We start from the raw sequence: 57,671 nt of genomic DNA on the forward strand, positions 1-57,671 counted from the left end.
CCTCACCGACACAAGGCTCCCCGTCGAAGTCAATCAGCAAAACGCTTTCGTCAGAGCTTTTACAAGGTAATCTTGAGCGGGTTGGTCGTATAAACCATTTGGTTTTTATTACAAAACACGACAGTATCCGTTCAGGACTTCCTGACCAGTCAACAAGGATCAGTGATGGGCAGACTGACCTTACTGCGCAATCTTTCTGCCCTCGCGATAGCTGCACTCACACTTAGCCCTCATGTGTATGGTCGGACCATCCATGACTGTGTCACAATGAGCGAAGTCCTTCCCTTCCTCAATCCGGCTGGCGCTCCCGTCATTCATGCCCAGATCAATGGTCATGATGTCGGCTCTTTCTTCTCGACATTCACAACACGGACCAGCGTCTGGGATGCGAAAGGCTTTGATTTTTACCGGCTCGACCCTGTCAGAACCATGTCAGTCACAGGAACGGGCGGGAACTATTCCACCACAATCGAAAGCCTCCAGATCGGTCATTCCGTACTCAAGGACATGACGGCATTACTGGTCAACGAGCGGCCACCCAAAACGCCGGATGGTCTGCTTCTGATGATGGACCTCGGATGGGACATTCTGGGACAATATCATCTGCTGATCGACAGATATTCGCAGAAAATTGGAATTTTTACTTACGATACCGCTGCGGACTGCCCGGATATCGGAACACTTCTGAAAAACCCGGGGCCAGCCATTCCTCTGATATCCATTGATGATGAGTCTCCGCAACTCAATCAGATGACGGCTCTTCTGGATGGCCACAAGGTGGACATGCAGATCAATACGAGCGCCAACCGCTCCATTATCCAGCAATGGGTAGCGCGGAAGATGGGGATTTCACGGCGTATGCTCGCGCAGGATGACGAAATCCGCGTTGGCGCTGGCGACGTCCTGCTGGGGCACAGGCATCATTTCAGCACGCTGCAACTCGGCTCACACACGCTGCATGACATCACCCTGGATGTCGTCCCTGATGCGGAATTCAATATTCTGGGAATGGACGTCCTCAAGCATTTCAACGTCCTGATCAACCCTATGGCCGGTAAACTCTGGCTGGAGGACTACGTTCCTCCGCCCGGCCATATGGAGGAAAAGGCCCTCCCTTGGTCGCCGACCCATGACCGGCTGAGCATCACTCACGCCAGCGAGGAAAAGCAGGCTCCTCCTCTCCCCGCCGGACCACAATGAAACTCAGGCTTCTGTCGAACCGCCGTCCACGTCAAACGTCACACCCTGTGCCAGCGGCAGCGTGCGCCCATAATTGATGGCATTGGTCTGCCGCCGCATATAGGCCTTCCATGAATCCGAACCGGACTCACGACCACCGCCCGTCTCTTTTTCGCCACCAAACGCCCCGCCGATTTCCGCACCGGACGGTCCCATATTCACGTTTGCAATGCCACAATCCGATCCCCGCGCAGACAGGAACTGCTCCACTTCCCGGATATCGGTCGCAAAGATCGAAGACGACAGCCCCTGTACCACGTCATTCTGAAGCGCGATGGCCTCCTCGAGTGTGTCATATTTCATGACATACAGGATTGGCGCGAACGTCTCTTCCAGAACCGGCCCCACTTGAGACGGCATTTCAACCAGTGCCGGGCGCGCATAAAATGACGCCTCCCCGTTCACATCGACGCGGGTTCCGCCATGAACCGTACCGCCCGCATCTGCCGCAGCCTTGAGACTGTCCTGCATCATTATGAAGGAAGCCGCGTCAATCAGGGGTCCGACAAGCGCCGCTCCCTCGATCGGATTACCGACCGAAATGCTCCTGTAGACATTCACCAGCTTGGGCACGAGCGTGTCGTAAACGCTGGAATGGACGAACAGACGCCGTAATGTCGTGCAACGCTGACCCGCAGTTCCCATCGCGCCGAACGCAACAGCCCGCAGCGTCAGATCCAGATCGGCAAACGGCGTGACGATGGACGCATTGTTGCCGCCGAGTTCCAAAATGGAACGACCGAAACGACGTGCCACGCGCTCGCCCACGTCACGGCCCATACGGGTCGAACCCGTTGCGGAAATGACCGGCACACGGCGGTCTTCTACCATCAGTTCGCCAATATCACGTCCGCCGACGAGCAATGTGCTGAGCGCAACTGGCGCATCAGTGCCGAAGCGCGCTGCGGCCTTGAGGAACAGAGCCTGGGTTGCCAGTGCGGTCAGCGGTGTCTTTTCCGAAGGCTTCCAGATCACGCTGTCACCGCAGACCAGCGCCAGAGCCGCATTCCACGACCAGACCGCAACCGGGAAGTTGAATGCCGAAATGATACCGACGGGCCCTACAGGATGCCACTGTTCCGTCAGGCGATGATCCGGTCGTTCGGAGGGGATCGTCAGGCCGTACAGCTGGCGGGACATACCGACCGCGAAATCGCAGATATCAATCATTTCCTGCACTTCGCCCAGACCTTCGGACGGAACCTTGCCCACTTCCAGCGTCACGAGCCGACCAAGGGCTTCCTTGTTCGCCCGCAATTCCTCTCCCAGCAGGCGGACAAGCTCACCACGACGCGGCGCCGGCACCGTGCGCCAGACCCTGAACGCCTCTGCCGCACGGCCGATCGTCGCCTTCGCGTCTTCCGCGCTGATTTCCGCAACTTCCGCAATCCGCTCGCCCGTCAGCGGCGACGTTACCGCCAGAGTACCTCGCGTGTAGAGATCAGCCGACACGCCAAGGCTGTCGAGAAGCGTTGTAACTTCGGAGCGGAGAGAGGCAGCCATCGTTCTTCCTGTCTGGGTTTCATAGCACTTATCCCATTCACAAACCGTTACGACCCGCACGTCAAGATGATCCCGGAAACACTCTCCCCTGACAGGCACATATTTTCCGGTCTGGGTGAAACGCCAAAAAACCGTTAGGATCAGGTCAGACACAGCCATGCCGTCATCCTGCACAGGCCACAAAGGCTGCATTAATGACGGCGCAATCAGAAACACCCGCTCTGAAGGCAGCACCCATGCAGAATTTTGAATTCTACAATCCCACGCGCATCATTTTCGGTGAGAATACGATCCCGAAACTGGCGGAACAGGTCCCGGCCACTGCCCGCGTCCTGATCCTGTTCGGAGGAGCGAGTGCGGAGCGCAACGGAACACTCCCGGCCGTGCGCGAGGCGCTTGATGGACGTTTCACACGGGAGTTCGGAGGCATCGAAGCCAATCCGACCTTCGAGACGCTGATGAAGGCGGTCGAACTGATCCGGAACGAGAAACTGGACTTCCTGCTGGCCGTCGGCGGCGGCTCCGTCATTGACGGCACCAAATTCGTCGCCGCGGCCGTGGATTTCGAAGGCGATCCGTGGAGCATCCTCACGACGCATGGTGCAAACGTCAAAGCCGCGATGCCACTGGGAACGGTCCTTACTCTGCCGGCAACCGGTTCGGAGATGAACAGCTTCAGCGTCATCACCCGTCAGGCCACCCGCGAAAAGCTGGCTTTCGGCAGCCCACACGTCTTCCCGCGCTTTTCGGTTCTGGACCCAACCCGCACCTATTCCCTACCCGTCCGGCAGATTGCAAATGGCGTCGTGGATTCTTTCGTCCACATCATGGAACAGTATCTTACCTATCCGGCAGACGGTCTGGCTCAGGACCGCTTTGCCGAAGGGCTTCTGCTCAGCCTAATCGAAATCGGGCCAAAAGTCGTTTCAGAACCCGAAAACTATACGCTCCGCGCCAATTTCATGTGGATCGCAACACTGGCGCTCAACGGGATCATAGGTGTCGGCATGCCGCAGGACTGGTCCACGCACAGCATCGGACACGAACTTACGGCGCGTTACGATATCGACCATGCTCGGACGCTGGCCATCGTGCTGCCGTCCATGCTGCGTGTCCGGAAGGAAGCCAAACGCGGCAAACTCCTGCAATATGCAGCCCGCGTCTGGAACCTGCATGACGGCACGGAAGACGAGCGGATCGAAGCCGCCATTGTCAGGACAGAGAAGTTTTTCGAAAGCCTCGAGATTCCGACCCGCCTCTCCGCTTACGAGATCGGCAAAGACGGCATCGACCCACTGCTCGCGCAGCTTGAAGCCCACGGCATGACTGCTCTGGGGGAACAGTCTGAAGTCACTCTGGACGTCAGCCGCCGCGTACTCCAGCTGAGCCTGTAAAACTGGGGGCGGCTCAGGCCGCCCCTCCTTTCACGATGCAGTCCCGATGACATCTTTCAGATGCTGGGCATAGGCTGCGAGCGTTGCGTCCACATTCGGCGCCTTCATCACGTCCGTCGCCAGAAACGTCGGAAGCGCGGACATACCAAGAAATTCGTGGGCCTTGTGAAAGGGAAAATAAACCCCGTCTACGCCGCGCCCCCCGAAGAACTGATCGGGGTCTGTAAAGGCGTCTTCGGGCGCATTCCAGGTAACCGACAGCATGTAATTCTTGCCCTGTACCAAGCCACCGGAACCATATTTGCGCTCCGGATGCGCGCGACTGCGGCCGTCATTGGCATACAGCTTTCCATGACCTGCCGTCATGACTTCGTCCATGTATTTCTTGACGGTCCAGGGCACGCCCATCCACCAGCCGGGGCATTGGTAAATAACCAGATCGGCCCACAGGAAATGTTCGACCTCCTGCTCGACGTCATATCCGTCATCAATTTTCGTCTGGCAAATTTCGTGCCCGCTTTTAGAGAGGATGTCAGCAGCACAGGCCTGAAGCGTGTCATTCAGCCGCCCGTGGGAATGGGCAAAGGCCTTGCCGCCATTCAGAAGAAGAATTCTTGTCATGATTGCATATCCATTGTTGTCCCATTCCGGGTCCGTTAGAGCATCATGGACTTATGAAACCCACTTGATAAGCGTCGCGATCTCCACAAAATCTGTGAAGCAGTTTCACAGATGAGGCAGAAAATGGACAACCGTTTCGGCGAGATGAAAATCTTTCTACGCGTGGTGGAGAGCGGCAGTTTTTCCGAAGCCGCCCGCCTGTCCATGATGACGCCCTCCACGGTCAGTAAACTGATCGGGCGCGTGGAAAGTCGTCTGGGTGTTCAACTTGTAGAACGCTCGACCCGTAAACTATCCATCACACCCGAAGGACTGGCCTATTACGAACGGGCGCAGGCCTTGATTGCGGAACTTGACGACATCGAAGGTTTCCTCTCCAGAAAAACCGTCCAGTTAACAGGTACGATACGGATCAATGCATCCGTGCCGTTCGGAGCGTTAATGGTGGAGCCGCTGCTGCCGGAATTCTGGACGGCATATCCTGACATCGTGGTGGACCTATCCCTGTCCGACGAAATGGCAGACCTGTATCTGGGCCGGACGGATATCGCATTCCGGGTGGGGAAACTTCAGGATTCCAGCCTGATGGCGCGTCATCTGGGAAATGTCCCCCGGCTGATCGTCGGGGCGCCGGATTATCTGGAGCGGTTCGGTCGGCCTGAGAGCGTGAGCGACCTGGAGCGTCACCGGTGTCTGGGATTCAATTTCCGGCGCGCGGCTCCGGTCTGGCCGTTGCAGGATCGCGAACGGATCGTGGACAGGATCGTCCGGGGGCCGCTCTTGGCCAATAATGGCGAAACCGTCAGACGCGCTGCAATCCGTGGCGCCGGGCTGGCCCGGCTGGCGGAATATCATGTCCGCAAGGATCTGATGGCGGGGCGCCTGGTTGAAGTTCTTGCAGATACAGGCACACGGGACGAGGAGGAAATCCACGCCCTCTATCAGGGCGGAAAACGGGCCCCGCAACGCATCCGGGCGTTTCTGGACTTCGTTGTTCCGCGCCTTCAGGCCAGTCTCAGCCCCGATTTCAGCTCTGGCCTCGACCTCAGTCGTTACCCAGAGCCGTGTTGAGAACGGCAGCCAGACGCACGCCAGCCTGTTCAAGACGCAGTTGCATGATCGGCCAGGTCAGTTCGGTATAAGCTTTGCCAACATCGGCGCCCTTGTTTGCCGGAAGCGCGCCATAAGCCACGCTGCGAGCCAGTAAATGGCTCTCATCGGCCCAGTTGACAGTGGCATCGTGAACGTCGCCAGCCGCCAGATCCTGCACCCAGTATTGCGCCTCGTCCGGCGTAATCAAGGCTCCGAGGCGATCGGCTTCCTGCTTCGCGCGGGCGGGGTCGATGCTGTAGAACGGACCAACATGCAGGTTCGCTTCATGGTCGATCACCCCTTCATCCCATAGGGAATGCAGGTTCATGTGACCATTCGCGTTATTGCCGAAATAGGTCAGGTGAATCGCATTGCCACCCATGTCCTTGTTCCGCTCGGCGGCATGCAGGGGTTGGTGGATGTCCCCCATCAGGTGAACGACCCATTTCAGCGCAACCAGACGGTCCTGAGGCGATGCATGCGTATCAGCAAGGACACTGATTTCTTCGGGAAGTTTTTCAACAACACAGGCACGGTCCGGACAGTCGCGGGCCTGATCATAAGCCGGATGAGACACATCGATATCGACGTAATGCCATTTCAGCGTCTCGGGAGCGCCCCCCTTCTTCTTCGGAACATGGCCGATCGTATCAGGCCATGAGGCGACCTGATCGAGGGTCTGATGATTTTCAAGCGCCAGCAGGGCTGTGGCGGCCTTCTGGGCCTGCGGCGTCAAACGCTCCTGTGCGATATCTGCCACGATGGCGTGACCATACGGCCCCCAGGCAAATGCGCTGGAAGAAAAAGCAAGCATGCCGGCCCCGATCAGGGACGCACAGAGAACACGAAACTGCATGAAAAACCTGACTACCCATCTCTGGAAATGACGTTACCCCTGTCTCTCACCCTTTCGAGAGCACCACAAGGCATGGCGTTGTTACAACACGTGCAGGTCCTGAGGAATTACACAGAGGAGATCCGCAATAAAAAATCTCTGGAATGGCCTCATATCATTCACAATTTTTGATTCGGGAAATAAATTTTCTTCCAATAAAAAACTACGCCACTCAATATTTCGAATGATTGACATCCAATCATTGGATTTATTTCATATCATCCCGAGATAGTTTCTCGTTCACGTCGGTAGAGAGACAATTTTCTCCAAAATTCCCTGCATCCATCAGGATACTTTACCGATAAACATGAAACGCCATTCAAATTGAATTGGAGCCTTATTCTTGATAATCCAACTATTAAAAACAGTATGTCATAAAGTTTACCATAAGGCACAAAATATCATCATTGCCATTATTATTTTCAAAAAATACCATTTACCCAAGAAAGCACGACAAAGACACAATTCGCTTAAAATCACTTAATTTTTATTTTGGAGGCTCCAGAATGTCACCCTGGGCACAGGTTTACGATCCAATAGGCAACATCTGGATTTCTGGAGCAGTCGCCCTTATTCCAATCCTGTTTTTCTTCTTCGCCCTTCTTTATATGCATATGAAGGGTCATATTGCTTGCACCATTACTGTAGGTATTACTTTCGCACTCGCTGTCCTGTTTTACGACATGCCTGTTTTCACGGCCCTGGCCGCCTGTCTGTATGGCTTCGCTTATGGATTATGGCCGATTTCGTGGATCATCATCGGCGCAGTCTTTCTGTACAAGATTTCCGTCCGGACGGGTCAGTTCGACATCATCCGCCATTCCATTTCCACCGTTTCAAAAGACCAGCGCATTCAACTCCTGCTGGTCGCGTTTGCTTTCGGGGCCTTTCTGGAAGGAGCGGCCGGCTTTGGCGCGCCTGTAGCCATCACGACAGCGCTGCTCGTCGGGCTTGGTTTTCCGCCGATCTATGCCGCCGGCCTGTGCCTGATCGCTAACGCTGCACCCGGTGCATTCGGCGCCATGGGTATTCCCGTGATCGTCGGCGCGCAAGTGATCGGGGCAGAACCTTATGCTGTGGGTCGCCTGGTCGTGATGCAGCTTCTTCTGATCGGCATCATCATTCCGTTCTGGCTGGTCGCGGTTGTGGACGGGGTCCGAGGCATTCGTGAGACGTGGCCTGTCATTCTCTTCACCGGCGTCGTCTTCGCACTCACACAATCTCTGACGGCACTGCTGATCGGACCGGAACTTCCTGACATCATCGCACCGCTGGTGACGATGGTGGCCATCCCGGTCTTTCTACGGTTCTGGAAGCCAAGCCGGGTTTTTCGTTTCGACACCGGCGATACGGCCGCCGATGCCGTGGTCGACACTACATCCTATACGCCGTCGCAGATCCTGCGGGCATGGTCTCCGTTCATCATCCTCACGACCTTCGTCGCCGTCTGGAGCATCAAGCCCTTCAAGGCGCTGTTTACGGCGGATGGCCCACTGAACTGGACGGTTCTCGTCATCCAGTTTCCGGGGTTACACAATCTGGTCCTGAAAACGGCTCCGATCGTTGCCAGCCCGGCCCCTTACGCCGCAATCTTCAAGCTGGATTTCATATCCTCTGTCGGGACAGCCATTCTGCTGGCCGGTGTGGTGACTGTTCTGTTCCTGAAGATGCGCCCTGCAGACGCCCTGAGGACATTCCGCGACACCCTGCATGAACTGCGTATTCCGATTTACGCCATCGGTATGGTGCTGGCTTTTGCATTTCTCGCAAACTACTCCGGCCTTTCCACCACGCTGGCTCTGGTTCTCGCCATGACCAAGGGCGCTTTCACGTTCTTTGCTCCGCTTCTGGGCTGGCTCGGGGTGTTCCTCACAGGCTCCGATACGTCGTCCAACGCCCTGTTCGGCGGACTTCAGGCAGCAACCGGACGGCAGATCGGGGTGAGTGGAGAGCTTCTGGTTGCAGCGAATACGGTGGGCGGCGCCGTAGGAAAGATGATTTCTCCACAATCCATCGCCGTGGCTTCGGCGGCCGTCGGGCTGGTCGGACGCGAAGGTGAACTGCTTCATTTCACTCTGAAATGCAGCATCATTCTGGCCGTTCTGGTGGGACTGATCACGACAGCGCTGGTTTTCATGGGAGTAGGCACCTGACTCATCGCTGAACTGAGAGCGTTTATGACCGGGCGCAGGAGAATTTCTGCGCCCCTTTTCTTTTTCAGGGCCTGAAGAGATTGAGGAATTCCGCTACAAAAATTGATTGAGAAGCATTCTCAATAACAATAATGACCGCCGCAGGAAGATTCTGACACTCATGTCCCTGGCATGAAGACTCCTGACAATAACGTACCACCGAAATCTTCAAAATTTTTCGGGAACCATAATAAGATAACGGACGTTTTCGCTTTCTATCCTTTCGCCATATCGTCCGGAAACTTTATCTTTCATGGGATTATTTACCGATAATCAGCGCTCCACGGTTGCATGATCACGCGACGTCTGTAGGTTGCAGACCTCTGTAAGGTGACACTGATCACGGTCATGTCATCCGTCTCGAGTGTATGAGAAGAGTGATCCTACATGACGAAAGATCGTCACTGCCCTCTTGTTAACCTCCATGCGTCCTCCCCCAATGCCATGCGCCTGAACCGACTGATGCGAATGTCGCGCCGCGATACGCTGATGACAGGCATGGCGGGTATGGGCGTTCTGGCGGTTGGTAATGCCGTGGCCGCAGACCCCACGACCAGCACTGATCCTGAACTTGAGCGCTTCATGACAGTGTCAGCACGTCTGACAGACCGGGCGTCTCTCGATCCGCGGATCGGTCAGGCATTATACGAGCGCATTCTCCAGTCCGGCCCGGAGCGCAAGGCCCAGCTTTCAAAGCTCGCAGCGCTTCTGGAGAGCGGGACTTACGAAAACGCTTCCGCCTTCGCCAAAGCCGCCGAACAGGCTGATCCGGTATTCAAGGACGTCATTCATGACATCATGACCGGCTGGTATCGCGGTGTCGCGGACGGCAAGGTCGTGGTCTATCGCTCGGCCCTGATGTTCGACGTCACCAAGGACGCGATCTATCCCAAGACCTACGCCGCGGGCGGCCCATTCTACTGGACGACGCAGCCTCCCGAAGTCGACAAGCCGACCGGCGCGCCTGCGCTGTCGCCCTCCAAGTTCGACGTGGAACCTACCTGAGAGCGGGAACAGCATCTCTTATGTCTTCTGATCAGAATCTCTCCGCCGATGTCGTGATCGTCGGGTCCGGCGTGGCTGGCAGTTCCATTGCGAACGAACTGGCGCGTGCTGGCATTTCCGTCATCGTGCTGGAAGCCGGCCCGCGTGTGGACCGTCAGCATTTCGTGGACAATTTCCGCAATCTGGAAAACAAGCCGTCCTATCAGGGCCCCTTCCCGTCCACGCCCTGGGCCGTGCATCCGCCCAACCAGATGACGCCAAACCAGTATCTACATACGAGCGGCCCGAACGCGGAAGCCTATCAACAGGTCTATCTGCGGATGATGGGTGGCACGACCTGGCACTGGGCCGGATGTGCATGGCGCTACCTTCCGTCGGATTTCGAGCTTAAGACCCGCTATGGGCAGGGCCGTGACTGGGCGCTGAAATACGACGATCTTGAGCCATTTTATTATCAGGCCGAAGTCATGATGGGCGTATGCGGCCCGGACCCGAAGGTCGAGGATCTGGGCTCTCCCCGCCAGCAGCCCTACCCCATGGAAGCGCTGCCGATTTCCTATGCGGCGCAACAATTCCGCAAGCTCATCAACGAAAAGACCCCCTATCGCGTCGTGCATGAGCCGCAGGCCCGCAATACGCGGCCTTATGACGGCCGTCCGACCTGCGAGGGGCACAATAACTGCATGCCGATCTGCCCGATCGGCGCGATGTATAATGGCGGCTATTCCGTCTATCACGCCGAGGCCGCCGGGGCGAAGTTCGTGCCCAATGCTGTAGTCTATAAAATCGAGCGTGACAGCGCGAACAAGAAGGTGACGGCCGTTCACTACTACGATCCAGACAAGGGATCGCATCGTGTGACGGGCAAGTACTTCGTGGTCGCCGCACACTGCATCGAGACGGCCAAGCTGCTGCTGCTTTCAGCCGATGAGCAGAGCCCCGATGGTGTCGCCAACAGCTCCGGCCATGTCGGCCGGAACATGATGGATCATACGGGCGTGCAAGTGACGTTCATCAGCGGCGACAAGGCCCTGTGGCCGGGACGTGGCCCGCTTGAAACCAACGTGATCGACAATTTCCGCGATGGCGACTGGCGCGGTGACCGTGGCGCGTATCTCGTGCACATGGTTGATGACAACCAGGTTGATTTCGCAACGCAGCTTGCGATTTCAAAGGGTTATGTCGGCAAGGATCTGGAAGATCAGATCCGCTATCTGGCGTCCCATACGGTCCGTCTGTTCAGCCATAACGAGGCCCTGCCCGATCCGGACAACCGCCTGACGCTCAGCAAGACACACAAGGACGCGCTCGGAATTCCGCATCCGGATGTCTATTACAAGCTGCCGGAGTACACGGTCCGCAGTTGCGAGCATACGCGCGGACTGTTCAAAGACCTCATCGGCCTGATGCATGGCACGGATGAACAGTGGACGCCGGGCTATTTCCCGCAGGATCATCCTTCGGGCAGCACCATCATGGGCGTAGACCCCAAGGACTCCGTGGTGGACGGCCATTGCCGGACGCATGACCACGAGAACCTGTTCATCGCAAGTTCGTCTGTGTTCTCCACGGTCGGGACCGGGAACATCACCCTCACCGTCGCAGCCCTTGCGCTTCGTGTTGCCGATACGCTGAAAAAAGAACTGCTCCATGCCTGATTTCAAAACCGTTTTCTGGTCTTTTCTTGTTGGTGGAACGGTTCTGAGTGGACTGTCTGCCCCTGCTGCGCGGGCGGCGGATGTAGATCAGGATGTCATGAACCGTGGCGCCTATCTTGCCACGGCTGCAGACTGCATCGCCTGCCACACCAAGCCGGGTGGCACGCCGTTCGCGGGTGGACTGAAGATCGCCACCCCCATGGGCGACATTATTTCCACGAACATCACGCCTGACGCCGATCATGGGATCGGCAAATACTCGGAGCATGATTTCGAGCAGGCCCTCCGCAGGGGCAAGCGCCGTGATGGCCAGAACCTGTATCCCGTAATGCCGTATGTTTCCTACGCGGCCATGACGGATCAGGACGTTCACGCGCTCTATGTGTGGTTCATGAACGGGGTGAAACCTGTCGCGCAGACGCCGCCCGCCACGCAACTCAGCTTTCCGAGCAATATCCGCCTGACGCTGTCAGGCTGGAACATGCTGGCGGGGACCGAGACGCAGGAAACAGGCGATTCTGCGAGTTATGACAGAATGCGCCGCGGTCGGTATCTGGCCATTGCGCTCGAACATTGCGGAACCTGCCACACGCCGCGCAACGTCATGCTGATGGAAAAGTCGGACCAGTATCTGGCGGGAAGCCCACTGTCCGGCTGGTACGCTCCAAATATCACACCCAGCAAAACAGGCGGGATCGGAGACTGGAGCGAAGACGATCTCGTCCAGTATCTGCGCACGGGCCGGGCCAAAGGCAGAAGTCAGGCAGCCGGACCGATGGGAGAAGCTGTCGAACACAGCACGAGCCATCTGACGGATGCAGATCTGCATGCACTGGCGGCGTTCGTCCGTCAGATCAAACCGATCGACGATGCTTCCGACCATGAGCCGCGTGACGGTTTTGGCAAGGCGAACGACATCCCCGACCTGCGTTCGGGCAACCTGACGCGGATCGATAACCTGTCGCAGAAAGCCCCGGAAAACCTGTTTGATGCCAACTGTGCCGCCTGTCACGGGCAGAACGGCGCGGGCACCGTCGATCAGTATGCGCCGTCGCTTTACAAAAATTCCGTGGTCGGTGCGGGCCGTCCGGACAATCTGATCATGACAATCCTGACGGGTGTGAACCGCAAGACGGCGGATGGTCATGCCAGCATGCCAGCTTTCGGCAGCACTTCAGATGTGCAGCGTCTGGATGATACGGAAGTCGCGAGTCTTGTGAACTATGTCAGTAAGACCTTCGGCAGCGGCACCTATACAGTGACCGCGGATCAGGTCGCAAAGGTTCGCAAGGACCACACTCCGCACTGAGCGCCACCAGTCACGGGCAACGATAAAAAAGGGGAGATGGAGCAGATCCACCTCCCCTTTTTTTATCGAAAAAACTGCGGGTCAGCCTTCGCTGGAAGGGCGCTTTGTCAGCCGCAGCAGGAAATACGGCACGAAGAAATAGAGCGCGATCACGACCATGAGTGGTTTGAGAAGCCAGTTCATGTTCTGGTGCAGCAGCGACTGGCTGAGAAGATTGCTCAGACCCATCATGCAGATCACCGAGAAAAGGCAGGCCAGATTGGCAAAAAATCCACGATCGCCGTTGATCTCGCGCAGTTGCTGAAAAAACGACCTGGACTGCGGCGCAACGCTCATGAGGGCATACTTCCTGTTCGTCGGCAGAGCATGGGAAAAGCACGCCACTCGTGGTTTTCATGCTGCCGGGCGGTGGGGAAGGATACTGCCAAGTTCGGCAGGATCAAAGCCTCAACTCGATGAAGCAGAGCTATTGAAAAAAACCGGCGCCTTTATGGGGCGCCGGTTTTCAGAAGTTATTGACCGCTCAAGCCGCCTGACTGGAGACTGCGGCGACTGTAGCGGGCGCGGCCACAGCAGGAGGCGTCAGCGTGCGACGGACGGCATCATGCCAGCCATCAATCATGATACGACGCTGCGCCGGGTCCATCTTCGGTGCGAAAACACGCTCCTGCTTCCAGGTCGCCGCGACTTCGTCCAGGCTCTTCCACAGCCCGACCTGCAATCCGGCAAGGAATGCTGCGCCAAGAGCCGTGGTCTCAATATTGACCGGCCGCTCGACCTCAGCCTTGAGCATGGAAGACAGGAACTGGGCGAACCAGTCATTAACTGCCATGCCACCATCAATGCGCAGGATACTCGTGCGCATGGCACCATCTTCACGCATGGCGCGGATCAGGTCATAGGTCTGATAGGCTACGGATTCCAGCATGGCGCGGGCAATATGAGCCTGCGTGGAGCCGAGCGTCAGGCCACAGATCAGGCCGCGTGCATCGGGATCCCAGTGCGGGGCACCGAGGCCCACGAAGGCCGGAACCATATATACGCCGTGGCTGTCCGGGATACGGGTTGCCATGTCATCGGTCTGGGAGGCATGCGTAATCAGCTGCAACCCGTCGCGTAGCCACTTGATGCCCGCGCCAGCCACGAAAATGGAGCCTTCCAGCGCGTAGAAGGTCTTGCCGCCAATACGGTAAGCGATTGTGGTCAGCAGACGGTTGTTGGACATGATCGGCTTTTCGCCAGTGTTGAGCAGCATGAAGCAGCCCGTACCGTACGTCGCCTTGGCCATGCCTTCATGAAAGCACGCCTGCCCGATGACGGCAGCGTGTTGATCGCCTGCCATGCCGCCGATAACAATCTTCTCACCGAACAGCTTGGCTTCCGTTTCGCCGAAATCGCTGCTGTTGTCACAGACTTCCGGCAGAAGGGCGCGCGGCACGTTGAAAAGCTGGAGCAGTTCGTCATCCCACTGCTGGGTATGGATATTGAACAGCGACGTGCGGCAGGCATTGGTGATGTCGGTCGCGTGTTTACGGCCACCCGTCAGGCGCCACAGCAGGAAACAGTCGATCGTTCCCGCCGCGAGTTCCCCGGCTTCCGCACGGCGGCGCGCATCGGGAACATGATCGAGGAGCCAGGCAATCTTGCTTGCCGAGAAATAGGGATCCAGCAGAAGCCCGGTCTTGTCGCGAACCATGGCTTCCTTACCCTGCTGACGCAGGATGCTGCACTCATGGGCCGTCCGGCGATCCTGCCAGACGAGCGCACGGTGGATGGCCCGGCCCGTTTCACGGTCCCAGATCACGACGGTTTCGCGCTGGTTGGTGATGCCCAGAGCGGCAATCCGCTCCGGACCACCAACCTCGTCGATGGTCTCCCGCGCTGTGGCAAGCACGTCACGCCAGATATCCTCGACGTCATGCTCCACCCAGCCGGGCTCGGGGTAATGCTGCGGGAACTCACGGCGGGAAAGGGCCAGAGCCTGCGCATCCTTTCCAAAAACGATGCTGCGGGTCGAGGTCGTGCCCTGATCGATGGCGAGGATGCAGTCTTTCTTGTTCATGATGTGCACTCCGGCAAAAATCTTGAAAGTTCGGGAAATTTCAGACTGATTTCAGGAAACCCTGTTGACGGCCGGGAAGGCAGGATCGTCAGGATTGGACACGACCAGAACCGGCTCGGCGGGATTGATTCCGGCGGGGGAGACGATCACCGTCTGCTCCAGATAGCGCGGCATGAACGGACGCAGACCGAACTGATAGACCGCTGCACCGATCGGGCCACCGATCAAAGGAGCAACGATGGGTACCCAGAAGTAGTTGCCCGGTGCCGGCAGTGCGCTCTGCCCCCAGCCCGCGAAGAAGCAGAACAGGCGCGGACCAAAATCACGGGCCGGGTTGATGGCCCAGGCATCCAGATAGCCGCAGGACGCACCGATGATCGCTACCAGAAGACCAATGATCAGCGCGCTGGAATTCGCCTGAGGTGCCTGTGTATTGTACTGGCAGGTGATCGCAAAAATTCCGAAAACCAGAACGGCTGTCAGAACCAGTTCGTCCCAGAACGCATGCGACACCGTGACGAAATCGCCGGGATGGGTGAAGAACACGCCCGCAGCACCGCCATCAACGCCGCGCGTCAGGTTATGCGCCAGGTTGAAGTGGTCGATAACCGGGACATAGAGCGAGTAAATCAGTGCCGCACCCGCAAAGCCACCCAGAACTTGAGCGCTAATGTAGGGAAGCACTTTTTTCCACGAAAAGCCACGGAACATCGCCAGTGAAAGGGTGACGGCCGGGTTTGCATGGGTTCCGCTGATCGCGCCAGTGGCATAGATGGCCACCGTCACGCCCAGACCCCAGACGATACACACGCCCCAGTAAGCCGTTTTGTACGGGCTGGGGTCGTAGAGCGAGTACATGGCCGCAACGCCATCTCCGAAGAGAATGATGATTGCGACTGCGAAGAACTCCGCAAGGAGTTCACCAAGGTAACGCCTGTTTTCTGACATGACTGATATCCGCCATGAAAAATGAAGCAAAAATGGTCAGGCGACGTTCTGACGCACGACCGGATCGGGATTGGAGACGGAGGCAACACCTGCGGACAGACGCTCCTCCACATAGGTCTGAAGAGCCGCGCGATCGGCATCGCTGACAAACAGGCCAAGCCGTGAACGACGCCACAGGATGTCCTCGCCGGTACGGGCCCATTCGTTGTCGATCAGGTAGTCCACTTCCCGCGCACTGAGCGTATCGCCGAACATCTGGCCCATACCCTGCGCATCGGCTGTGGCGATTTCATACGCCCGCAGGCCGTAATTGCGCATCAGGCGCCACGAACTGCGCTCGGACAGGTGCGGGGCATATCCCCGGAAGCGCCGGAGCTGTGCCTCGAAATCCTTCGGAGCAAATTCGCCGCCCGGAAGCGGCGTTCCGTCCGTCCAGCCCGGCTTGCGCAGGACAGGAAGATGTGGCGCAAGCTTCTCGACAGCATGTTCCGCCAGTTTGCGGAAGGTCGTGATCTTGCCGCCGAAAACGGACAGGATCGGCGCGGCAGTCGCATCCACATCCAGCACATAATCGCGCGTCACAGCCGAGGCATTGCCCGAATTGTCGTCATAGAGCGGACGCACGCCAGCGTAAGTCCAGACGACATCATCGGGACTGACAGTTTTCGTGAAATAGCGGTTCACGCTCTCGCACAGATAGCTGATTTCGTCAGGCGAGATGTCGACCTTCCCAGGATCCTTCTCCCACGGAACGTCCGTGGTCCCAATCAGGGTGAAGTCCTGCTCGTAAGGAATGGCGAAAACGATCCGCTTGTCCGGGTTCTGGAAAATGTAGGCCTGCGCCCCATCAAAGACGCGCGGAACTACGATGTGGCTTCCTTTAACCAGGCGCACCTTGTTGCGACTTGGCACGTTCAGGCGATCCTGAAGCAGTTCCGCAACCCATGGACCAGCGGCGTTGATGAGAGCTTTCGCCTGAACGGTGCTCTGCTCGCCCGTACGGATGTTTTCGAGGGTTGCGGTCCAGTTTTTCGGGCCACGAACAGCCTTGACGAGGCGAGTGCGGGTCTGAACGTTCGCACCGACGCGCACGGCATCCATGGCGTTCAGAACCACAAGCCGACTGTCCTGCACCCAGCCATCCGAATATTCGAAGCCGCGCACATACTCCGAACGCAGCGGTTTGCCCGCCAGAGCAGACCGCAGGTTCAGCGCCTTCGTCTTGGGAAGGGTCATGTTCGGGCACAGATGATCGTACAGAAACAGCCCCGTACGCAGCAGCCAGGCCGGGCGCAGCATTTTCGAATGCGGCAGGACAAAGCGCATCGGCCAGATGATGTGCGGCGCAATCTTCAGCAGACGCTCACGCTCCATCAGGGCCTCGCGGACCAGCCGGAACTCGTAATATTCGAGATAGCGCAGACCACCGTGAATGAGCTTGGTGCTGGCAGACGATGTATGGCTTGCAAGGTCATCCTGCTCGACGAGAAGCACACTCGCTCCCCTGCCTGCGGCATCTCTCGCAATTCCGCAACCATTGATCCCGCCGCCAACGACCAGCAGATCGTAGGGCACGGACGGGGTGGCCGCAGATGAAACCTCGTGAATCGATGACATCATGATCTCCTGTCATCACGCTCCAAAACGAGCGGTCGATGTTCGTTTTGGAGCATGTTGAGCGATAAAGAAAGAGTTTTATGTTATTCGTAACGCAATAGTGTTAGAAGATGCGGCTTTATTCGTGATTTTCAGCCACATGCAGCGTGACGCCTGCAGCTTCCAGAAGCCGCTGGAAGGATTCGGAGACCGGACGATCAGTGATGAGATCGTCGATATCGCGCAGATCCCCTACCCTGCCCAGCGGGTGTCGCGTGAACTTCGTATGATCCGCCAACAGTAGAACACGTCGTGAGTTCCGGATGATTGTCCGGGCACACTGGATTTCCTCCAGATCGAAATCCAGCAACGTGCCATCTTCCTCGATCCCGCTGATCCCGATCACGCCAAATTCCGTGCGGAACGAGGACAGCGTGTCGATGGCTGTGGCGCCGAGAATGGCGCCATCCTGCGGGCGCAGCTGCCCCCCCGCAATGATGGTATGAAAATCTGTCCGTCCCGACACCAGCGAAGCCACATGCAGGTTGTTCGTTACGATCCGCAGATCCCGGTGGCTCGTCAGGGATCGGGCAAAGGCTTCCGTCGTGGTGCCGATATTGATGAACAGGGACGAACGATCGGGAATCAGCGCCGCGGCATAACGTCCGATCGCATCCTTGGCAGAAGAATTGAGGATCTGGCGGGCGTCATAATCCAGATTTTCTACCGTGGAGACCGGCGTCGCGCCTCCATGATGGCGACATAGCAAACCCAGTCCCGCAAGATGGGTCACATCCCGGCGAATGGTCTGGACCGCAACGCTGAAATGCTGCGCCATCTCCTCATTGGCCATGTAACCCTGACTGCGAACCAGACGTACGATCTGGTCCTGTCTCGGGCTGGTGGAGGACGGATCGTAGGGCATGATATGTGGTCCGGACACGAAATGTGAGAAAGCGAACATAAGCGCACATTTTCTGTCACGGGAAGCCCGCGATATTGCCACCTTCCTTCCAGACGCAGGAAAGCAACCACCGGGCCTCACAGACCGTTACAGATCGTGCTCCAAAAGCCATATTCCGGCCATGTCAGAAGATTTACCTGACGCTTGCATGCGCGGAACGGAACAACCGGGTCTGAAGGTGAGTTATGAAGACAAGATTATTCGCAGGATTGATGGCAGGCTGCCTCCTTGCCGCAGCCCCTCTCGCTTCCGCCGACCCGCGCGACGCAGGCCCCCGGGGCGGACCAGGGAATGGGGCAGCGGGAAATGGTGGACCCGGATGGCACGGGGGCCCGGGACGGAATGGCGATTATCGCGGTGGCGGCCGAGGCGACCATGACCGCGTCTGGCGCCGGGGGGATCGTTATGACGGCCCTCGTGGCGGCCGTTGGGCTGTCAACAACTGGCGCAGCTATCGCGGCCTGTATGCCCCACCCCCTGGCTACTACTGGACGCGATATAATAACCAGTTTCTGTTGACAGCTCTGGCGACCGGTCTGATCGCAGGAGTCGTCACTGCCAATAACATGACGCCCCCTCCTCCTCCCCCGCCCGGATATGGCCCGGGACCGCGCTGAAAAACAGCTTCCCGGCTGCTTCAGCCCTGAATCAGCGCCGCGACCTCGCTCCACTCCGGTGCAGCGTCCGCGGCGCCATGACGCGTCGTGGCCAGAGCGCCACAGGCGGAGGCGATCCGGGCGGCTTCCGGCAGGGTTTCTCCACGGGCCAGTGCAACGGCAAGTCCTGCATTGAAGCAGTCCCCGGCGGCTACGGTATCGACGGGAACAACCTGAAATGGCGCCAGATGCCCTGATGAAGTGCCATCGTGCCAGAACACCCCCTTCGCCCCCATCTTCACCAGAACGGCGCGGACACCCTTCTTCAGAAGAGCTTCCGCAGCGCTCTTCGCCTCTTCTACCGTTGTCGGTCGCAGACCGGTAAGGCTGAAGGTCTCGCTTTCATTGGGCGTAAGAATGCCGATCTCAGCCCAGAGGGCCTCAAGAAGCCCCTGTTCAGGAGCAGGAGCAGGATCAAGCACGACCAGGCCCCCTGATCGCTTCGTCTGGCGCGCCGCCGCCAGAACCGCTGTCTGCGGGATTTCAAGCTGAAGCAACAGAACCTTCGCCCTGTCCAGCCAGGGCGAGGCCAGCATGACATCCGTTTCGTCCACCGCCATGTTCGCTCCTCCGGCGACGGTGATGCAGTTCTCTGCCGAGGCGTCGATCCCGATCAGCGCAATGCCGGTCGGGTGCTCGGAATCGTCACGCAGCGGCGACAGATCGACGCCGAACCCCTCAAGGCTGGCCCGCGCCTGCGCCCCGAAAGCGTCGCACCCTACACGCCCGGCGAGGGCGACATCCACATCGAACAATCGCGCCAGCCTTGCTGCGGCGGCAGCCTGGTTACTGCCTTTTCCACCCAGCCCGATCACATAACTGTCGGCATGAACGGTCTCGCCCGGTCGGGGAAGCCGCTGGCTGCGGGCCGTCAGATCAATATTGATACTGCCGAAGGAAAGGATCAGAGGCGTCCGCAAGGTCATGTCCATCAGGTCGGAAACTGGAGAAAGAGAGAATTTTTCAAGCCTGCTTATCGGATGGCCCGCCCCCCTTCAAGCGCGCCAGCCGACAGACCTACGGCAATGAAACGCCAGGACATCATTATCCCTCTTCCAGTCCGGATACGCGCCTTCTTTGTGCAATTTTTCGCAGAAGCAGCAGTTTTCTTTTCTCGACTTCCCCCCCGGGTCGACAGGACTGTGTCTTTCGCAAATGAATGTGATAGGCTTCAGCACTCCTGATGGCCGCGCGAAAGTTTCCCGTTCCTTATGCGACCTGCCCGCCTTCGATCCTGCATTTCCGGCCCCGCTTTTCTCATGACGGGCGGATGCACTCTTCGCGGCGCTCCGGCTTTTCCGATCATGGGAGCCTATTTTCCGGGCTGGATGGCCTGCGCCCTGATCGGCGTGGCGACGGCTGTGGGCCTGCGTGTCCTCTTTCTGCTGACGGGGCTTGATGCGCTGCTCAGCTTCCGCCTCTTCACCTATGTCGCCCTTGGCGTCATAGCCGCACTGACAGTGTGGACACTGGTATTCGGACCCTGAACGTGCAGCGCATTCCTGTCTCCAGCAAAAAACCGGTCGGCATCCTCATCGCGGTCCTGTGCGTAGGGGCGGCTACCGCCTTCGGCGTACACGTCTCCCACGAGGACAGCGCGCACCCCTCTTCTGACAGCGGCATCATCGACGCGGAGGTGGTGCATATCGCCTCGGTCGTGGGGGGACGCCTGAAAGAACTCAACGTTTCGGTCAACCAGCATGTTCACAAGGGCGACGTACTGTACAGGATCGACCCGGAACCTTACGAACTGACGCTCCGACAGGCCAGGGCCAATCTGGATCTGGCCAATGCGGAAGTGGAGAACCAGACACGCCTGCTCAGCGTCAAGACCTCCAACGCAGCCACCGCCGGAGATCAGGTCTCCCGCGCCCAGACCAACCGGGATCTGGCGGCCCGGACAGTAGAACGGCTTCAGCCTCTGGCCGGAAAATCCTATATCCCCTGGCAGCAGTACGATCAGGCCCGTGTCGCCCTGCATGATGCCGAAATATCGTTGGCCCAGTCCCGCATCCAGTCCACAGCCGCCACAACCGCCATAGGCGACCTGAAAAGTTCCATCGCTGCACGCGACGCCAGTCAGGCAGCGTATGACCGCGTCCAGTATGAACTGCGACAGACGACGATCATTGCCCCTGCGGACGGATATGTCACCAGCCTGCGCGTGAAGGTCGGTGAGGTCCTGGCCCCCTCGCAGTCCCTGTTCACGCTGATCGCGGATAACGAATGGTATGCCATGGCCAATATCCGGGAAGGCGATCTCGATGCCGTCGGGATCGGCGACTGCGTGACGGTCCACTCCATGATTGACCGCAACACGCCGATCCGCGGCCATGTCGAGAGCATTGGCTGGGGTGTTCTTTCGGTAGATTCCTCCGGAATTGCCCGCTCCCTCCCCCTCGTGCCCCGACAGATGGACTGGGTCCATGTAGCCCAGCGCTTTCCGGTCCGTATCCAGCTGGAGAAGGCAAATCCGCTTCTGCTGCGGCTCGGCGCTACCGCGACAGTCGAGGTCCGGCATGGCGCTGCCTGTCCCTGAAACCTCCCATCCTCCGGATGTCCCGGTGGATCGGGACGTGACCCGGCCCGCACCGCCAGTCCGCCCATTGGGACTGGCGCGGATCTGGCGTCTGATAGGGGACCCTGCACCGGGGCGTATGGGCTACGCTCTGCGCATGGCCGCAGGCTGCACGACTACGGTTCTGGTTGGAGAAATCTGGCAGGTCCCCGATCTGGGCGTTCCAGCACTCGTAACGATGGCGCTCTGGCAGAAAGATCGCGTTACCAATGCTCTCGCCGGTGTGGCGGTGAACATCGTGGTGGTGCTCCTGCTCCTGCTGATCTATGGCCTGATCCAGCTCACGCTCGATCATCCGATGGAGCTGGTGATCGTCATCGCCATCCTGTCGTTCGGATTCTTTTTTCTGGGATCGGCCAGCAAACTCAAACCCGTGGCCTATCTCTTCGGCCTGATTACCGTATTCGGGCTGGTCGTGATTGATCAGGTCCCGGTCGGGGAAGTCATCACACGGGCAATTCTTTATACGGATCTGTTCCTGGCCGTGCCGGGAGCCGTCATGATCGTGCTCGGGCTACTGATCTGCCCGTCTCCCCGCAGGCTTCTGACCGATGACATCGCGGCCCGTCTTCGTATGGCATGTCACCTGCTGCGCGGTACGGATGATCGCACCCGCGAGCAGGCAACGGACATGCTGCGTACCGGCACGACGGACATGATGAAGTCTGCGAAGATGGCCAGCCTTGAAAAAATCTGGGCAGCCAGAGATCTGGCCTGCCTCAGACAGTCCGCGAGCAGCAGCGTCGCCGTTCTTGCCCTCGCCGATGAGGCAGGCCGAACCGGAATACCGGCAGAAGACGCAGCCCATCTGCTGGAAACCCTTGAAAAGATGGCTGCCATTTTCACGGATGGAGACTATCCGGCTGCCATAGAACGGCCTGCTGTCAGCCCTGCCTCTCCTGCAGCCTCCGCTCTGGCGGATATGCTGCCTGATTTTGCAACGCCACCGCCAGAGGGCGCCGCACCTGGCCTGAAGGAGAAAAAATCCGGCTTCTTTGCGGATGATGCTTTCAGCAACCCCGAGCATGTGCGCTTTGCGGTCAAGGGCACGGCTGGAGTCATGCTCAGCTACCTGGCGTTTATGGTGCTGGACTGGCCCGGTATCCACACCTGCATCATCACCTGCTTCATCGTTGCACTGCCCACGATGGGAGAAATGGTTTCCAAGCTGACGCTGCGTATCTCAGGGGCTCTTGTGGGCGGGGCAATTGGCATTGGCTCCATTATTTTCGTCATGCCCCATCTGGACGGAATCACCGGCTTTCTTGTGCTGATTTTCGGGGTATCCCTGCTCGCGGCCTGGGTCAAAACCGGAGATGAGCGGATTGCCTATGCCGGGTTTCAGATCGGCCTGGCCTTTTACCTGTCGGATCTGAAAGGCTTTGGCCCCACCAGCGACATGGAGACCGCCCGGGACAGGATCATAGGGATCATGCTGGGCAATTTCATCACCTATGCCATGTTCACAAGCTTCTGGCCGACGAGTGCGCGCGACCGGATTGGAGAAGGTCTGCGCAAACTGGCCGAAACCCTGCAACGACAGTCTCAGGCCCTGACGCCACAGGCGCGTGCGGAGGCCATTGCCAGTACCCAGTCCACCCTTCTGGAAAGCGAACGCACTCTGGAATATGTCATGGCGGAACCCATCAACACGCGCGTTGACCTGCCCCGCCTGCAAGAAACAAAACAGGCACTTGATGACGCTGGCCGTCTTTCGGAAGACCTGCTCGTCAATCCTGACAGAACAGACCTGACCGATCACACGGCGCGACTGGCAAGACTTGCTGGATAAGCTGTGGGGAATACTGCCACTTTCATGGAAATACTCCCCTGAAACCCCGAATTAGGCGTCCAGAAGTTCCCGTGACAGTTCGACGTGCTTGCGGGCATATTGCACAGAGTTAATGGCGTTCTGAACCCGCTCCTGAGCGGCTTCAGCCCTTTGCAACGCAGCCGCCGGGTCAGCACGCACAGCGGAAATCGCCTCTGCAAGCGCTGTCGGATTCTGTGCCGGCACATAAAGTATGGAGTCCGGGCCGAAATAATCCGTCAAACCACCGCAATCCGAGGAAATGACTGGAACACCCAGAATAATGGCTTCCTCCACAACGGTAATTCCCGAAGCATGACGATTGTCCTGAAGAGGAACAACCACAATATCAGCTTCAGAATAAAGACCGATCAGCTCGGAATTATTTTTCGCCCGCACCAGTTCGACGTTGGGAACATTCTTCGCCGCGTCAGATGCGGCGCGAGCGCTGCTTGCAATACTGAACTCAACGTCCGGAAGCGCCTCCGCTGCCGCACAAAAGGTTTTCCAGTCCCTGTGTTCATCGTTCCCGAGCGAGAGAACCTTGAGCTTTTTCCCCTGGCAGGTTTTGCGAGCCGGCTTCATGTCGTCCGCCCGGATACCAAAATGTACCCGCTCGATACGAAGCTCCGGAAACAGTTGACGCCCGTCATCACGGTTGCAGACCGAGAGGACAGTCAGCAGATCGAGGTGCTTCATAAGGAACCGGAAAAACCACCGTCTCCAGAACGGCTGCTTACGCCACCGGTCCATCAGCCAGACGACCTGCCCAAGAATTTTGGGCCTCTGCGTCGGCCTCAGAATGCGGAAGAGCAGCAGAACCGCCAGCATCTGCGATTCCGTGTGGGTCCATACCACATCGGCCGCAAGCAGTTGTTTACGGTTACGCCATGCATGAACAAAGTCGAAACCCAGCACGGCGCGAGCGCCGTAACGCACAAATTTCTGAGGTAGATTTTCCTGCGAATCTTCGGAATAGACGATTTTTACATCGTCAGAGGCAGCCCGGGAGTAGCCATAAGCCTGCTCCTCGTTCAGCCCCAGAATGCGGCCTGCTTTCCAGCGTTCCCGCCAGGCCGTCCCTCCAAAACCGTACGCAAGCTGCACAAAAACTTTCATCGCATAATATCCAGCTGTAATACTTAAAAATACTTTAAAACATAGGATGACATCAATGAAAAATTAATGAAAGATTAATGAAAAATAAGCCGTCCCTCTCCCGGCAGACGGTCTGTGGTTTTGATTGTCCGATCCAGATGTAAATCCCAGGCCACCCTCTGTGGGGACAGGCCTTCCCCGTCTGTGTCTTTCAGGAAACAGTCATGGGGAAACGCACAGGATACCGGCGCTAAAACTGGCGAATCATTTTGACACTCAGTGCCATAATGTGGACAGGAGACATCAGCCTACCCATACCGACTGATCAGGACCGCTCATGAAATCCGCACGTCTGCTGCTTTGTCTTCTTTCCGGATCTGTCCTGAGCAGTATGCCCGCCTTTGCAGCCGAGACACAACCGGCTCCCAAGCCTAAGACGGCCGTGCCTGCGTCGTCACCCCACGCTACATCGCCTGTACCAAAACCCGAGACAATCACGGTTCACAGCCGCAACGGCTCCGGAACCGCTGCGGATTATCTGAACAAAGACGTGGCGCTGGGGCCACTTGGAACACGTTCGGTGCTGGACACCCCCATGTCCATCATGGTTGTCCCGCATGATGTGCTGGTGAACCAGCAGAGCCGCAATATTAATGATCTCGTGGCGTATGTGCCGTCCGCCCAGCTTGAAATGCGCGGGGATCCAAATACCAGCCGGCCCCAGTCCCGTGGCTTTGAAGGCGATGTGATTGCCAACACCCGCATGGACGGGCTGAACATGGTCATCACCACGCCCTACGCCGCCGAACAGTTCGACAGCCTTCAGGTTCTGAACGGTCTGGCAGGCGCGCTTTACGGACCGCAGAATCCGGCTGGCACGTTTGACTTCACGCTCAAGCGCCCGACGGACCGTATGACCGAACGCTTTGTCGTGGGGACGGATTCCATTGGCTCTCCTCTGGAGAGCGCGGATGTCTCGGGGCGCGTAGGAAAAAACAGGTGGTTCGGATACCGCCTCAACCTGCTGAACCAGAACGGCGAAGGCTATGTCGAAGGTTCGCATCTTCGGCGTGACCTCGTCAGTGGCGATTTCGACATTCACCTCTCGGACAAGACTGTCATCCAGCTCGATGCCAGCCAGTACACCTATGCCGAGCGCGGCTATCCGGGCGGTTTCGCCTACAGCACCGCAATCCAGCTCCCCCAGGCACCGGACCTGAGCCAGAAGGGTTATGGTCAGCCTCAGGCGGGCTACAACATGGAAACCGATACGGCTCTGGCCAAGATCATCCATAATTTCAACGACAACTGGAGCCTCAAGCTGGGCGGTCTGTGGCAGAATGCAGCGCGCAATGTCTTCAGCACGTCCAACCAGCTTCTCAATTCCTCGGGCCTGTACCGCCAGACGATTTCCGCGGCCCTCACGGCCAATGATTTCGTTGCAGGGAGCAACATGGCTTACCTGAACGGCAAATTCCGCACCGGTCCGCTGCGGCACCAGATCGAACTCGGCACGAATGGCTATGTGATGGGGAACTACAACCCCACATCTTCCACCGGCACCCTGACGCTGGGGGAGGCCACGATCGGCCATCCCAAGAGCTTCTCAAGCGTTCAGCCTTATTATTCCGGCCGCTACAAATCCGCTGATACGATGAACCAGTCGCTGCTGGCAGGCGATACCATTTCGCTGGGCAAGCACTGGTCGATCATGGGCTCCCTCGCCTGGAGCTGGCTGAGCACCAACAACTACGCCAAGACGGGCACCAAGACATCCAGCTACACACGCGCCGCCGCATTCAGCCCGATGACGAGCCTGATGTACAAGCCGACAGACAGCCAGACGCTGTATTTCACATGGGGACGTTCGCTACAGGCGGGAACGACCGCCCCGGTGGGGTCGGTCAACGTGAATGACGTCACGGCACCGCTGCGGTCGGAAGAATATGAAGTCGGCTACAAAATCCTGATCGCCAAGCGCATGCAGGTCAACATTGCGGGCTTCCGCATGTCACGTCCGTTCGGCTTCACGGACCCTGTGACGCATGTCTATGCGAATTACGGCACGCAGCGGAACTATGGCGTCGAATTTCAGGCATCGGGCAATATCACCGATAATCTGACGTTTCTTGGTGGCATGACATGGCTTGATGCCCAGATGCTGGGCACGGGATCGTCGCTGACGGCCAACAAGCAGGTTGTGGGCGTCCCGCCACTGATGGCGAATGCATTGCTGGATTATCGCCTGCCGTTTCTCAAAGGCGCGGCCGTCAACGCGAATGTTCATTATATGGGCCGTCGCGCTGCCAATGTTTACAACACGACCTTTGCGCCGTCTTACGTCACGCTGGATCTGGGCGCACGGTACGCGACCCATGCCTATGGCCAGCCGCTGGTGTTCCGCTTTGGTGTGAACAACGTGACGAACCAGAGCTACTGGGCTTCCGTCTATCCATCCAGCATCAATGGCGTCAGCAACGCCACCAACTCTGCCGTTGCCGGTCTGCCACGGACGTACCATTTCAGCATCGAGCTGGACCTCTGAGCGGGGTTCAGCCTGAACTCATCGGGAAATCGTTCTGCCACAGCAGGGGCTGAAGCGTGAAGGTCCGGCGCAGGATGGTTTCAAGATCCGACCGGCCTTCGGTCTTGACCCATTCGTCCAGAGCCGTCCGAAACGTCGCAATCGCCGTCCGGGCCAGCAAACGGGCCACGAGGGACGGCATTTCGGTGGCAGGCAGTCGGGCGATCAGGGCGGAAGCAAGCGTCTCCTCCCATTCGGAATAGCGACGCAGGGCCATGTCACGCAGCGCGGGCGTCTGTTCCACCAGCCTGACAACCCCATAGGCATCCATCCGGTCGGACGAATAACAGGCGACGACCGGCACAAGCCCTGCCAGAACGGCGTCCTGTAGCGGAACGTCCAGCGGCACGGCGCGAATGGCATCGGTCAGGATCGTTGTAACGCCGTGGGTCCAGGCGAGAATGATATCGGCCTTGCCCGGAAAATAACGAAAGAGCGTCCGACGCGAGATCTGCGCGGCTTCTGCAATTTCATCGACGGACGTTTCTTCATAACCGTAAGTCGAAAACAGGCGCATGGCTTCGCGCACCAGCGCGGCATGGGTGCGGTCCTTCTTGCGCTGCCGCAGCGGCCCGTCCTGTTCGCCATCCTGTTGTGCGTCTGTCGTCATGTCGTCCAGTTATCCCGAAGTCCCCAGCGAGCATAGACCCGAACTGCTGAAGCGTTCCAGAAGACAGAAACCACCGGCTTCAGGACACAAGCCGGTAACGCGCCCGGACCAGCACGTCATTTTCAAGCTGCTGCCGGAGCGCCGACATCTCCTGCGGGGCAGTCAGAACCGCCACTTCGTGAAAAAACGGGCGTCTGCCCGTCACGCGGTCCTGGAAAGCCTGTGCCAGAACCATGGCCACCGGATCACGGCTGCAACACAGGCATCCCGTAGCGTGGCGGTTCCTGAAGGGCGACGGTGCGGGAATGGCGGCGACATCGCCCCACGCCTCCTCAGGACGTGCGTTGCCGATGAGCAGCGCATGACGTCTGCGCTCTTCCGGCCATGAAGACGCTCCGGACAGGAAGTTCAGGGGGATCAGGGACGTGCGGGACGCGGTCATTGCATCCTCTTTAGCAGGGCCTGCGCAACCGGGCAGCATTTTCATGTCCCCTAATTTTATGCCCCGATTTTCCTGTCCGGGATTCTTTGCCGCCGCGCAGGCGTTTTGCTACACCGTCCCTGCCTCTCGCTGTGTATGGAGGCGCTGCCTTGATCGCGGGTTCCCGAACCCGTCTCCCGTCCTTTCCAGTTACAGAGCCTGCTGCCCATGTCCTCACGTCCCCATCTGCTTGACGCCCTCGCCGATCAGGTCCTGCTCTGTGATGGCGGTATGGGGTCCCGGGTGCAGATGCTGGATCTCGAAGTCGAGCGCGATTACTGGGGGCAGGAAAACTGTACGGAAATCCTGAACCTTTCGCGTCCGGAACTCGTCCGCGAAATCCATCGCGGCTATTTCGAAGCCGGCGCGGACATGGTGGAGACGAACACGTTCGGCGGCTCCATCGTCACACTGGCGGAGTTCGGGCTGCAGGACCGTACACGCGAAATCAACCGTACGGCTGCGACGCTGGCCCGTGAGGCGGCCGAAACGTTCTCCGACGGACGGCACCGCTACGTCATGGGCTCCATCGGTCCGGGCACGAAGCTGCCGACGCTGGGCAACATTGCTTATGACGATCTGGAAGCCGGTCTGGTCGAACAGTGCCGTGGCCTGCTCGACGGTGGCGTGGACGGGTTCCTGATCGAGACGTGTCAGGACACGCTTCAGATCAAGGCGGCCGTGAATGCTGCCAAGACTGCGCGGATCGAACTGGGTTCGGATGCGCCGATCTTCGTGCAGGTGACGGTCGAGACCACCGGTACGTTGCTGGTCGGCCCCGATATCGCCGCGGCCGCCACCACCGTTCAGGCGCTGGACGTCCCCTCACTCGGCCTGAACTGCGCGACCGGCCCGCAGGAAATGGGCGAGCATGTCCGCTGGCTGTCAGAAAACTGGCCTGGCCTCATTTCCATGCAGCCCAATGCCGGCCTGCCCGAGCTTGTGGACGGCAAGACCGTCTATCCGCTCAGCCCCGAAGAAATGGCCGTCTGGATGGAGCGCTTCGTCAAGGAAGACGGGCTGAACCTGATCGGCGGCTGCTGTGGCACCTCCACGCCGCATATTCAGGCGCTGGACGGGATGCTCCGTCGCCTTGGTGGCACGAAACTGCGCCCTGTCCCGGTCAAGCGCAGTACGGTCTGGATGCCATCGGTCTCCAGCCTCTACACCCAGACGCCGCTGCGTCAGGAGAACAGCTACTTCTCCATCGGCGAGCGCTGCAACGCCAATGGCTCCAAGAAATGGCGCGAGCTTCAGGAAGCCAATGACTGGGACGGCTGCGTCGCCATCGGGCGCGAACAGGCAGCAGAGGGTTCCAACGCGCTCGACATCTGCACGGCATTCGTCGGACGGGATGAAGTCCGTGAAATGAACGAGGTCGTCACACGCTTCACGTCGTCTGTGAATGCGCCGCTGGTGATCGATTCCACCGAAACCCCCGTCATTGAGGCCGCGCTCAAGCTGCATGGCGGCAAGCCCATCATCAACTCGATCAATTTCGAGGATGGTGAGCAGCAGGCCCATGACCGCATGAAGCTGGCCCGCAAGTTCGGCGCGGCGATGATTGCACTGACGATCGACGAAGTCGGCATGGCGAAGGAACCGCAGGACAAGCTGCGCATTGCCGAACGTCTGGTCGATTTCGCCTGCACCCAGTACGGGCTGCCGCAGTCTGACCTGATGATCGACCCGCTGACCTTCACCATCGCGACGGGCGTGGAAGATGACCGCAAGCTCGGGCAGTGGACGCTTGAAGGCATCAAGCTGATCCGCGACAAATTCCCCGACATCCAGATCATTCTCGGCCTGTCGAACATTTCCTTCGGCCTGAACCCGGCTGCGCGTGCGGTGCTGAATTCGGTGTTTCTCGACCATGCCGTCAAGGCGGGCATGACGGGCGCGATCGTGCATGTCTCCAAGATCCGTCCGCTGCATCTGATCGCGGCTGAAGAGGTCAAGGTCGCGGAAGATCTGATCTTCGACCGTCGCACCGAAGACTACGATCCGCTCCAGAAGCTGCTGGAACTGTTTGCGGGCCGGAAAGCCGCCGATGCCGTCAAGAAGCGTCGTGCGGAAACACCCGCAGGACGTCTGAAGGACCGGATCGTGGACGGTGACCGCAAGGGCATCGAGCAGGATCTGGAAGATGCGATGGCGGAAATGCCGCCGCTCGATATCATCAACAATGTTCTGCTGGACGGCATGAAGGTTGTGGGCGAGCTGTTCGGTTCGGGCAAGATGCAGCTTCCGTTCGTGTTGCAGTCCGCCGAGACGATGAAGACTGCCGTCGCCTGGCTTGAGCCGCATATGGAGCGCACGGAAGGCCAGCATCGCGGCACGATGGTGCTCGCCACCGTCAAGGGTGACGTGCACGATATCGGCAAGAACCTTGTGGACATCATCCTGACCAATAACGGCTACCGGGTCATCAATCTGGGCATCAAGGTGCCACTGGCGGACATGATTGCGGCCGTGAAGGAACATAACGCCGATGCGCTGGGCATGTCCGGGCTTCTGGTGAAATCCACGGTTATCATGCGCGAGAACCTCGCGGAAATGCACCGTCAGGGCTTTGATCTTCCGGTTATTCTTGGCGGCGCGGCCCTGACTCGGAATTACGTCGAGGAAGAATGCGCCCGCTCCTACGGTGCCGGTGAACCGGGACGGGTGGCGTATGCGCGCGATGCGTTCGACGGTCTGGGCCTGATGGACAAGATTGCCAACAACGACCTCGATTCCTATCTGGGCGCTATCCAGACGCGCCGTGCCAGCCAGGCGAGCCGAAAGACGGAACGCGCGCCGGAAATCGCGGAAACGCGGGGCTTTGGTGAGGTGGATCGTGACGCTGCAAAAGCCCGGCGTGAGCGCATTTCAGGCTCCGAGCCTGTCATTACGCCACCGTTCTGGGGAGCACGCGTTCTGGAAGCGACGCCGAATGCGGTTCTGCCGTTTCTCAATGAACGGTCGCTGTACCAGTTTCAGTGGGGCTTCCGGAAACAGGGGCGCTCGCTCGACGAGTTCATGGAATACGCCAAGATCGAACTGCGCCCCGTGCTCAAGCGGATGCTGGCGCTGAGTGCTGAACAGGACATCATCCGGCCGCAGGCAATTTACGGGTACTGGAAGGCAGCGGGCGACGGGAACGATCTCGTGCTGTTCGAAGAAGACGGCAAAACGGAAGCCGCACGCTTTGCCATGCCGCGCCAGCCCAAGGACGACGGCGAGTGCATCGCCGATTTCGTGCGGGACATCAGCGATGACGCGCGCGATGTGGTTGGGCTTCAGGTCGTAACGGTCGGGCAGAAAGCGTCCGATCTGGCGCGGGTGTGGTTCGAGGACAACCGCTATCAGGACTATCTGTACCTGCATGGCCTGTCGGTCGAGATGGCGGAAGCGATGGCGGAATACACCCACAAGCGCATTCGCGCCGAACTGGGCTTCGCAGGCGATGACAACCGCGACATGGAAAAGCTGCTCTCACAGTCCTATCGCGGCTCGCGCTATTCCTTCGGTTATCCCGCCTGCCCGCGCCTGGAGGATCAGGAACCGATCCTGAAAATGCTGGATGCCGAACGCATCGGCGTGTCGCTTTCGGACGGCTATCAGTTGCACCCGGAACAGTCGACATCGGCACTCGTAATGCTGAATCCTCGGGCAAAATACTTTACCGTCTGAGGACGGCAGACTTTCATAAAGACGGGAAAAGACCTTCCATGACGGCCTCTTCAGTTCCGCAGACGACCTATGTCCTGACGCTTTCCTGCCCCAACCGCCCGGGTATCGTGGCGGCCATCAGCGGGAAGCTGGCGGAGCTGGATGCCAACATCACGGAAGCTCAACAGTTCGATGACCGGGACAGCACGGTCTTCTTCATGCGGATCGTCTTCGAAGTCGCACAGGACCGGACCAGCATGCAACAGCTCCAGGAGGCGCTGGCCATTCTGGGGAACAGTTTCAGCATGGAGTGGGCCCTGCATGATCGCAGCGTCAAGCCGAAGGTCCTGCTGATGGTCTCCCGCTTCGATCACTGTCTGGTCGATCTGCTCTATCGCTGGCGTATCGGGGAACTGCCAATCGAGCCGGTTGGTATCGTATCGAACCATCCACGCGAAGTGTTCGCGGATCTGGATTTCTACGGCATTCCATTCCATCACGTGCCCGTCACGAAAGAAACGAAGCTCGCGCAGGAAGCGCATGTGCTGGAACTGCTGGCATTGAGCGGTGCCGAACTGGTCATCCTCGCGCGTTACATGCAGGTTCTGTCAAACGAGATGGCCGCCAGCCTGTCCGGTCGCTGCATCAATATCCACCACTCCTTCCTGCCCGGCTTCAAGGGTGCGCGCCCGTACCATCAGGCTTTTGCCCGCGGCGTGAAGCTGATCGGTGCAACCGCACATTACGTTACGCGTGATCTGGATGAAGGTCCGATCATCGAACAAGATGTGGAGCGTATTTCCCATGCCGACACGCCTGAAGACCTGATCCGCAAAGGACGCGATATCGAACGTCGCGTTCTGGCACGTGCAGTCCGGTATCACATCGAACGCCGAACCATCATCAACGGCAACAGGACAGTCGTCTTTACGCCCTGAGACGGGTTTTATTTGACGGGACATAAAAATTTCGCACGACATCCTGAATATTCTCTCCTACGCTCAACCGGCATTTTCACTGTCGGTGGCAATATTCAGATGAACGCTCGCAAAATTCTTTGTTCACTGGCCCTGTTTGCGACTTTGATCAGTCAGGCAGCCTGTTCCGGCAACTGGGTTCTTGAAAAAAGGCTGACACCGGCCGACACGCTGCAGGCAACATCCAAACGGACCGTCGTTCCCGGTACGTTTGTCATGACCGTCAAAAGCGTGAATGTTTTTAACAAGATGGTCTTTCTCAACTCCGAAAACACGTATCTGGACCGGGCCAATGTCGCCGTACAGATCACATCTTCGGTCGCCTATAATGCCGATATCCGGTTTGGTGGCGATTTCCGCAACATGGTGCTGAACAGGAAAATTCTGGTGATCGGCTCGGCCATGAAAGTCGGGGCGGATCTCGAACAGGGGATCATCGTCAACACCAAGGGTGACGAGCGGACGTATATTTTCGTCAGCCGGGCAAGCAATATTTTCTTTGAGTAAGCTTCATGTCTTGCCGGAATGCGCCCTGATCTTTCAGTGCGGATCCGGTTTCAGACAGATTATTTCATTCTATACCCCCATATTAATCAGAAGATATTTCCCAAGCCTGAGATCCAGCCTATGAAGAGCGTCCTGTCTTTATGCCGGATCCAGTCATGACCGCCTCTTCCCTTCCTGCTCAGGACCGCCTGCAGGCCGTTCTCAAGGCCCTTCAGCCCGTCATGGGAGAGCAGATCAGCACCGCACCCTCCGTTCGTGAGGAACACAGCCACGGCGAGGCCATGAATGCCTCCCGACTGCCCGAGGCGGTCGTGTTCGCGGAAAGCACGCAGGATGTCGCAACCGTTTTGCGGCAGTGTCATGAATGGCGGGTTCCGGTTGTGGCATTCGGGGCCGGTACCTCGGTCGAAGGGCATGTCGTCCCGCCCGAACAGGCCATCAGCCTCGACCTGTCGCGCATGACCGACATCGTGGAACTGAACGCCGAGGATCTGGACTGCCGGGTTCAGGCTGGCATCACGCGCCAGACGCTGAATGTGGAAATCCGCGATACCGGCCTGTTTTTTCCGGTCGATCCGGGTGGAGAAGCGACGATTGGTGGCATGTGCGCCACCCGCGCCTCAGGTACAGCCGCCGTGCGTTACGGCACAATGAAGGAAAACGTGCTTGGCCTGACCGCTGTGCTTGCAACCGGCGAAATCATCCGCACGGGCGGACGCGTCCGCAAGTCCTCCACCGGCTATGACCTGACGTCGCTGTTCGTCGGCTCGGAAGGGACACTGGGGATCATCACGGAAGTCCAGCTTCGGCTGCATGGACGCCCCGAGACCGTATCGGCAGCCATCTGCCAGTTCGAGAGCCTGCAGGACGCGATCCGGACCGCCATGGAAATCATCCAGTGCGGCATTCCCATCACCCGCGTGGAGCTGATGGACAGCGTGCAGATGGCGGCCTCCATCCAGTATTCCGGCCTCACGGAATATCAGCCGCTGACGACACTGTTCTTCGAATTCACCGGCTCGCCTGCGGCCGTGCGCGAACAGGTCGAGACAACGGAAGCCATTGCGTCAGGCAATAACGGGCTGGGTTTTGCGTGGGCGGAGAGTGCGGAAGAGCGTACCCGTCTGTGGAAGGCGCGGCATGACGCCTACTGGGCGGCAAAGGCCATTGTTCCGGGCGCGCGGGTCATTTCCACGGACTGTATCGTTCCGATTTCGCGTCTGGGCGAGCTGATCGAAGGCGTGCATCGCGATATCGAAGCGTCCGGCCTGCGCGCACCGCTTCTGGGCCATGTTGGGGACGGCAATTTCCATACGCTCATCATTACGGACGACACACCCGAAGGGCATGAACGCGCCCTCGATCTGGACCGGAAAATCGTTGCCCGCGCCCTGTCGCTGAACGGATCATGCAGCGGCGAGCATGGCGTTGGCATGGGCAAGCTGGAATTTCTGGAAACCGAGCATGGTGCTGGAAGCCTGGGCGTGATGCGGGCGCTGAAAAACACGATGGACCCGCATCATATCCTCAATCCCGGCAAGCTCCTGCCTGCGGGCCCTGTTTACACGGGCTGAACTTTCGGGGATCTTTTGTCCTCTTTTCTTTCCAGCCCTTGCCGGATTTCAGCCTCATGCCGTCAGTTTCCAGCCTCTGCCCCGATGTCGTTCTGATCGGTGCGGGGATAATGAGTTCCACACTTGCGGCCCTGCTGCGCGAACTCGATCCGTCGCTGTCGATGATGATGTTCGAAACGCTGCGGGATTGCGGGCAGGAAAGTTCCTATGCCTGGAACAACGCCGGGACCGGACATGCCGGGAACTGCGAACTGAATTATACGCCGCAGCGCGCGGATGGCAGCATCGACATTTCCAAGGCGCTGGCAATCAACACGGAATTCGACCTCTCAAGGCAGCTCTGGGCGCACTGGGTCCGCGAAGGCCGCATTGCCGATCCGGCAGCTTTCGTGCAGCCCTGCCCCCATATCAGTCTGGTCTGGGGGGCTGAGAACGTCGCTTTTCTCAAGGCCCGTTACGAGGCGATGGTCGCCCATCACTGTTTTGCGGATATGGAATACACGTCCGATCCGGCCGTCATCGCGCAATGGGCGCCCCTTGCGATGGCAGGGCGCGATACGTCACAGCCCGTTGCGGCTACGCGCATCAGAGGAGGCACGGACGTCAATTTCGGCGCCCTGACCCACGCGCTGACGGCCTCTCTCAAGACAGACCGCAACATCGCCATTCACTACAATCATCGCGTCACCGGCCTGACACGCACCACGGACGGCCGCTGGCGCGTGACGGCCACAGATACCGAAAGCGGCTACACGACCACGGTTCTGGCGCGTTTCGTGTTCATCGGCGCGGGGGGCAATGCGCTGCCACTGCTTCAGGCCTCCGGAATTCCCGAAGCGGCACATTATGCCGGTTTCCCCGTCAGCGGCCTGTGGCTGCGCTGCATGGACCCGGCCATTACCGGGCAGCACCACGCCAAAGTCTACGGCAAGGCCCCTGTCGGTTCGCCCCCCATGTCGGTCCCGCATCTCGATACGCGCGTCATCGACGGAAAATCATGCCTGCTCTTCGGGCCCTATGCGGGATTTTCCACGAAATTTCTCAAAAGCGGCTCCTGGACGGATTATTTCCGCTCCCTGACGCCTCGAAACATCATTCCCGCCCTGACCGCCGGAAAGGACAATCTCGGACTGCTGGACTATCTCGTGCGTCAGGTTCTCCAGACGAACGAGGCCCGCTTCAAAGCCCTTCAGGACTTCTACCCGACGGCCAGACCCGAGGACTGGAAGAAAGTCGTGGCCGGACAGCGCGTCCAGATCATCCGACCGGACACAGGGCTGCACGGAACACTGCGTTTTGGCACCGAACTCGTCAAAAGCGCCGACCGTTCCCTCATGGCCGTCCTCGGCGCTTCTCCCGGAGCGTCGATTGCAGCCTCCGTGGCCCTTCAGGTTATCCAGCAGGTCTTCCCCGGACGGCTGACAGAGGCGGACTGGCTGCCTCGTCTGCGTCAGGTCTTTCCCGCCTACGGGATTGACCTGACCAAAGACGCGCAGGCGTGTGCATTACTGCGGGAAAATACCGCGCATGTTCTGAAAATCACGGGTTAAGACCAGTAGTCACCTTTTTAGAGCCGGATTTCGCTCAACGGACGTTACAGGTTCCTTCCGCTCTGATATGATATGTGTGATTTTACATTCGTCTGTTTGCTTTCACGCTCAGGAATCGATTTTACACATGACTGATGGTTCGGGCTCCGTGATCACCACCGCCTCGCCGCAGAGTTCGAAACGGCGGGATAATTCGGCCCGGCAGAAACAGATCCTCGACGTCCTTCTCGAATCCGGAAGCGCCACCATCGAAGGTCTGGCGGAGCGTTTCGGGGTCAGTCGCATGACAATCCACCGCGACTCCCACGCCCTCGTGCAGCAGGGCCTGATCGACAAGCTGCATGGCAGCATCGTCCTGCGCAACAAGGTTACGACGCAGAAAACCGTCAATTTCCGACGCTCACGTGCGACAGATCTCAAGGACGCAATCATCCAGCGTGCTGTCTCGCTGATCCAGCCCGAGCAGGTTCTGGTTCTTGATGACTCCACGACAGTCGCGGCCATGCTGCCGCTTCTGCCCGCTCTCGCGCCCCTGACGATCATTACCAACGCCGTCGGTGTGATTCAGGCGCTCTCGCCCTATCCCAACCTGAAACTGATCTGCCTTGGCGGCGACTATAATCCGCCGCGCAATGCGTTTTTCGGTCTGGTCTGCGAACAGGCCGCGCAGTCCCTGCGGGCCAACATGATGTTCCTCTCGACGTCCATCATCCATAACGCCACCGCGTTCCAGAACGATCAGGATGTGGTCAAGGTCAAGCGGATCATGATGGATATGGCGGACCAGTGCGTCCTGCTGGTGGACAGCACGAAGTTTCGCAAAGGTGGCCTGCACCGGCTGGCGTCCCTGTCGGAATTCGACCATGTCCTGACTGATTCCCATCTCAAGCCATCCATCGCGAAGGCTCTGGCGCAGGAAGACGTCAATCTCGAAATCTGCACCTGAGTGCAGATTTCAGACACGGAATATCAGGCGTCCGGCAAGTCCTGCATGAACTGCTTCAGATTGCCCCGGATCGCCTTTTCAAACAGCGTCAGGGTCTCGCTTCCGACGTAGTGCTCCACGCCTTCGGAATCGACGCGGGCATTTTCTTCACTGACGCCGAGCGCCAGCAGAAACGCCTCTACGATCCGGTGCCGGTGCCGCGCCCTGTCCGCCATTTCCTGTCCGGACGGCGTCAGAAATACCCCTCTGTAAGGTTTCTGCGTGACGTAGCCTTCCGTTGCGAGACGGGCGAGCATTTTCGCCACTGTCGGCTGGGACACGCCCAGACGCCCGGCGATATCGACCTGCCGGGCTTCCTGCCCTTCCGACAGCAGATCAGAAATCAGCTCGACATAGTCTTCCACCAGAACGTTGCGCCGCGCCTCGCGATTGGCGCGGAAGCCTTCGGAATGGGTTTCGACATCAGGCAGCGTCTCCTTGGGCGCGGTGTCCTTCAGCCGTTTTTTCCGTTCCATTCCCGTCCTGTGCCTCTATCCAGAAAACATTATTCACGGCGGAATAAAACATTCCGGACCGCTGTGCCAGTCCGGACGATCACGATTTCCAGAGATTCCGTATTTTTCATGAGGCTCATCAATATAGCATATTGAATATAAATTCCGGATGGGATTGAATACAATTCCGATGCCAGACACCAACGCCCCCCGTACGCCCTCCCCAGCCATGCGCCCGAGCCTGCCCGATGTGTTTTCCAGCATCCGCGTTCCGGGTGCGGAAGCGTCGTGGTTCAGCCGTTTCATGGCGTTCGTCGGGCCGGGATTCATGGTCTCGGTCGGCTATATGGACCCGGGAAACTGGGCCACCGACCTTCAGGGCGGCGCGCGGTATGGCTATACGCTGCTCTGCATCATCATGCTGTCGAACCTCATGGCGATCCTGCTTCAGGCACTCTCCGCCCGCCTCGGGATCGCGACGGGACAGGATCTCGCACAGGCCTGCCGGAGCCATTTTTCCCCGCGCGTGAACATCGTTCTGTGGCTGGCCTGTGAACTTGCCATCATCGCCTGCGATCTGGCGGAAGTCATCGGCACGGCCGTGGCGCTTCAGCTCCTGTTCGGTCTGCCCCTCCTCGGGGGCGCCGTGCTGTCCATTCTGGACGCGCTGATCGTGCTGATGCTGATGAACCGGGGCTTCCGGTATCTGGAGGCGTTCGTGATCGCGCTCTTGGGGATCATTGCCCTGTGCTTCGGGATCCAGCTCGTCGCGGCAACTCCGCCCGTTCACAGCATTCTGGCTGGTCTGATCCCCGATCCGAAAATCGTGACGACGCCGGGGATGCTTTATATCGCCATCGGCATCATCGGTGCCACGGTCATGCCGCATAACCTGTATCTGCATTCCTCGATCGTCCAGACCCGCGCCTACGAACGCACTCCGACCGGACGGCGGGACGCAATCCGCTGGACGACGTGGGACAGTACGATTGCCCTGACGCTGGCGCTGTTCATCAATGCGGCCATCCTGATCGTGGCGGCAGCGGCGTTCCATAATTCCGGCCATCAGGATGTGGCGGAAATCCAAGATGCTTACAGACTGCTCTCCCCGATCCTCGGGCTGGGCATCGCCTCCACGCTGTTCGCGCTGGCACTTCTGGCGGCCGGCACGAACTCCACGATCACCGGCACGCTGGCCGGACAGATCATCATGGAAGGCTTTCTGCACCTTCGCATCCCGCACTGGGCGCGGCGGCTGCTGACCCGCGGGCTGGCGATCATTCCCGTGGCGATCGTCACGCTGATCTATGGCAACCGGGGGGTGGGCGATCTGCTGATGGCCAGTCAGGTCATCCTGTCGCTGCAACTGCCCTTTGCTGTCATACCGCTGGTCATGTTCGTCTCGGACCGGCGCAAGATGGGCGAATTCGTGATCTCGCTGCCCGTCCGTATCCTGTCATGGGGCGTGGCGGGGCTCATCTTGCTGCTGAATTTCAAGCTGCTTTACGACACCCTGGCGGGCTGAGCGTCAGGTCGGGTTGGCGACCCACGGGCTGGCCCGGAACACCGACCATCCCGTATGCTGCACAAGGCGTTCCAGCGCACGGGTTCCCAGAAGGGAATTACCCTGAGCATTCAGCCCCGGCGACCACACCGCGATGGACGCCACACCCGGCGCAATCGCGAGAATACCGCCACCCACGCCGGATTTTCCCGGAAGACCCACACGGATGGCGAACGCCCCCGAACCGTCATAATGGCCGCACATCATCATCAACGCGAGGATCGTCTGGGCATTGCGCTCTGACATGACACGCTCGCCGGTCAGCGGGTTCAGTCCGCCCGTCATGAGATAGGTCCCGACCTGCGCAAGCTGCTGACAGGTCATGGTGAGGGCGCATTGATGGAAATAGAAATCCAGAGTGTCTTCGACGACGTTACGGATATTGCCGAAGGTCCGCATATAGTTCGCAAGCGCCATGTTGCGAAAGCCGGTTTCGCGTTCCTGCCGCGCGACATCCGTGTCGATGTCGATCGAGGCCGGATCATCCACCAGCGGACGCAGGAAATCCAGCAGGCGCGTCCGGGCATTTTCGCGGCCATAGCGGGACACCAGAATATCGGCGATTACGATGGCGCCCGCATTGATGAACGGATTACGCGGAATGCCGTGCTCGTTTTCAAGCTGGATGATGGAGTTGAACGCGCTGCCCGAAGGCTCCTGACGTACGCGTCCCCACAACTCCTCCCCCATCGCATTGAGCGCCATGCTGAGGCTGAACACCTTGGACACGCTCTGCACCGAGAACGGCACGGCCGCATCCCCGACCGTATGCGCCTCTCCATCCATCCCTACGACGGCCATGCCGAAGCGGTTGAGGTCCACCCGTGCGAGCGGAGGAATGTAATTGGCAACAGCACCCCGTTCGGAGGCCGTCCGCATTTCCTCTGCGATCGAGACGATAATGGACGCAAGTGTGGTCATGGGGCCTCGGTGTGTGGAACGCGATGTGACTGAAAGGACAGGAGTTTCACAGGCTGCCCGACCTCCGGGCAACCCGCACGGGCGTGAAGAGGGATATGCATTCATAGCATGGCTGAAAGAGTGTCCCTTCCCGCCATGCAGATCAGGGGGAAATCACCCGATGCCGCACCACCTGCCCCACGATCACCAGCGCAGGCGATTTCACCCGCGCTTCGGCCGCCTGTTGCGCAATGGTGCTCAGCGTCCCGGTCAGCACACGCTGAGACGGCTGTGTGCCGCGCTCCACGATCGCCACCGGCCAGTCAGCCGGCAGTCCTTTTCCCAGAAGTCCGGCGGCAAGCTGCGGCAGGGTTGAAATCCCCATATAGATCACGACTGTCTGCCGACGATCGGCCATGTCGTCCCAGGGCAGATCCAGAACCCCGTCGGCTTTCGCATGTCCTGTCACGAACAGGCAGGCCTGCGCACAATCACGATGTGTCAGGGGAATGCCGGAATAGGCCGCGCATCCGTTCGCTGCGGAAATGCCCGGAACCAGCCGAAAGGCGACCCCGGCCTCTACCAGCGCTTCGATTTCCTCTCCACCGCGGCCGAAAATGAACGGATCGCCCCCCTTGAGACGCAGGACGCGTTCGCCCGCCTGTGCGCGACGGATCATTTCACGGTTGATCTCATCCTGCGGCAGGGCATGCCGGTCCCGCTGTTTGCCAACAAACACGAGTTCTGCGTCCCGGCGAACCATGCCGAGGAGGGCCGGAGACAGGAGATTGTCGTAGAGGACGCAATCCGCATTCTGCATCAGACGCAGCGCCTTGAGGGTCAGCAGATCCGGATCGCCGGGCCCGGCTCCGACCAGCCAGACCTCTCCGGGTTTACGTTCCGCGTCCAGAAGCGCGTTCAGCAGTGCATCCGCTCGGATCTCGTCGCCATTCCGGGCGGCTTCCGCGCCGGGGCCATCCAGAAAATCCTCCCAGATGCGCTTGCGGTCCTGCACCTGTGGGTAATGCTCCGAAACCCGTGCCCTGCGGGATTGCATATAAGCGGACAAACGCCCCGTCCCCTCGGGCAGGAGCGCCTCGATCTGTTCACGCAGACGGCGTGCCAGAACCGGAGCGGCGCCCCCTGTGGACACGGCCACTCGCACACTACCCCTGCGGACCTGAGCGGGTGTGATGAAGCTCGACGGCTGCGGATCATCTACCGCGCAGACAGGAATGTTCAGCGCATCGGCCAAAGCCGCAACCTGCCGGTTGACCTCGCGGCTATCGGTTGCGGCATAGACCAGCCGACAGCCTGGCAGATACTCCCTCAGGGCTGTCTCATCCGCCCGTCCGCCAACATGGCGCACCGCGCCGCTCTCAACCCAGCCCTGCACAACGGGATTGAGGGTCTCGGCCAGAACATCAATCCGCGCGCCATGATCGAGCAGAAGCCGCCCCTTGTTTACGGCGATTTCTCCACCTCCTACCAGCAGAACGCGCGCCCCCGCGAGCCGAAGGGAGACCGGAAACCAGCCACCCTCTGGAAGGGCGTCTGAACTGGAATGAGAAGGCTGGCTGTTCATTGAGGCACGGATTTCCGGATCTGGGGCGGGCAGAGGCTTATGAAGCCGCATTCAGCGACAGCCCGGCCACGACGTCAAATCCGAAAATCATGTCTTCAGGGGCGGGGCACGCATCCGCTGTCGGCACAGGCCCGCAAAGGCAGTTACCAGCCGCCCTGTCCGCCCGGAGCGCCGCTTATGCCACCACCGCCCATACCGCCACGACCCTGATTTCCCATGCCTTGGCTTCCCATGCCCTGGCCGCCCATATTCTGACCATACCCCCTGTCGCCATGATGATGGTGATGCCGGTCATTGTCCCGACGGCCATCGTAAGGGCCGTCACAGGCTGCAAGCGACAGGGTCAGAGTGGCCCCGAGAACCACAGCAAGAATTTTTTTCATAAGATACTCCATTACGACTGTGTCGATGGCCATCATGCCCGGCGAAATATGGCGTTCTCAAGGACCACACGGTAACGGAAAATGACAATCCCGGATCGTGGAGGAATATTCCCGCAGACGAAACGGCAGAAATGGCGTAATTCTTCAGAAGCAGAGAGGCTGTTGACTGGCCTCGCGGACTGCACTTCTTTCAGGGAGCGTGTCTCATGGCTGGATTGATGGTCAAAATCTTCAGATCCCTCCAGCAGGGGCCCGGCTTCATCATCCTGCTCGTGCTGCTGGCCGTTGCTTCCTTTGTGGGGTATGAAATCCTGTACGCGCTTGTCGGATAAGGCGCTCACCACAGACTGGACCTTGCTTCATGACGAAAGGCGATCTTGAAAAGCGCCTCGATTTTCTTCGGGAAGCATCCCGGCTGAAGGATATCCTCAGACGGACCTATACCCATGGTGGGCAGACCGAAAGCACGGCGGAACATACCTGGGCGCTCTGTCTTCTGGTCATGACTTTTGCCGACCAGCTTGAAGGCATCGACCTTCTGAAGCTTCTGAAAATCTGCATCCTTCATGATCTCGGCGAAGCCATTCATGGCGACGTCCCCGCAATCTCCGCTCATGCGTCCGCCAACAAAGCGGCACAGGAGCGCGAAGACCTGCTGACGATCATGGCCCCCCTGCCTGATGAGCTTCAGGAGGAGTTTCTGGCGCTGTGGGACGAGTATGAAAACGCGGCTTCCCCGGAAGCACGGCTGGCCAAGGCGTTCGACAAGATCGAGACCATCAGCCAGCACAATGCCGGGCTCAACCCGGATGATTTCGACCATACGTTCAATCTGACCTATGGCCGAAAATATACCGATGCGACCGAACTGACGCGCCGGATCCGCGACATTCTGGACGAGGAAACGCGCCGGAACATGATACGAAGCCGGAACATGGTGGCGGGCTGAACCGCCCTTTAGGCTCGACATGCGGAGGCAAATCCGTCAGAAGCGGCTTCAAATGGCCTTCCGCTGTTACGAAATCCTTACGGATTCGTGACATTCTGCATCTGATGTGGACGTTCAGGCCCGCACGACAATGCAGGAGCAGGCAGAAGAGCGCATGCCAGACCATGACCTGAAAATCGGCATTCTTCCGTCTGTGAGCCGCCCGCTGCTCTGTCCGGTTCTCAGGATTGTCTGGGGTATCGGGGGGCTGATGTGCAGCGCCTCCGCATTCGCACAGACCACGCCTGCTTCCACTGCGACACCGCCCGCAGCACAGAGCAGCGGCACAAGCGTTACGACATCCACGACCTCCGTGAACGGAGACGAAAAGATCGTCGTCAAGGGCCACAAACCCGCCGGAGCCGTTCTGGGTGACGCCAAGGCGATCATGCAGATCCAGTCCGATGAGATCCGTTCCTATGGCGTCGATACCGCAGCCGATCTCCTGACGGCCATCGCGCCCGAAACCCGTTCGGGCCGGGGCGCCACGGGAAATACGCCGGTTGTGCTGCTCAACGGCAAGCGCATTTCGGGAATGCAGGAAGTCAACGACCTGCCCTTCGAAGCCATTGCCCGTATCGAGATCTTCACCGAGGAAGAAGCCCTGCGTTACGGCTATCCGGCTGATGAGCGCGTGGTGAACATCATTACCGTGAAGAATTTCCGCGCTGTCCGGATGCGTGCCTATGGCAGCACTTCCACCGATGGTGGGGGAGACGATGGGGTTCTGGGCGCGAGTTTTACGAAACTCTCAGGCGAACGGCGGATCAATCTGAGCGCGCGTTATGAGGCGCAGGCCCGTCTGCTCGACAGTGATCGCGGTGTCACGCCCCCGTCCGCAAGCGGCCTGTATTCCAACGCGGGCAATGTCACGTCTGTCAGTGGTGGCAGCCTCGATCCGGCTCTGGATGCGCTGGTCGGGCAGAGCGTCACATCCGCAGGCGTACCGTCACTGGCGGCAGGGCAGGTTCCGACGCTTCAGAATTTCACGGCCTATGCCAATGCGCCGCATGTCAGTTCGAACGCCTCGGATTACAGCCTGCAGCCCCGAACGCATGAACTGAGCCTGAACGGCGTCTATGCCGACCAGATCTTCAAGACCGTTTCGGCGTCATTCAATGCCAGCTACACCCACAGCAATTCCGAAAGCCTTCAGGGACCGGCACGCGGCATCCTCACCCTTCCGGCTGACAGCCTTTATTCGCCGTTTTCCCAGGACACACTGCTCTACCGGAACTACACCACCGTTCCCGCCCTGCAACACACGGCGCATACGGACACCGTTCATGCCGGGTTGAATTTCAACGGCGATGTCGGGGACTGGAAATGGAACAGCACCGGAAGTTTCGACCGCTCCACCACGTCCACCAACAGCCAGACCGGGCTTGACCTGAGCGCCGCCCAGACGGCCCTGACCAGCGGCCTCGGCAGTTTCGATCCGTTCTCTGAAGTGGACCGCAACTGGCTGAACAGCCGTCTGGTCAATCGCGGCCACACTACCGGCACGAGCGGCGAAGTCACGGGCCTGCTGTCGGGCTCGCTCTTTTCCCTGCCCGCGGGGGATGTCTCCACCAGCATCGCGCCGACCGGCACCCTTACGGAACAGAACGCCACCTCGCTCAGTCAGGGCAAGCTGCAACGCACCCATATCAGCCGCGACGTCGGAACCCTTCAGATCGACGGCGATATTCCCATTGCCAATGCGCGCAAGCATGTCCTGTCGTTTCTGGGCAAGCTCGATGCGAACATCAATGGTGCCATCAGCCAGGTGTCCCATTTCGGAACGCTGGGAACGATCGGCGGCGGCGTGACGTGGGAGCCTGCGCCGTGGGTCCAGTTCCCGTTCTCCGTCACCGACCGCACCGAGGCCCCCGGCGCCACGGATCTTATTGCCCCCCGGATCGAGACGCCCAACGTCACGACCTATGATTACGTCACCGGACGGTCGGTTCAGGTGACGACGATTTCAGGCGGCAACCGGAACCTTCAGGCCGCAGACCGGCACGAAATCAGTATCGGGACGATCATTTCCCCGAGCTTTCTCGACGGCGCCCGTCTGCATGTGAACTACGTTCGGGACCGGAACCACAACCCGGTCATGAGCCTGCCCACTGCGACCGCCGCCATCGAAGACGCTTTCCCGGACCGCTACCAGCGCAATTCGGACGGAATTCTTAACGTCGTCGATATCCGTCCGGTCAATGCGCTGATGGAAAAGCGCAATGAGTGGAACGCGACATTCTCGTTTTCCAGACCGCTTGGAAAAAAACCGGAAGGAAAAGGCGGGAAACATGCTGCGGGAGGGCGGTATTATATTGTTCTGACGCAGGTCTGGCGCCTCAAGGACACCGTGCAGCTCCGCGGGGGGCTGCCTCCCATCGACCTGCTCAATGGCGGGACAATCGGCGGAACAGGGGGCCAGCCACGGCATGAAGTCGAGCTTCAGGGTGGTGTCTTCAAAAACGGGTTCGGCTTCCGCCTCGTGACCAAATGGCAGTCCGCAACGTCAACGCTCGCCAGCACCCATGCCAACAGCCTGTTCTTCAGCGATCTGGCCACGGTGGATACGACCGCCTTTGCCGATCTGGGGGAAATTCCGCGCTGGCAGAAGCGCAGCTGGGCCAAGAATTTCCGGGTCATGGTGTCGGTCAGCAACCTTTTCAACAGCCGCATCCGCGCCCGCAACGGCCTTGGCGTGACACCGGCGGGCTATGAACCCGCTTTTCTGGACCCGCTGGGCCGGACTGTCTCCATCTCGATCCGCAAGTCGGTCTGAGACAGGTTAGCCCGCCGGCACATAAACACGATGAAAGCGGCTCCCCAGCGCGGTCAGGACTTCGTATCCGATCGTCCCTGCGGACCGTGCCAGCGCATCCACATCCTGCTGCGGGCCGAGAACGGAAAGCACATCTCCCGCTTTCAGGTCGCCAGGCGCTTCGGTCATATCCACGGAAATGCTGTCCATTGAGACACGCCCGATAACCGGGAGCCGCGTTCGGCCATACCAGACACTCGCCTGACCGGCCTGAGCACGGAAAAACCCGTCTGCATATCCAAGGCCGAGCGTGGCAATCCGCGTGGCTTTCGGGGCCGTCCAGCTCAGGCCATATCCCACCCGGTCTCCGGCCTGTATCGTCCGGATCTGTGCAATCCGTGCATCGAGCGAAACGACTGGCGCGAGAACACGACGTCCTTCGGAAGGCGCAATTCCATAAAGGGCCGCGCCGGGCCGGATCAGTTCAAAATGATAGTCCGGACCAAGAAAAATTCCCGATGATGCCGCCAGAGAGCGGGGAACACCGGGAAAAGCCGCTGCCATCGTCACGAAACGCTGTCTCTGCATCTCGTTGGCCGAGCTGTCAGGCATATCCGCACAGGCCAGATGGCTCATGACGAGTTGCAGGTTCAGCCCGTTGAAGAGGGCGGGTTCCGCCAGATCCTCAATGCTCAGACCGAAGCGCGACATCCCGCTATCGAACTGGAGCGCTGCCGGAAAAGCCTGCCCCGCCTGTTCACAGAACCGTTTCCAGCTCCGTACCTGATCGAGACTGTTCAGAACGGGGATGAGGCCGTGAGCCGCCATACTGCCCTCACAACCCGGCATGAAGCCATGCAGCACGAAAATCCGTGCCTGGGGCAGCACAGCCCGCAGCGCAATGCCTTCATCAAGATGCGCGACAAAGAATGTTCCGGCACCCCGCCCAGCCAGAGCCTGCGCCACCTGCGCCGCTCCCAGTCCATAGGCATCCGCCTTGACCACCGCGGCACATTCAGCCCCCGCGCCGAGCCCGGCTACAAGATCGTAATTATCGGCAATGGCCTTCAGGCTTACGGTCAGCCATGCCCCCGCCCTGGCGGATGCGTCGTCCTGAGAAAATATGTGCATGGGGCCGTCCGCAAGGATGTAATGCCCCTTTATGGCACTCCCGTCGCACGAAGCAACGTTCTCGCCCCTCTTTCCAGAACGGAGATTCTGCGCAACAAGACGCTCTTGTCCGTATAAGAACGCAATTTTCCGTCACAAAAAGTGAGTTCAGATTTCCGGGGAAACGCCTATTTCTGTTCCAGACCGGCGTTAACGACAAGACTGTCACGAAAGTTTCCATAAATTGATGTCAGACGACTCATCGTCTTCCCAGGCAGCGAGACCCGGCGGTATCCAGCGTGTCATGAGCAATCTGGGCGTCCTTCTGGGGGGGCGCGCCGTGAACGCTCCGTTGAGCCTTCTTCACATCTGGCTTGCGACCCATCTGCTGGGCAGCTACGGCTTCGGGCTCGTTGCGATGATGTATGCCTTCGCGCGGACGATGGGTGATATCGTTGACTTCCAGTCCTGGCAGACCGTTCTGCATTACGGTCTGAAACCCCTGACGCAGGGGGACCGTAGCAGTTTCCAGAAAATCGTCTCCTTCAGCCTTCTTCTGGACACTTCGGGAGGGCTTCTGGGCTTTGGTGGCGGCGTTCTCATCAGTCTTCTGGCCATGAAATTTCTGGGATGGCCACCCCAGATCCATATCATCGGCGTCGTCTACTGCGTTTCCATTCTCTTTATGGCGTCCGCGACCGCGACCGGTCTGCTGCGGGTGTTCGACCGCTACGATCTGCTGGCCGTTCAGGGAACCGTCGCCACCATCGTCCGGGTCATCGGAACGGCCTCGATGGCTCTGGGCTGGGCTTCGGTAACAGCACTCGCCAGCGTCTGGATTGCCGCCGAAGCCGCCGCCTGGGGCACGATCTTCTTCATGGCGGCCCGTGAAATGTATCGCCGCGACCTGATCCGCGGACTTTTTCAGGAAATGCGCGGCATTATCCCCGAACTCCTGAGCGGACAGTTTTTTCGCACCTATCCCGGGATCTGGCGTTTTGCGCTGAACACGAACCTCAACTCCACGCTTGCCCTTGCCTTCGGACATATCGGCACGCTCGTGGTCGGCGCATTCGTTGGTCCGACCAGCGCGGGTTATTACCGGATTGCAAGCCAGATCGCCGCGGGAATCGCAAAACCCGCCACGCTGATCCAGACGACCGTTTACCCGGAAATGGCCCGGCTATGGCGTGATCGGGCCATGAACCGCCTGTATCGCATGACGGGACAGATCGCCCTGATGGCCGGGGGGATCGGGACGGCCCTGCTCCTGCTGACACTGTTCGCAGGACGCCCGCTTCTTCAGCTTTACATCGGACACACCGGAGCCACCGAAGCCCTTCCCGTCACGCTGTGGCTGCTCGCCGCCGAAGTCGTGACCGTCTGGGGCCTGCCGCTGGAGCCGCTTCTGTTTACGACAAACCGCTCTGGCGCTGCGATCGGCGCACGCATTCTCGAATGCCTGTTCTTTCTCCCGGCACTCGTCATGATGGTCCGCCAGTACGGGCTGAGTGGCGTGGGCCCGGCGACGTTCTGCGGCGTGAGCCTGCTGATCACGATCCAGCTCGTTCTCGTGATCCGCGCGGCCCGCAGCCCCGGTGGGCTTGCAGCATGAAGGTGGCCTTTCCCCTCATCGGCCAGCGCCACCAGACCCTGCACGCCCTGCCCGTTGCTCTGGAGATTTCCGCCCGCCATCCGGACGTGGCGGTCCATGTCTCCTGCCTGACCGTCAGCCATCTCGAACTGGCCCGCTCCCTCGCAACCCTCTATCCCGAGGCCCGCGTCCAGTTCGATCTGCTGCCCATCTCCCAGAAACTCCGCCGTCGTATCGAAAAGCATGGCCTGCGGGTGGTGGACCGCCTGATTGGACTGTTCGCATCCCGGCATTATTTCCGGGGGTTTGACGCCATCATCGTGCCGGAAGCGACGTCCCTGCAACTTCGCCGTATGGGAGTACGACGTCCGAAGATGATCTGGACGGGACATGGGGCCGGAGATCGGGCCATCGGATTTGCCAGCCATCTTGGCAGGTTTGATTTCCTTCTGGTTCCCGGACGCAAGGTGGAACAGCGCATGCTGGAAAAAGGGATCATCCGTCCCGGCGCCTATCACCGTGGCACCTATGCCAAATTTGATCTCGTGAGGCGCATGGATGCAAAGCGGCCGAAGCTTTTTAATAACAACCGGCCCACAGTCCTGTATAATCCGCATTTCGTACGCCGTCTGTCTTCCTGGCCCGGAATGGGACATCAGATTCTGAAGTTCTTTGCCGGACAGGACCGCTATAACCTTGTTTTCGCGCCTCATTTCCGTCTTTTCGACAACCGTCGCGAGGAAGGCGAGGCATTGCAGCGTCAGTATGGGCATCTCCCGCACATGCTGATCGACCCCGGAAGCCACCGGAGCATCGACATGACCTATACGATGGGGGCAGACCTCTATCTGGGGGATGTCAGCAGTCAGGTGGCCGAATTCATGATCCGCCCACGTCCTTGTCTGTTTCTCAATGCCCACCACGTAAAATGGCACGGAGACCCGGATTATCAGTTCTGGACGCTGGGGCCGGTGACAGAAAATGTGTTGGATCTGGGCGACAAGATCGAGAATGCCTTCGAAACGCATCCTCGTTTTCTTGAGGCGCAGCGCCAATATGTATTAGAGACATTCGAAACACTGGGTGATGAACCCACTGCTCCCGCTGCGGCGGACGCAATCGTCGATTTTCTGAAAAGGGCTGCCTGATGTCAGGTGATCCAAACGGAGCTAGTCCAGGTTTGACCGAGGCCAACCAGAACCCAACCGCCAATCCCGTCCCGACGCCCAGCCGATCCGGTCTGGAACGACGTTACGGAGATTTCCCCAGCTTTGCAGCCGCACTCGACTACGCGGCGCAGGGTGAGAGCGGATTTAACATCTATTCCGGCCGGGGGCAGCTTCTCGAAGCTCTGCCTTACCGTGTGCTTCGCGATCAGGCGCGCTCCATGGCCTGTCGTCTGCTGGGTCTTGGCCTCACGCCCGGCGACCGTGTTGCGATCGTTGCGGAAAGCGACGGCGATTTCGCCCGGATTTTCTTCGGCTGCCAGTATGCCGGCCTCGTTCCGGCGCCACTTCCCCTCCCCGTCGCCTTTGGCGGCAAGGACGGCTATGTGGCGACCCTGCGTGGCATGATCCAGAGCGCTGCGGCCCGTGCCGTCGTGGTGCCCGATGTGATCGGAAGCTGGACCGGCGACATCGTGGAGGGGCTGGATCTGGTGTTCGGCGGCTCTCCTGCCGATCTTAACCGACATGCCGAGGCCCGCGTCGAACTGCCGGAAATCTCTCCGACGGCCCTGTCCTATCTCCAGTTCTCCTCGGGGAGCACGCGCTTTCCGATGGGTGTTTCGGTCACGCAGGCGGCCGGAATGGCCAACGCCCGCGCCATTGCCCGGGACGGCCTTCACGTTCATCCGGCCGAAGACCCGCGTGATGACCGCTGCGTCTCGTGGCTGCCGCTCTATCACGACATGGGTCTTGTCGGCTTCTTCCTGACGCCCCTGACCTGCCAGCTTTCCGTGGACCTGCTGCCGACCCGTGAGTTCGCCCGCCGTCCGCATGTCTGGCTGGACCTGATCTCGCGCAATCGCGGGACGATCGCCTACAGTCCGTCTTTTGGCTACGAACTCTGCTCCCGCCGCAGCGGTCAGGCCGATCTGGACCTGTCGTGCTGGCGCATCGCCGGCATCGGCGGCGACATGATCCGCCATCATATCCTTGAGGGCTTTGCAGAGCGTTTTGCGTCCAACGGGTTCCGGGCCAGCGCTTTTGTTGCAAGTTACGGCATGGCGGAAGCGACCCTCGCCATCAGCTTCGCACCGCTCGACACCGGCATCCAGACCGATACCATTGATCTGCGCCGTCTCGAGAAGGATGGCATTGCCGAGCCTTCCAACGACCCATCCCACCCGCTGCGGACGTTTGTACTGTGTGGTGCAGCTCTGCCCGATCACCAGATCGAGGTCCGGAATGCAGCAGGCCATGATCTGGCGGACCGCCAGGTTGGAACCGTCTATGTCCGTGGACCAAGCCTGATGTGCGGTTATTTCCGCCGCCCTGACGAGACCGGAGAAGTTCTCGATGCGGATGGCTGGCTGAATACCGGCGACCTTGGCTATCACCTCAATGGTCAGATCGTCGTTACAGGCCGCGCCAAGGACCTGATCATCATCAATGGCCGCAATATCTGGCCGCAGGATCTGGAATGGTCCGCCGAAAGCGAGATCCCGACCCTGCGATCGCGTGACGTAGCCGTGTTCTCCGTAGATGGCGAGGAAGGCGAAAAAATCGTGGCCCTCGTCCAGTGTCGCGCGAGCGAGGATGCGAGCCGCAACCAGCTTCGTGACGAGGTTACGAGTCTGTTCCGTCGTCAGCACGGGGTGGATGTCGACGTCATCCTCGTTCCGCCCCGTACGCTGCCCCAGACATCCTCCGGTAAGCTGACCCGTGCCAGGGCCAAGACCATGCTGCTCTCCGGGCAGTTTGACCAGCAGCCCGAAACCACGTCTTCGGCCGCCTGAATCCTGTCCGTTCCCGATTGCCAGACTGCCTGAAAAGACAGAGGGCTGGCGAACGGGACGGGTTTGGAGCATAAGGCTTGCCCAAGATTGCACAGACATCGAGAGTTGAAGTCCATGACTGACAGCGTCACCGACATTTCCGCAATGATCATTGAGAAACTGCTTGCCAACCCGAAAGTTCCCCGGGACATCGATGGCAACAGCAAGATTGTCGAAGATCTTGCCTTTGACAGCCTGGCCGTCATGAATTTCGTTATGGAAATCGAAGACGAAATCGACGTCTCCGTCCCTCTCGACAAACTGGCTGATATCCGCACCATCAATGATCTGGCCGGCTGCCTGCATGCGCTGAAGGTCGCCCAGGCGTGATCGATATTTTCGCCAAACATGCGGGACTGCGCGAAGCTTATGGCGCCCTGACGGCGACGTCACCGCGCAATCCGTTCGAAGTCGTGATCGAGCGGCCGGTTTCCGCCAGCGTCGGCATCATCGAAGGCCGCGAAACGCTCCTGTTCGGGACCAACAACTATCTTGGTCTCAGCCAGTCGAAAAAAGCCATCGAAGCCGCCGTGGAAACGGCGGAGACGATGGGCGTCGGCACGACGGGCTCGCGCATCGCAAACGGCACTTTTGGACTACATCGCAAGCTGGAAGCCCGCCTGGCCGAATTCTTCCGTCGCAAGCACTGCATGGTGTTCTCCACCGGATATCAGGCCAATCTCGGCACGATTTCGGCGCTTGTGAACAAGGACGACATCCTGCTGCTCGATGCGGACAGCCATGCCAGCATCTATGACGGCGCAAAACTGTCGGGCGCACAGGTCATCCGCTTCCGCCACAACGATCCGGTCGATCTGGAGAAGCGTCTGGCGCGCCTGAAGGATCATCCGGGCGCGAAGCTGATCGTCGCCGAGGGCATCTATTCCATGACGGGCAATGTCGCCCCGCTGGATAAATTCGTCGACATCAAGACGCGCCACGGCGCCTATCTGATGGCTGACGAAGCCCATTCGTTCGGCGTCATGGGCGCGAATGGCCGTGGCGTTGCGGAAGTTCAGGGCTGCGAGGACGGAATCGACTTCGTGGTCGGCACCTTCTCCAAGTCGCTTGGCACCGTCGGCGGCTACTGCGTCACAAACCACGATGGCGTGGACCTGATGCGTCTGTGCTCACGGCCTTACATGTTCACGGCGTCTCTTCCCCCCGAGATCATTGCCGCCACCATGGCAGCACTCGAGGACATGCAGGAGCGTCCGGAACTGCGGACGAAGCTGCAGGACAATGCGGCGCGTCTGCATGCCGGGCTTCAGAAAGCCGGCCTCAAGACCGGCGAGCATGTTTCGCCAGTCGTCGCAGTGACGCTCGAAACCGTGGATCAGGCCGTCGCCTTCTGGAACGCGCTGCTGGAAAACGGCGTCTATGTGAACCTCTCACTGCCGCCGGCAACGCCTGACAACCGGCCCCTGCTGCGCTGTTCGGTCATGGCCGCCCATTCGCCTGAGGAAATCGACCGCGCGGTTGTTGTCTTCGGCGAAGTCGCCAGACATTTCGGGCTGTAATCCATAAAAAAGGGAGATCCAACGGATCCCCCTTTTTTATGTTTTTGAACGGTCCAACAGTTTTCGCGCACGCCACAAAAGCCGTGGCAGCATCACAAGCGGATGTCGGCTTTCAAAGGGCGACAACTGCATGTCGAAACCGGTATGGCGCTGTATTTTCCATGCTAGATAAGACGCGCCGTTTTCAAAGGTGAAAGCTGCTTTCAGCAGTCTGGCGACGTTCCGCGGACGACCGGATGTCTGTACCAGCGCCCAGCGGCGGGCGGCTTTTCGGCGCAGGGCCACACTCAGAACAGGCTCAAGGGCGTCGCCATGAGCGGAGAACTGAAGCCCTCCCCTTGCCCATCCCAGCGGCAGCAGGGCCGCATAACGCGCCTCCTGTCCTTCCAGAATGCTGTTGCCGCGCCCTTTTTTCTCAACCCGAAGTTCGGACGCATACGTATGGGCGAACAGGGTTTTCCAGAACTCCAGCGCCGTCATGGAAGGCGCCCCCAACAGGGCAGCCCAGCATGACGCCGTCGTCACACATCCCGCAATCAGAGTGAGAAGACTGTCCGCACTTTCCGGTCCGCGCACCCAGACCAGCCGGACCGGCTGACAGAAACGGGCCCAGATCGTCGTGTCCAAGGCTCCAAGACTGGTGCGGGCAGCAAACTGCTCACGGGAGAGCACTGCGATCTTTGCACGCAGAACGCGGTCCTGATACCGGAATTCCGAATACCGCACATTGGGCGGCAGCACGAGGTTTCCGGTCCGGGCGATCAGGCCGCCTGAAAATCCTTCTGCATTTTCGGTGACAATATAGAAGTCAAGAATGCCATCCGGATCGGCCTTGCGCAGAAGCGAGCCGTAAAACAGCACGCCAAGAGGCAGTTCGGGGCAGGCACGGGCTAAAGCATCAGCGAAGGCGCTGACACCCGGATCGACGGGGGTTGTCAGTTCAGCGATCAGGCGCTGTTCGAGCGCATCAGGCATGAAGGAACCGGAAGCTGGGCGCACGCTCCAGTCTCAATACGCCATCCGGCGCGGCACTGAAAACCTCTCCGTCGAGTACGAAATCGCTTTCCGTCACCAGGGTCATATCGTCCGTACGACCACTGACATAATCGGGGTGACGACGCAGCCAGCGTGGCGCGCGACCGCACAAAAGCGCCCATGTGGCCCGCAAAAGACTGTCAGGCTGTGCGCCGACATCCAGATACCGAAGCCCCTCCACATTGGGTTCGGCATCCCAGAACGGCCAGATCCCGCGTGACAGGCACGACAGCCCCGTCACCAGAAACATGAAGCTCTGCCCGTCATAGACATGTCCGCCTGTTTCGATCCGCAGCGGATCTCCCCGGAGCCAGGCTTCGCGGCTTTTGCGGAACATGAGACTGACGAACGTGGTCAGAAGGGTGATCCCTACGGCCAGATCATGCGGTGCAAAACGCAGCACCGTTGGCGAATGGGCGATGCGGACGGCCCGCGCAAATCCGGCACATCCCCCGAAAAGCCCAAGTACGGGCATGCGGTCGGTTCCGGGCCAGGAAAGGCGAACGGGCGTGCGGATGCTGGAGCGCAGAGCGCCTGCCTTCAGGCGGCGGATTGCGTCCATGCCACGCAGACCAAACCCCACGTCGCTGGCAATCAGATTCGTGTTGCCAGACGCCAGAACCACGATATCTGGCAGGCGGTCTGCGGGATAAGCGCGCGCAATAGCGGTCAGGGCTGTGCTGACCGTCCCGTCTCCGCCATCAATAATGATGGTGTCGATCCCCCGCTCGCAAAGCTGGCGGACATGGTCAGTGGTCCCTTCCCGGCTGTCGGAGGGAACGAAATCCTTCCCCAGAAGGGCCTGGGCCTCGACAGCAAAACTGGAACCGTTCCGGCGGTTTCTCCGGCTACGGGCATTATGGATCAAGGCTATGCGCACTGGGGAGGCAATCTTCATATGGCGTTCGGCTATGCGGGCGGGTCTAGCACGGCTATGATGGAACTGCCAGAACGGCACATTCCGGCAGTCCCGGGCGCCGGTTCATGGCGTGGATACTGACAAGGCCTCTTTCTGATCATGACCCCTGACCTGCCCGCAGATCCCCTCGCATCGCGGCACACGTCCCCTGTCACAACGCCTCATGTCACATTGGCCCATATTTCAGACCCGCATTTGCCCCCGCCGGCCGTTCACTGGCGCGCTGCGCTCAACAAGCGCGCCCTGAGTCTCCTGTCCTGGAAAAAACACCGCCAGTACGTCCATCTTGCGCAGACCTGCGCCGCACTGGTGAAGGATATCGGACACACCGGCGTGGATACGATCCTCGTGAGCGGGGATCTGACCAATTTCGGGACGCCTGACGAATTTGCCGAGGCCGCCCGCTGGCTGGAAGCGCTGCCCGCTCCGGCCCTTGTGATCCCCGGCAATCATGACTGCATGGTCCGGCAACCAGCTTCCGTGGGGCTGAGCCAGTGGGAACACTGGTCCGCGCGGCAATACCCGTATGTGCGCATCCAGAACGGCATTGCGATTGTCGGTGTCAATTCCGGCATACCCACAGCACCCTTCATGGCGTATGGCCGCGTCGGCCGCAGGCAGCGGGAGCGCCTCGAAGCCCTGCTGGAGCACCTTGGACAGGAGGGACTGTGCCGGGTCGTGATGATCCACCATCCGCCGAAGCGCGGCCTTGTCCCCTGGCGCAAATCCCTGCTGGACCATCGTGAGGTTGCCGCCCTCCTGCGGCGGACCGGAGCGGAGATCGTTCTGCATGGTCATTCCCATGATGCGACGCTGACCCATATCGCCGGAACGGACATTCCCCTGCTGGGCGTGGCCTCGGCCTCCCTTACGGATGAACGCCCTCACCGGCAGGCCTGCTGGAATCATCTGACAATCCACCCATATGAAGGGGGCTGGCACATTGATCTGGCCCGTCACCGGCTGGATGGTTCGGTCAGCGAACGGGCCTCTTGGAAACGGTCCAGGCAAGAACGCTCCGGGCGGAAACAGGCAGGAAGGACAGACGCGTGAAACAGCGGGCCCATATTCTGGACCGCTATCTGTTGACACAGATGGCGCCGCCGTTTGCGATCGCGCTTCTGGCGATGCTGGTCGCCCTGCTTCTCGAGCGCCTGCTGTCGCTTTTCGATTATCTCGCCTCCGCAGGCAGTTCACTTGCGACCTGCATTGCGCTTCTGACCGATCTGCTGCCTCATTATTTTGGCATCGCCCTGCCTGCGGCGCTGTGCATCGCAGTGTTCCTCACCGTTCGCGGCATGAGCGACAACAACGAAATCGACGCCCTGCAGGCCGGTCGCGTCTCGCTCATGCGGATCAGCCGTCCCTTCATGATCGTCGGCCTGCTTCTCGGGGCGGCAAGCGTGTTCCTGTACGGCTATATCCAGCCCGTTGCCCGGTATGACTATCGCGCGGGCTTCTATTTCGCGGAACATACCGGCTGGGCGCCCCATCTTCAGGCCGGAATGTTCGCCTCCACCTCCAGCAAGGCCGTCATGACCGCGGACAGTGTCAGCCATGCGGGCACCCGACTCAGACGGGTCTTTATCCGCGAAGTCAGTGCCAGTGGCGTCGCCCACATCATCACGGCACAGACCGGCGCGCTGACCATTTCGGAAAAGACGCGCAGCACGCGCCTCGACCTGTGGAACGGAGAAATCGTGGACGATCCGTTTCAGGCCACCCATCCCCACAAGCCGACGGTCACGCATTTCGAGCATGTTGTCCGCGTCATCGACCGGCCAGACAAGGAAACCGCTTTCCGATCACGCGGAGCGGACGAACGTGAACTGACCCTGCTCGAACTGGCCCATGATCTGCGCTACGGCCTGCCGGGTATCGAATACCGTACGCTCCGGGCTGAAATGGACTTCCGCATGGCCCGCGCCATCGCCATTCCCTTCATTCCTCCACTGGCGGTCGCGCTGGCCATCAGCGCACGACGGCGCAAATCCGTCTGGGGTCTGATCGCAGTTGCCGTCATCCTGATCGGGTTTGACCAGACCCTGATGTTCGGTCACAGCCTCGCCTCAACGGGCCGTCTGCCGATCTGGCTGGCAATCTGGGTGCCTGAAGCGCTGTTCTGTCTGGGCTGTCTCGCGGCCCTGCTGCGTCGGTCCCGCGGTTCCTGGCGCCGTCGCCTGCTGAAACGGGCTGTAGCATGAGCGGCTCCCAGTCTTCCATGCCGCGCTTCGTGCTCATCAAGGCGCTCAACCGGGCCCTGCTGGGCCGGTTCGTACTGTGCGGTGTCGTGCTCGTCTCCCTGCTGGAAATTCTGGCCCTC

Annotated in this window: 50 protein-coding genes (1 of these 50 running past the window's edge); 31 read left to right on the forward strand and 19 right to left on the reverse strand. The window is 59.4% G+C overall.

Going from position 1 to position 57,671, the window contains the following annotated elements:
- Positions 1-267 precede the first annotated feature (267 nt).
- Positions 268-1,200 carry a retroviral-like aspartic protease family protein gene (locus HK22_RS04555; protein WP_158093538.1) on the forward strand — a complete coding sequence of 311 codons (933 nt, stop codon included), beginning with the start codon at positions 268-270 and terminating at the stop codon, positions 1,198-1,200.
- A gap of 3 nt (positions 1,201-1,203) precedes the next feature.
- Here the strand turns inward: HK22_RS04555 and HK22_RS04560 are convergent, their stop codons facing one another.
- Positions 1,204-2,742 carry an aldehyde dehydrogenase family protein gene (locus HK22_RS04560; RefSeq protein ID WP_086648555.1) on the reverse strand — a complete coding sequence of 513 codons (1,539 nt, stop codon included), beginning with the start codon at positions 2,740-2,742 and terminating at the stop codon, positions 1,204-1,206.
- 236 nt (positions 2,743-2,978) lie between these two features.
- On the opposite strand from HK22_RS04560, the gene HK22_RS04565 reads away from it, so the two are divergent.
- On the forward strand, positions 2,979-4,136 hold the full coding sequence (locus HK22_RS04565; RefSeq protein ID WP_086648501.1) for an iron-containing alcohol dehydrogenase: 1,158 nt from the start codon (positions 2,979-2,981) through the stop codon (positions 4,134-4,136).
- Between the two features lie 30 nt (positions 4,137-4,166).
- On the opposite strand, the gene HK22_RS04570 is transcribed toward HK22_RS04565, so the two are convergent.
- Positions 4,167-4,757 (reverse strand): NAD(P)H-dependent oxidoreductase, encoded by a 591-nt coding sequence (locus HK22_RS04570; protein ID WP_086648502.1) that lies wholly within the window; start codon positions 4,755-4,757, stop codon positions 4,167-4,169.
- A 123-nt stretch (positions 4,758-4,880) separates the two neighbouring features.
- On the opposite strand from HK22_RS04570, the gene HK22_RS04575 reads away from it, so the two are divergent.
- Complete coding sequence (locus HK22_RS04575; protein WP_086648503.1) at positions 4,881-5,828, forward strand: LysR family transcriptional regulator; 948 nt, start codon at positions 4,881-4,883, stop codon at positions 5,826-5,828.
- On the opposite strand, the gene HK22_RS04580 is transcribed toward HK22_RS04575, so the two are convergent.
- Positions 5,803-6,705, reverse strand: a complete 903-nt coding sequence (locus tag HK22_RS04580) for a S1/P1 nuclease (RefSeq protein WP_198945480.1) — start codon at positions 6,703-6,705, stop codon at positions 5,803-5,805. The genes HK22_RS04575 and HK22_RS04580 overlap by 26 nt on opposite strands.
- Before the next feature lie 545 nt (positions 6,706-7,250).
- Between HK22_RS04580 and HK22_RS04585 the strand changes: the two genes are divergently transcribed.
- From HK22_RS04585 to HK22_RS04600, 4 genes are all read left to right on the forward strand, one after another.
- Complete coding sequence (locus HK22_RS04585) at positions 7,251-8,897, forward strand: lactate permease LctP family transporter (protein ID WP_086648504.1); 1,647 nt, start codon at positions 7,251-7,253, stop codon at positions 8,895-8,897.
- Between the two features lie 426 nt (positions 8,898-9,323).
- Entirely contained in the window at positions 9,324-9,941 is a 618-nt protein-coding gene (locus tag HK22_RS04590; protein WP_062027489.1) for a sorbitol dehydrogenase family protein, read from the forward strand.
- A 20-nt stretch (positions 9,942-9,961) separates the two neighbouring features.
- On the forward strand, positions 9,962-11,599 hold the full coding sequence (locus HK22_RS04595; RefSeq protein WP_086648505.1) for a GMC family oxidoreductase: 1,638 nt from the start codon (positions 9,962-9,964) through the stop codon (positions 11,597-11,599).
- Entirely contained in the window at positions 11,592-12,908 is a 1,317-nt protein-coding gene (locus HK22_RS04600; protein WP_062027485.1) for a cytochrome c, read from the forward strand. Before HK22_RS04595 ends, HK22_RS04600 begins: the two co-directional genes overlap by 8 nt.
- Before the next feature lie 81 nt (positions 12,909-12,989).
- Here HK22_RS04600 and HK22_RS04605 read toward each other — a convergent pair whose 3' ends face one another.
- The 5 genes from HK22_RS04605 to HK22_RS04625 form a co-directional block, all read right to left on the reverse strand.
- Positions 12,990-13,244 carry a hypothetical protein gene (locus HK22_RS04605; protein ID WP_062027483.1) on the reverse strand — a complete coding sequence of 85 codons (255 nt, stop codon included), beginning with the start codon at positions 13,242-13,244 and terminating at the stop codon, positions 12,990-12,992.
- 187 nt (positions 13,245-13,431) lie between these two features.
- Complete coding sequence (glpK, locus tag HK22_RS04610) at positions 13,432-14,970, reverse strand: glycerol kinase GlpK (RefSeq protein WP_077802580.1); 1,539 nt, start codon at positions 14,968-14,970, stop codon at positions 13,432-13,434.
- Between the two features lie 51 nt (positions 14,971-15,021).
- Positions 15,022-15,918 carry an MIP/aquaporin family protein gene (locus tag HK22_RS04615; RefSeq protein WP_062028389.1) on the reverse strand — a complete coding sequence of 299 codons (897 nt, stop codon included), beginning with the start codon at positions 15,916-15,918 and terminating at the stop codon, positions 15,022-15,024.
- Positions 15,919-15,954: 36 nt separating this feature from the next.
- Entirely contained in the window at positions 15,955-17,535 is a 1,581-nt protein-coding gene (gene glpD, locus HK22_RS04620) for a glycerol-3-phosphate dehydrogenase (protein ID WP_086648506.1), read from the reverse strand.
- Between the two features lie 118 nt (positions 17,536-17,653).
- Positions 17,654-18,439, reverse strand: coding sequence for a DeoR/GlpR family DNA-binding transcription regulator (locus tag HK22_RS04625; protein WP_086648557.1), 786 nt, complete (start codon positions 18,437-18,439; stop codon positions 17,654-17,656).
- Positions 18,440-18,706: 267 nt separating this feature from the next.
- On the opposite strand from HK22_RS04625, the gene HK22_RS15305 reads away from it, so the two are divergent.
- Entirely contained in the window at positions 18,707-18,997 is a 291-nt protein-coding gene (locus tag HK22_RS15305) for a hypothetical protein (protein WP_233142417.1), read from the forward strand.
- Positions 18,940-19,095 carry an RcnB family protein gene (locus HK22_RS15310; protein ID WP_231865248.1) on the forward strand — a complete coding sequence of 52 codons (156 nt, stop codon included), beginning with the start codon at positions 18,940-18,942 and terminating at the stop codon, positions 19,093-19,095. The genes HK22_RS15305 and HK22_RS15310 overlap by 58 nt, the downstream gene beginning before the upstream one ends.
- 20 nt (positions 19,096-19,115) lie before the next feature.
- Here the strand turns inward: HK22_RS15310 and HK22_RS04635 are convergent, their stop codons facing one another.
- Entirely contained in the window at positions 19,116-20,060 is a 945-nt protein-coding gene (locus HK22_RS04635; RefSeq protein WP_086648558.1) for a ribokinase, read from the reverse strand.
- 333 nt (positions 20,061-20,393) lie between these two features.
- On the opposite strand from HK22_RS04635, the gene HK22_RS04640 reads away from it, so the two are divergent.
- The 3 genes from HK22_RS04640 to HK22_RS04650 all read left to right on the forward strand — a co-directional run bounded on the left by HK22_RS04640 (position 20,394) and on the right by HK22_RS04650 (position 23,504).
- Complete coding sequence (locus tag HK22_RS04640) at positions 20,394-20,621, forward strand: YtcA family lipoprotein (RefSeq protein ID WP_233142403.1); 228 nt, start codon at positions 20,394-20,396, stop codon at positions 20,619-20,621.
- Between the two features lie 2 nt (positions 20,622-20,623).
- A complete protein-coding gene (gene mdtN / locus HK22_RS04645) occupies positions 20,624-21,673 on the forward strand; it encodes a multidrug transporter subunit MdtN (protein ID WP_086648508.1) in 1,050 nt (349 codons plus the stop codon).
- A gap of 118 nt (positions 21,674-21,791) precedes the next feature.
- Entirely contained in the window at positions 21,792-23,504 is a 1,713-nt protein-coding gene (locus HK22_RS04650) for an FUSC family protein (RefSeq protein ID WP_086648509.1), read from the forward strand.
- Between the two features lie 51 nt (positions 23,505-23,555).
- Here the strand turns inward: HK22_RS04650 and HK22_RS04655 are convergent, their stop codons facing one another.
- The gene (locus HK22_RS04655; protein WP_077802574.1) at positions 23,556-24,641 is read right to left on the reverse strand and encodes a glycosyltransferase; all 1,086 of its coding nucleotides are present in this window, start codon (positions 24,639-24,641) and stop codon (positions 23,556-23,558) included.
- A 316-nt stretch (positions 24,642-24,957) separates the two neighbouring features.
- On the opposite strand from HK22_RS04655, the gene HK22_RS04660 reads away from it, so the two are divergent.
- A complete protein-coding gene (locus HK22_RS04660) occupies positions 24,958-27,165 on the forward strand; it encodes a TonB-dependent siderophore receptor (protein WP_086648510.1) in 2,208 nt (735 codons plus the stop codon).
- A 7-nt stretch (positions 27,166-27,172) separates the two neighbouring features.
- Here the strand turns inward: HK22_RS04660 and HK22_RS04665 are convergent, their stop codons facing one another.
- Together HK22_RS04665 and HK22_RS04670 are read right to left on the reverse strand one after the other, a co-directional pair.
- Positions 27,173-27,814 (reverse strand): TetR family transcriptional regulator, encoded by a 642-nt coding sequence (locus HK22_RS04665; protein ID WP_062028374.1) that lies wholly within the window; start codon positions 27,812-27,814, stop codon positions 27,173-27,175.
- Between the two features lie 79 nt (positions 27,815-27,893).
- Positions 27,894-28,256 carry a hypothetical protein gene (locus HK22_RS04670; protein WP_062028372.1) on the reverse strand — a complete coding sequence of 121 codons (363 nt, stop codon included), beginning with the start codon at positions 28,254-28,256 and terminating at the stop codon, positions 27,894-27,896.
- Between the two features lie 207 nt (positions 28,257-28,463).
- Between HK22_RS04670 and metH the strand changes: the two genes are divergently transcribed.
- From metH to HK22_RS04700, 6 genes are all read left to right on the forward strand, one after another.
- Positions 28,464-31,970 (forward strand): methionine synthase, encoded by a 3,507-nt coding sequence (gene metH / locus HK22_RS04675; protein ID WP_086648512.1) that lies wholly within the window; start codon positions 28,464-28,466, stop codon positions 31,968-31,970.
- A gap of 38 nt (positions 31,971-32,008) precedes the next feature.
- A complete protein-coding gene (gene purU / locus HK22_RS04680; protein WP_086648513.1) occupies positions 32,009-32,887 on the forward strand; it encodes a formyltetrahydrofolate deformylase in 879 nt (292 codons plus the stop codon).
- 99 nt (positions 32,888-32,986) lie between these two features.
- A complete protein-coding gene (locus tag HK22_RS04685; protein ID WP_143412383.1) occupies positions 32,987-33,433 on the forward strand; it encodes a hypothetical protein in 447 nt (148 codons plus the stop codon).
- 155 nt (positions 33,434-33,588) lie between these two features.
- Positions 33,589-35,007, forward strand: a complete 1,419-nt coding sequence (locus HK22_RS04690) for an FAD-binding oxidoreductase (RefSeq protein WP_086648515.1) — start codon at positions 33,589-33,591, stop codon at positions 35,005-35,007.
- A gap of 56 nt (positions 35,008-35,063) precedes the next feature.
- On the forward strand, positions 35,064-36,557 hold the full coding sequence (mqo, locus tag HK22_RS04695) for a malate dehydrogenase (quinone) (RefSeq protein WP_086648516.1): 1,494 nt from the start codon (positions 35,064-35,066) through the stop codon (positions 36,555-36,557).
- A 127-nt stretch (positions 36,558-36,684) separates the two neighbouring features.
- Positions 36,685-37,503 carry a DeoR/GlpR family DNA-binding transcription regulator gene (locus HK22_RS04700; protein ID WP_062028358.1) on the forward strand — a complete coding sequence of 273 codons (819 nt, stop codon included), beginning with the start codon at positions 36,685-36,687 and terminating at the stop codon, positions 37,501-37,503.
- A gap of 23 nt (positions 37,504-37,526) precedes the next feature.
- Here the strand turns inward: HK22_RS04700 and mntR are convergent, their stop codons facing one another.
- Positions 37,527-38,018: a manganese-binding transcriptional regulator MntR gene (gene mntR, locus HK22_RS04705; RefSeq protein ID WP_062028357.1), complete on the reverse strand. Its 492-nt coding sequence runs from the start codon at positions 38,016-38,018 to the stop codon at positions 37,527-37,529.
- A gap of 169 nt (positions 38,019-38,187) precedes the next feature.
- Between mntR and HK22_RS04710 the strand changes: the two genes are divergently transcribed.
- Positions 38,188-39,522 (forward strand): Nramp family divalent metal transporter, encoded by a 1,335-nt coding sequence (locus tag HK22_RS04710; RefSeq protein WP_233142405.1) that lies wholly within the window; start codon positions 38,188-38,190, stop codon positions 39,520-39,522.
- Between the two features lie 3 nt (positions 39,523-39,525).
- On the opposite strand, the gene HK22_RS04715 is transcribed toward HK22_RS04710, so the two are convergent.
- The 3 genes from HK22_RS04715 to HK22_RS14940 all read right to left on the reverse strand — a co-directional run bounded on the left by HK22_RS04715 (position 39,526) and on the right by HK22_RS14940 (position 42,429).
- The gene (locus tag HK22_RS04715) at positions 39,526-40,482 is read right to left on the reverse strand and encodes a glutaminase (protein WP_062110304.1); all 957 of its coding nucleotides are present in this window, start codon (positions 40,480-40,482) and stop codon (positions 39,526-39,528) included.
- A 142-nt stretch (positions 40,483-40,624) separates the two neighbouring features.
- The gene (cysG, locus tag HK22_RS04720) at positions 40,625-42,046 is read right to left on the reverse strand and encodes a siroheme synthase CysG (RefSeq protein WP_086648518.1); all 1,422 of its coding nucleotides are present in this window, start codon (positions 42,044-42,046) and stop codon (positions 40,625-40,627) included.
- A gap of 143 nt (positions 42,047-42,189) precedes the next feature.
- Positions 42,190-42,429 (reverse strand): hypothetical protein, encoded by a 240-nt coding sequence (locus HK22_RS14940; RefSeq protein WP_143412385.1) that lies wholly within the window; start codon positions 42,427-42,429, stop codon positions 42,190-42,192.
- 206 nt (positions 42,430-42,635) lie between these two features.
- Here HK22_RS14940 and HK22_RS15440 point away from each other — a divergent pair, with 206 nt between their 5' ends.
- The 3 genes from HK22_RS15440 (at position 42,636) to HK22_RS04735 (ending at position 46,193) form a co-directional block, all read left to right on the forward strand.
- Positions 42,636-42,761, forward strand: a complete 126-nt coding sequence (locus HK22_RS15440) for a hypothetical protein (protein WP_255376036.1) — start codon at positions 42,636-42,638, stop codon at positions 42,759-42,761.
- Positions 42,762-42,790: 29 nt separating this feature from the next.
- Positions 42,791-43,378, forward strand: coding sequence for an HD family hydrolase (locus HK22_RS04730; RefSeq protein WP_062028349.1), 588 nt, complete (start codon positions 42,791-42,793; stop codon positions 43,376-43,378).
- 154 nt (positions 43,379-43,532) lie between these two features.
- Complete coding sequence (locus HK22_RS04735; RefSeq protein ID WP_086648559.1) at positions 43,533-46,193, forward strand: TonB-dependent receptor plug domain-containing protein; 2,661 nt, start codon at positions 43,533-43,535, stop codon at positions 46,191-46,193.
- 6 nt (positions 46,194-46,199) lie between these two features.
- Here the strand turns inward: HK22_RS04735 and alr are convergent, their stop codons facing one another.
- Positions 46,200-47,303 (reverse strand): alanine racemase, encoded by a 1,104-nt coding sequence (gene alr, locus HK22_RS04740; protein WP_086648520.1) that lies wholly within the window; start codon positions 47,301-47,303, stop codon positions 46,200-46,202.
- A gap of 226 nt (positions 47,304-47,529) precedes the next feature.
- Between alr and HK22_RS04745 the strand changes: the two genes are divergently transcribed.
- The 5 genes from HK22_RS04745 to spt all read left to right on the forward strand — a co-directional run bounded on the left by HK22_RS04745 (position 47,530) and on the right by spt (position 53,394).
- On the forward strand, positions 47,530-48,897 hold the full coding sequence (locus HK22_RS04745) for a lipopolysaccharide biosynthesis protein (RefSeq protein WP_086648521.1): 1,368 nt from the start codon (positions 47,530-47,532) through the stop codon (positions 48,895-48,897).
- Positions 48,894-50,024: a hypothetical protein gene (locus tag HK22_RS04750; protein WP_062110312.1), complete on the forward strand. Its 1,131-nt coding sequence runs from the start codon at positions 48,894-48,896 to the stop codon at positions 50,022-50,024. The genes HK22_RS04745 and HK22_RS04750 overlap by 4 nt, the downstream gene beginning before the upstream one ends.
- The gene (locus HK22_RS04755) at positions 50,024-51,835 is read left to right on the forward strand and encodes a fatty acyl-AMP ligase (protein ID WP_174694410.1); all 1,812 of its coding nucleotides are present in this window, start codon (positions 50,024-50,026) and stop codon (positions 51,833-51,835) included. Before HK22_RS04750 ends, HK22_RS04755 begins: the two co-directional genes overlap by 1 nt.
- Before the next feature lie 114 nt (positions 51,836-51,949).
- On the forward strand, positions 51,950-52,204 hold the full coding sequence (locus HK22_RS04760; RefSeq protein ID WP_062027581.1) for an acyl carrier protein: 255 nt from the start codon (positions 51,950-51,952) through the stop codon (positions 52,202-52,204).
- Positions 52,201-53,394 (forward strand): serine palmitoyltransferase, encoded by a 1,194-nt coding sequence (gene spt, locus HK22_RS04765; RefSeq protein ID WP_086648522.1) that lies wholly within the window; start codon positions 52,201-52,203, stop codon positions 53,392-53,394. Before HK22_RS04760 ends, spt begins: the two co-directional genes overlap by 4 nt.
- Positions 53,395-53,430: 36 nt before the next feature.
- On the opposite strand, the gene HK22_RS04770 is transcribed toward spt, so the two are convergent.
- Positions 53,431-54,369 carry a hypothetical protein gene (locus HK22_RS04770; RefSeq protein ID WP_086648523.1) on the reverse strand — a complete coding sequence of 313 codons (939 nt, stop codon included), beginning with the start codon at positions 54,367-54,369 and terminating at the stop codon, positions 53,431-53,433.
- Positions 54,362-55,327, reverse strand: a complete 966-nt coding sequence (locus HK22_RS04775) for a diacylglycerol kinase family protein (RefSeq protein ID WP_231865217.1) — start codon at positions 55,325-55,327, stop codon at positions 54,362-54,364. Before HK22_RS04775 ends, HK22_RS04770 begins: the two co-directional genes overlap by 8 nt.
- A gap of 120 nt (positions 55,328-55,447) precedes the next feature.
- Between HK22_RS04775 and HK22_RS04780 the strand changes: the two genes are divergently transcribed.
- The 3 genes in view from HK22_RS04780 to HK22_RS04790 are tightly spaced (each overlapping or abutting the next) and all read left to right on the forward strand, a layout consistent with a single transcriptional unit that may run on beyond the window.
- Complete coding sequence (locus HK22_RS04780) at positions 55,448-56,401, forward strand: metallophosphoesterase (protein WP_086648524.1); 954 nt, start codon at positions 55,448-55,450, stop codon at positions 56,399-56,401.
- Entirely contained in the window at positions 56,398-57,552 is a 1,155-nt protein-coding gene (locus HK22_RS04785; RefSeq protein ID WP_062027588.1) for an LptF/LptG family permease, read from the forward strand. The genes HK22_RS04780 and HK22_RS04785 overlap by 4 nt, the downstream gene beginning before the upstream one ends.
- On the forward strand, positions 57,549-57,671 hold the 5' portion of the coding sequence (locus HK22_RS04790) for an LptF/LptG family permease (protein ID WP_198945481.1). It continues 987 nt past the right edge of the window; only the first 123 of its 1,110 coding nucleotides appear in the window; its start codon is at positions 57,549-57,551; its stop codon lies off the right edge, out of view. Before HK22_RS04785 ends, HK22_RS04790 begins: the two co-directional genes overlap by 4 nt.

This window comes from Gluconobacter sp. DsW_056 (genome assembly GCF_002153595.1).
Lineage (GTDB): Bacteria > Pseudomonadota > Alphaproteobacteria > Acetobacterales > Acetobacteraceae > Gluconobacter > Gluconobacter albidus.

Coding starts and splice junctions, on each gene's coding strand:
- HK22_RS04570 (WP_086648502.1), bottom strand. CDS start 4,757: ATGACAAGAATTCTTCTTCTGAATGGCGGCAAGGCCTTTGCCCATTCC.
- HK22_RS04625 (WP_086648557.1), bottom strand. CDS start 18,439: ATGCCCTACGATCCGTCCTCCACCAGCCCGAGACAGGACCAGATCGTA.
- HK22_RS04560 (WP_086648555.1), bottom strand. CDS start 2,742: ATGGCTGCCTCTCTCCGCTCCGAAGTTACAACGCTTCTCGACAGCCTT.
- glpD (WP_086648506.1), bottom strand. CDS start 17,535: ATGTCATCGATTCACGAGGTTTCATCTGCGGCCACCCCGTCCGTGCCC.
- HK22_RS04755 (WP_174694410.1), top strand. CDS start 50,024: ATGTCAGGTGATCCAAACGGAGCTAGTCCAGGTTTGACCGAGGCCAAC.
- mntR (WP_062028357.1), bottom strand. CDS start 38,018: ATGGAACGGAAAAAACGGCTGAAGGACACCGCGCCCAAGGAGACGCTG.
- HK22_RS04650 (WP_086648509.1), top strand. CDS start 21,792: ATGGGCTACGCTCTGCGCATGGCCGCAGGCTGCACGACTACGGTTCTG.
- HK22_RS04770 (WP_086648523.1), bottom strand. CDS start 54,369: ATGCCTGATGCGCTCGAACAGCGCCTGATCGCTGAACTGACAACCCCC.
- HK22_RS04750 (WP_062110312.1), top strand. CDS start 48,894: ATGAAGGTGGCCTTTCCCCTCATCGGCCAGCGCCACCAGACCCTGCAC.
- HK22_RS04730 (WP_062028349.1), top strand. CDS start 42,791: ATGACGAAAGGCGATCTTGAAAAGCGCCTCGATTTTCTTCGGGAAGCA.
- HK22_RS04665 (WP_062028374.1), bottom strand. CDS start 27,814: ATGACGACAGACGCACAACAGGATGGCGAACAGGACGGGCCGCTGCGG.
- HK22_RS04670 (WP_062028372.1), bottom strand. CDS start 28,256: ATGACCGCGTCCCGCACGTCCCTGATCCCCCTGAACTTCCTGTCCGGA.
- HK22_RS04775 (WP_231865217.1), bottom strand. CDS start 55,327: ATGAAGATTGCCTCCCCAGTGCGCATAGCCTTGATCCATAATGCCCGT.
- HK22_RS04780 (WP_086648524.1), top strand. CDS start 55,448: ATGACCCCTGACCTGCCCGCAGATCCCCTCGCATCGCGGCACACGTCC.
- mqo (WP_086648516.1), top strand. CDS start 35,064: ATGCCGTCAGTTTCCAGCCTCTGCCCCGATGTCGTTCTGATCGGTGCG.
- glpK (WP_077802580.1), bottom strand. CDS start 14,970: ATGAACAAGAAAGACTGCATCCTCGCCATCGATCAGGGCACGACCTCG.
- HK22_RS04700 (WP_062028358.1), top strand. CDS start 36,685: ATGACTGATGGTTCGGGCTCCGTGATCACCACCGCCTCGCCGCAGAGT.
- HK22_RS04710 (WP_233142405.1), top strand. CDS start 38,188: ATGCCAGACACCAACGCCCCCCGTACGCCCTCCCCAGCCATGCGCCCG.
- HK22_RS04605 (WP_062027483.1), bottom strand. CDS start 13,244: ATGAGCGTTGCGCCGCAGTCCAGGTCGTTTTTTCAGCAACTGCGCGAG.
- HK22_RS14940 (WP_143412385.1), bottom strand. CDS start 42,429: ATGAAAAAAATTCTTGCTGTGGTTCTCGGGGCCACTCTGACCCTGTCG.
- HK22_RS04595 (WP_086648505.1), top strand. CDS start 9,962: ATGTCTTCTGATCAGAATCTCTCCGCCGATGTCGTGATCGTCGGGTCC.
- HK22_RS04745 (WP_086648521.1), top strand. CDS start 47,530: ATGTCAGACGACTCATCGTCTTCCCAGGCAGCGAGACCCGGCGGTATC.
- HK22_RS04590 (WP_062027489.1), top strand. CDS start 9,324: ATGACGAAAGATCGTCACTGCCCTCTTGTTAACCTCCATGCGTCCTCC.
- HK22_RS04615 (WP_062028389.1), bottom strand. CDS start 15,918: ATGTCAGAAAACAGGCGTTACCTTGGTGAACTCCTTGCGGAGTTCTTC.
- HK22_RS04685 (WP_143412383.1), top strand. CDS start 32,987: ATGAACGCTCGCAAAATTCTTTGTTCACTGGCCCTGTTTGCGACTTTG.
- HK22_RS04600 (WP_062027485.1), top strand. CDS start 11,592: ATGCCTGATTTCAAAACCGTTTTCTGGTCTTTTCTTGTTGGTGGAACG.
- HK22_RS04580 (WP_198945480.1), bottom strand. CDS start 6,705: ATGCAGTTTCGTGTTCTCTGTGCGTCCCTGATCGGGGCCGGCATGCTT.
- HK22_RS04575 (WP_086648503.1), top strand. CDS start 4,881: ATGGACAACCGTTTCGGCGAGATGAAAATCTTTCTACGCGTGGTGGAG.
- purU (WP_086648513.1), top strand. CDS start 32,009: ATGACGGCCTCTTCAGTTCCGCAGACGACCTATGTCCTGACGCTTTCC.
- HK22_RS15440 (WP_255376036.1), top strand. CDS start 42,636: ATGGCTGGATTGATGGTCAAAATCTTCAGATCCCTCCAGCAGGGGCCC.
- HK22_RS04565 (WP_086648501.1), top strand. CDS start 2,979: ATGCAGAATTTTGAATTCTACAATCCCACGCGCATCATTTTCGGTGAG.
- cysG (WP_086648518.1), bottom strand. CDS start 42,046: ATGAACAGCCAGCCTTCTCATTCCAGTTCAGACGCCCTTCCAGAGGGT.
- HK22_RS04640 (WP_233142403.1), top strand. CDS start 20,394: ATGACGGGCGGATGCACTCTTCGCGGCGCTCCGGCTTTTCCGATCATG.
- HK22_RS04715 (WP_062110304.1), bottom strand. CDS start 40,482: ATGACCACACTTGCGTCCATTATCGTCTCGATCGCAGAGGAAATGCGG.
- HK22_RS04760 (WP_062027581.1), top strand. CDS start 51,950: ATGACTGACAGCGTCACCGACATTTCCGCAATGATCATTGAGAAACTG.
- alr (WP_086648520.1), bottom strand. CDS start 47,303: ATGCACATATTTTCTCAGGACGACGCATCCGCCAGGGCGGGGGCATGG.
- HK22_RS04735 (WP_086648559.1), top strand. CDS start 43,533: ATGCCAGACCATGACCTGAAAATCGGCATTCTTCCGTCTGTGAGCCGC.
- HK22_RS04555 (WP_158093538.1), top strand. CDS start 268: ATGAGCGAAGTCCTTCCCTTCCTCAATCCGGCTGGCGCTCCCGTCATT.
- HK22_RS04655 (WP_077802574.1), bottom strand. CDS start 24,641: ATGAAAGTTTTTGTGCAGCTTGCGTACGGTTTTGGAGGGACGGCCTGG.
- HK22_RS04660 (WP_086648510.1), top strand. CDS start 24,958: ATGAAATCCGCACGTCTGCTGCTTTGTCTTCTTTCCGGATCTGTCCTG.
- metH (WP_086648512.1), top strand. CDS start 28,464: ATGTCCTCACGTCCCCATCTGCTTGACGCCCTCGCCGATCAGGTCCTG.
- HK22_RS04585 (WP_086648504.1), top strand. CDS start 7,251: ATGTCACCCTGGGCACAGGTTTACGATCCAATAGGCAACATCTGGATT.
- HK22_RS04635 (WP_086648558.1), bottom strand. CDS start 20,060: ATGACCTTGCGGACGCCTCTGATCCTTTCCTTCGGCAGTATCAATATT.
- HK22_RS04690 (WP_086648515.1), top strand. CDS start 33,589: ATGACCGCCTCTTCCCTTCCTGCTCAGGACCGCCTGCAGGCCGTTCTC.